At 41.6% G+C, this 57,671-nt stretch carries 59 protein-coding genes (2 of these 59 cut by a window edge); 33 read left to right on the top strand and 26 right to left on the bottom strand.

Going from position 1 to position 57,671, the window contains the following annotated elements; genetic code table 11:
- Positions 1–174, bottom strand: partial view of a penicillin-binding protein activator gene (locus tag AC0L6H_RS09865; RefSeq protein WP_473394089.1) — the 5' portion only. Its footprint begins 1,788 nt before the window's first position; the window shows 174 of its 1,962 coding nt (coding positions 1–174); it begins with the start codon at positions 172–174; its stop codon lies off the left edge, out of view.
- 127 nt (positions 175–301) lie between these two features.
- Between AC0L6H_RS09865 and rsmI the strand changes: the two genes are divergently transcribed.
- Complete coding sequence (gene rsmI, locus AC0L6H_RS09870; protein ID WP_473394507.1) at positions 302–1,144, top strand: 16S rRNA (cytidine(1402)-2'-O)-methyltransferase; 843 nt, start codon at positions 302–304, stop codon at positions 1,142–1,144.
- A gap of 20 nt (positions 1,145–1,164) precedes the next feature.
- Here the strand turns inward: rsmI and argR are convergent, their stop codons facing one another.
- The gene (gene argR, locus AC0L6H_RS09875; protein ID WP_473394090.1) at positions 1,165–1,629 is read right to left on the bottom strand and encodes a transcriptional regulator ArgR; all 465 of its coding nucleotides are present in this window, start codon (positions 1,627–1,629) and stop codon (positions 1,165–1,167) included.
- Between the two features lie 180 nt (positions 1,630–1,809).
- Between argR and mdh the strand changes: the two genes are divergently transcribed.
- On the top strand, positions 1,810–2,748 hold the full coding sequence (gene mdh, locus AC0L6H_RS09880) for a malate dehydrogenase (protein ID WP_473394092.1): 939 nt from the start codon (positions 1,810–1,812) through the stop codon (positions 2,746–2,748).
- Between the two features lie 99 nt (positions 2,749–2,847).
- Here the strand turns inward: mdh and AC0L6H_RS09885 are convergent, their stop codons facing one another.
- Both AC0L6H_RS09885 and ppc read right to left on the bottom strand, forming a co-directional pair.
- On the bottom strand, positions 2,848–3,363 hold the full coding sequence (locus AC0L6H_RS09885) for an RNA methyltransferase (protein ID WP_473394093.1): 516 nt from the start codon (positions 3,361–3,363) through the stop codon (positions 2,848–2,850).
- A 40-nt stretch (positions 3,364–3,403) separates the two neighbouring features.
- Positions 3,404–6,022, bottom strand: a complete 2,619-nt coding sequence (gene ppc / locus AC0L6H_RS09890; RefSeq protein WP_473394094.1) for a phosphoenolpyruvate carboxylase — start codon at positions 6,020–6,022, stop codon at positions 3,404–3,406.
- A 267-nt stretch (positions 6,023–6,289) separates the two neighbouring features.
- Between ppc and AC0L6H_RS09895 the strand changes: the two genes are divergently transcribed.
- From AC0L6H_RS09895 to AC0L6H_RS09995, 21 genes are all read left to right on the top strand, one after another.
- Positions 6,290–6,766, top strand: a complete 477-nt coding sequence (locus AC0L6H_RS09895) for a helix-turn-helix domain-containing protein (RefSeq protein ID WP_473394096.1) — start codon at positions 6,290–6,292, stop codon at positions 6,764–6,766.
- A 149-nt stretch (positions 6,767–6,915) separates the two neighbouring features.
- Positions 6,916–7,536: an FKBP-type peptidyl-prolyl cis-trans isomerase gene (locus AC0L6H_RS09900; protein WP_473394097.1), complete on the top strand. Its 621-nt coding sequence runs from the start codon at positions 6,916–6,918 to the stop codon at positions 7,534–7,536.
- Positions 7,537–7,713: 177 nt separating this feature from the next.
- Positions 7,714–8,226: a TRAP transporter small permease subunit gene (locus AC0L6H_RS09905; protein ID WP_473394098.1), complete on the top strand. Its 513-nt coding sequence runs from the start codon at positions 7,714–7,716 to the stop codon at positions 8,224–8,226.
- Positions 8,226–9,593, top strand: coding sequence for a TRAP transporter large permease (locus tag AC0L6H_RS09910; protein WP_473394100.1), 1,368 nt, complete (start codon positions 8,226–8,228; stop codon positions 9,591–9,593). The genes AC0L6H_RS09905 and AC0L6H_RS09910 overlap by 1 nt, the downstream gene beginning before the upstream one ends.
- Positions 9,594–9,621: 28 nt before the next feature.
- Positions 9,622–10,728, top strand: a complete 1,107-nt coding sequence (locus tag AC0L6H_RS09915) for a TRAP transporter substrate-binding protein (protein ID WP_473394101.1) — start codon at positions 9,622–9,624, stop codon at positions 10,726–10,728.
- Positions 10,729–10,911: 183 nt separating this feature from the next.
- On the top strand, positions 10,912–12,096 hold the full coding sequence (gene fabV, locus AC0L6H_RS09920) for an enoyl-ACP reductase FabV (protein WP_473394102.1): 1,185 nt from the start codon (positions 10,912–10,914) through the stop codon (positions 12,094–12,096).
- Positions 12,097–12,587: 491 nt separating this feature from the next.
- A complete protein-coding gene (locus AC0L6H_RS09925; RefSeq protein WP_473394104.1) occupies positions 12,588–13,931 on the top strand; it encodes a Na(+)-translocating NADH-quinone reductase subunit A in 1,344 nt (447 codons plus the stop codon).
- Between the two features lie 3 nt (positions 13,932–13,934).
- Entirely contained in the window at positions 13,935–15,143 is a 1,209-nt protein-coding gene (locus AC0L6H_RS09930) for an NADH:ubiquinone reductase (Na(+)-transporting) subunit B (protein ID WP_473394105.1), read from the top strand.
- On the top strand, positions 15,133–15,897 hold the full coding sequence (locus tag AC0L6H_RS09935; protein ID WP_473394106.1) for a Na(+)-translocating NADH-quinone reductase subunit C: 765 nt from the start codon (positions 15,133–15,135) through the stop codon (positions 15,895–15,897). Before AC0L6H_RS09930 ends, AC0L6H_RS09935 begins: the two co-directional genes overlap by 11 nt.
- A gap of 9 nt (positions 15,898–15,906) precedes the next feature.
- Positions 15,907–16,539, top strand: a complete 633-nt coding sequence (locus tag AC0L6H_RS09940; RefSeq protein WP_473394108.1) for an NADH:ubiquinone reductase (Na(+)-transporting) subunit D — start codon at positions 15,907–15,909, stop codon at positions 16,537–16,539.
- A gap of 6 nt (positions 16,540–16,545) precedes the next feature.
- Positions 16,546–17,154 (top strand): NADH:ubiquinone reductase (Na(+)-transporting) subunit E, encoded by a 609-nt coding sequence (gene nqrE / locus AC0L6H_RS09945; RefSeq protein ID WP_473394109.1) that lies wholly within the window; start codon positions 16,546–16,548, stop codon positions 17,152–17,154.
- Positions 17,155–17,175: 21 nt separating this feature from the next.
- Entirely contained in the window at positions 17,176–18,408 is a 1,233-nt protein-coding gene (nqrF, locus tag AC0L6H_RS09950) for an NADH:ubiquinone reductase (Na(+)-transporting) subunit F (RefSeq protein ID WP_473394110.1), read from the top strand.
- Between the two features lie 104 nt (positions 18,409–18,512).
- A complete protein-coding gene (locus tag AC0L6H_RS09955) occupies positions 18,513–19,559 on the top strand; it encodes an FAD:protein FMN transferase (protein ID WP_473394112.1) in 1,047 nt (348 codons plus the stop codon).
- A gap of 105 nt (positions 19,560–19,664) precedes the next feature.
- Entirely contained in the window at positions 19,665–19,898 is a 234-nt protein-coding gene (nqrM, locus tag AC0L6H_RS09960; protein WP_473394113.1) for a (Na+)-NQR maturation NqrM, read from the top strand.
- Between the two features lie 411 nt (positions 19,899–20,309).
- Positions 20,310–21,185: a DNA polymerase IV gene (dinB, locus tag AC0L6H_RS09965; RefSeq protein ID WP_473394114.1), complete on the top strand. Its 876-nt coding sequence runs from the start codon at positions 20,310–20,312 to the stop codon at positions 21,183–21,185.
- The gene (locus tag AC0L6H_RS09970) at positions 21,175–21,405 is read left to right on the top strand and encodes a hypothetical protein (RefSeq protein ID WP_473394116.1); all 231 of its coding nucleotides are present in this window, start codon (positions 21,175–21,177) and stop codon (positions 21,403–21,405) included. Before dinB ends, AC0L6H_RS09970 begins: the two co-directional genes overlap by 11 nt.
- A gap of 62 nt (positions 21,406–21,467) precedes the next feature.
- Entirely contained in the window at positions 21,468–23,048 is a 1,581-nt protein-coding gene (locus tag AC0L6H_RS09975) for a M17 family metallopeptidase (RefSeq protein ID WP_473394117.1), read from the top strand.
- A gap of 28 nt (positions 23,049–23,076) precedes the next feature.
- Positions 23,077–23,298, top strand: coding sequence for a DUF1653 domain-containing protein (locus AC0L6H_RS09980; RefSeq protein WP_473394118.1), 222 nt, complete (start codon positions 23,077–23,079; stop codon positions 23,296–23,298).
- A 47-nt stretch (positions 23,299–23,345) separates the two neighbouring features.
- On the top strand, positions 23,346–24,209 hold the full coding sequence (locus tag AC0L6H_RS09985; protein WP_473394119.1) for an MBL fold metallo-hydrolase: 864 nt from the start codon (positions 23,346–23,348) through the stop codon (positions 24,207–24,209).
- A complete protein-coding gene (locus AC0L6H_RS09990; RefSeq protein WP_473394120.1) occupies positions 24,185–24,685 on the top strand; it encodes a GNAT family N-acetyltransferase in 501 nt (166 codons plus the stop codon). Before AC0L6H_RS09985 ends, AC0L6H_RS09990 begins: the two co-directional genes overlap by 25 nt.
- A gap of 192 nt (positions 24,686–24,877) precedes the next feature.
- Positions 24,878–27,232, top strand: coding sequence for a protein kinase domain-containing protein (locus tag AC0L6H_RS09995; RefSeq protein ID WP_473394121.1), 2,355 nt, complete (start codon positions 24,878–24,880; stop codon positions 27,230–27,232).
- 8 nt (positions 27,233–27,240) lie between these two features.
- On the opposite strand, the gene AC0L6H_RS10000 is transcribed toward AC0L6H_RS09995, so the two are convergent.
- Positions 27,241–27,351, bottom strand: coding sequence for an ECF-type sigma factor (locus AC0L6H_RS10000; RefSeq protein WP_473394122.1), 111 nt, complete (start codon positions 27,349–27,351; stop codon positions 27,241–27,243).
- A 26-nt stretch (positions 27,352–27,377) separates the two neighbouring features.
- Complete coding sequence (locus tag AC0L6H_RS10005; protein WP_473394123.1) at positions 27,378–27,527, bottom strand: hypothetical protein; 150 nt, start codon at positions 27,525–27,527, stop codon at positions 27,378–27,380.
- A gap of 439 nt (positions 27,528–27,966) precedes the next feature.
- On the opposite strand from AC0L6H_RS10005, the gene AC0L6H_RS10010 reads away from it, so the two are divergent.
- Positions 27,967–28,977: a hypothetical protein gene (locus AC0L6H_RS10010; protein WP_473394124.1), complete on the top strand. Its 1,011-nt coding sequence runs from the start codon at positions 27,967–27,969 to the stop codon at positions 28,975–28,977.
- A 129-nt stretch (positions 28,978–29,106) separates the two neighbouring features.
- Here the strand turns inward: AC0L6H_RS10010 and AC0L6H_RS10015 are convergent, their stop codons facing one another.
- Together AC0L6H_RS10015 and AC0L6H_RS10020 are read right to left on the bottom strand one after the other, a co-directional pair.
- The gene (locus AC0L6H_RS10015; RefSeq protein ID WP_473394125.1) at positions 29,107–30,828 is read right to left on the bottom strand and encodes an amidohydrolase; all 1,722 of its coding nucleotides are present in this window, start codon (positions 30,826–30,828) and stop codon (positions 29,107–29,109) included.
- A 67-nt stretch (positions 30,829–30,895) separates the two neighbouring features.
- The gene (locus AC0L6H_RS10020; protein WP_473394127.1) at positions 30,896–31,897 is read right to left on the bottom strand and encodes a serine/threonine dehydratase; all 1,002 of its coding nucleotides are present in this window, start codon (positions 31,895–31,897) and stop codon (positions 30,896–30,898) included.
- A gap of 169 nt (positions 31,898–32,066) precedes the next feature.
- Between AC0L6H_RS10020 and AC0L6H_RS10025 the strand changes: the two genes are divergently transcribed.
- From AC0L6H_RS10025 to AC0L6H_RS10040, 4 genes are all read left to right on the top strand, one after another.
- Positions 32,067–32,441 (top strand): PH domain-containing protein, encoded by a 375-nt coding sequence (locus AC0L6H_RS10025; protein ID WP_473394128.1) that lies wholly within the window; start codon positions 32,067–32,069, stop codon positions 32,439–32,441.
- A gap of 105 nt (positions 32,442–32,546) precedes the next feature.
- Positions 32,547–33,173 (top strand): NAD(P)H-binding protein, encoded by a 627-nt coding sequence (locus AC0L6H_RS10030; protein WP_473394129.1) that lies wholly within the window; start codon positions 32,547–32,549, stop codon positions 33,171–33,173.
- 142 nt (positions 33,174–33,315) lie between these two features.
- Positions 33,316–33,681 carry a hypothetical protein gene (locus AC0L6H_RS10035; protein WP_473394131.1) on the top strand — a complete coding sequence of 122 codons (366 nt, stop codon included), beginning with the start codon at positions 33,316–33,318 and terminating at the stop codon, positions 33,679–33,681.
- A 103-nt stretch (positions 33,682–33,784) separates the two neighbouring features.
- Entirely contained in the window at positions 33,785–34,303 is a 519-nt protein-coding gene (locus tag AC0L6H_RS10040) for a YgjV family protein (RefSeq protein WP_473394132.1), read from the top strand.
- Positions 34,304–34,403: 100 nt separating this feature from the next.
- Here AC0L6H_RS10040 and AC0L6H_RS10045 read toward each other — a convergent pair whose 3' ends face one another.
- From AC0L6H_RS10045 to AC0L6H_RS10055, 3 genes are all read right to left on the bottom strand, one after another.
- On the bottom strand, positions 34,404–34,811 hold the full coding sequence (locus AC0L6H_RS10045) for an ExbD/TolR family protein (RefSeq protein ID WP_473394133.1): 408 nt from the start codon (positions 34,809–34,811) through the stop codon (positions 34,404–34,406).
- Positions 34,812–34,930: 119 nt separating this feature from the next.
- The gene (gene fldB / locus AC0L6H_RS10050; protein WP_473394135.1) at positions 34,931–35,476 is read right to left on the bottom strand and encodes a flavodoxin FldB; all 546 of its coding nucleotides are present in this window, start codon (positions 35,474–35,476) and stop codon (positions 34,931–34,933) included.
- Between the two features lie 38 nt (positions 35,477–35,514).
- Complete coding sequence (locus AC0L6H_RS10055) at positions 35,515–37,452, bottom strand: metallophosphoesterase family protein (protein WP_473394136.1); 1,938 nt, start codon at positions 37,450–37,452, stop codon at positions 35,515–35,517.
- A 123-nt stretch (positions 37,453–37,575) separates the two neighbouring features.
- Between AC0L6H_RS10055 and AC0L6H_RS10060 the strand changes: the two genes are divergently transcribed.
- From AC0L6H_RS10060 to AC0L6H_RS10075, 4 genes are all read left to right on the top strand, one after another.
- Positions 37,576–38,844 (top strand): hypothetical protein, encoded by a 1,269-nt coding sequence (locus AC0L6H_RS10060; protein ID WP_473394138.1) that lies wholly within the window; start codon positions 37,576–37,578, stop codon positions 38,842–38,844.
- Between the two features lie 80 nt (positions 38,845–38,924).
- Positions 38,925–39,314 (top strand): thiol-disulfide oxidoreductase DCC family protein, encoded by a 390-nt coding sequence (locus tag AC0L6H_RS10065; protein ID WP_473394139.1) that lies wholly within the window; start codon positions 38,925–38,927, stop codon positions 39,312–39,314.
- Positions 39,314–40,042: an SDR family NAD(P)-dependent oxidoreductase gene (locus tag AC0L6H_RS10070; RefSeq protein ID WP_473394140.1), complete on the top strand. Its 729-nt coding sequence runs from the start codon at positions 39,314–39,316 to the stop codon at positions 40,040–40,042. Before AC0L6H_RS10065 ends, AC0L6H_RS10070 begins: the two co-directional genes overlap by 1 nt.
- Before the next feature lie 201 nt (positions 40,043–40,243).
- Positions 40,244–41,683: a sodium-dependent transporter gene (locus AC0L6H_RS10075; protein ID WP_473394142.1), complete on the top strand. Its 1,440-nt coding sequence runs from the start codon at positions 40,244–40,246 to the stop codon at positions 41,681–41,683.
- Here AC0L6H_RS10075 and AC0L6H_RS10080 read toward each other — a convergent pair.
- Positions 41,680–42,582, bottom strand: coding sequence for an NAD-dependent epimerase/dehydratase family protein (locus tag AC0L6H_RS10080; RefSeq protein ID WP_473394143.1), 903 nt, complete (start codon positions 42,580–42,582; stop codon positions 41,680–41,682). The genes AC0L6H_RS10075 and AC0L6H_RS10080 overlap by 4 nt on opposite strands.
- Positions 42,583–42,614: 32 nt before the next feature.
- Positions 42,615–43,412 (bottom strand): DUF2884 family protein, encoded by a 798-nt coding sequence (locus tag AC0L6H_RS10085; RefSeq protein WP_473394144.1) that lies wholly within the window; start codon positions 43,410–43,412, stop codon positions 42,615–42,617.
- Between the two features lie 342 nt (positions 43,413–43,754).
- Here AC0L6H_RS10085 and AC0L6H_RS10090 point away from each other — a divergent pair, with 342 nt between their 5' ends.
- Positions 43,755–43,970 carry a hypothetical protein gene (locus tag AC0L6H_RS10090; protein WP_473394145.1) on the top strand — a complete coding sequence of 72 codons (216 nt, stop codon included), beginning with the start codon at positions 43,755–43,757 and terminating at the stop codon, positions 43,968–43,970.
- Between the two features lie 62 nt (positions 43,971–44,032).
- Here the strand turns inward: AC0L6H_RS10090 and AC0L6H_RS10095 are convergent, their stop codons facing one another.
- From AC0L6H_RS10095 to AC0L6H_RS10155, 13 genes are all read right to left on the bottom strand, one after another.
- Positions 44,033–44,923, bottom strand: a complete 891-nt coding sequence (locus tag AC0L6H_RS10095; protein ID WP_473394146.1) for an acyltransferase — start codon at positions 44,921–44,923, stop codon at positions 44,033–44,035.
- Positions 44,923–45,840 carry an acyltransferase gene (locus AC0L6H_RS10100; protein ID WP_473394147.1) on the bottom strand — a complete coding sequence of 306 codons (918 nt, stop codon included), beginning with the start codon at positions 45,838–45,840 and terminating at the stop codon, positions 44,923–44,925. The genes AC0L6H_RS10095 and AC0L6H_RS10100 overlap by 1 nt, the downstream gene beginning before the upstream one ends.
- A 94-nt stretch (positions 45,841–45,934) precedes the next feature.
- Positions 45,935–48,088: a sensor domain-containing diguanylate cyclase gene (locus AC0L6H_RS10105; RefSeq protein WP_473394148.1), complete on the bottom strand. Its 2,154-nt coding sequence runs from the start codon at positions 48,086–48,088 to the stop codon at positions 45,935–45,937.
- 464 nt (positions 48,089–48,552) lie between these two features.
- On the bottom strand, positions 48,553–48,876 hold the full coding sequence (locus tag AC0L6H_RS10110) for a pyridine nucleotide transhydrogenase (RefSeq protein ID WP_473394149.1): 324 nt from the start codon (positions 48,874–48,876) through the stop codon (positions 48,553–48,555).
- A gap of 132 nt (positions 48,877–49,008) precedes the next feature.
- Entirely contained in the window at positions 49,009–49,776 is a 768-nt protein-coding gene (locus AC0L6H_RS10115; protein WP_473394151.1) for a phosphoadenylyl-sulfate reductase, read from the bottom strand.
- Entirely contained in the window at positions 49,769–51,496 is a 1,728-nt protein-coding gene (cysI, locus tag AC0L6H_RS10120; RefSeq protein WP_473394152.1) for an assimilatory sulfite reductase (NADPH) hemoprotein subunit, read from the bottom strand. Before cysI ends, AC0L6H_RS10115 begins: the two co-directional genes overlap by 8 nt.
- Positions 51,496–53,295: an assimilatory sulfite reductase (NADPH) flavoprotein subunit gene (locus AC0L6H_RS10125; RefSeq protein WP_473394153.1), complete on the bottom strand. Its 1,800-nt coding sequence runs from the start codon at positions 53,293–53,295 to the stop codon at positions 51,496–51,498. The genes cysI and AC0L6H_RS10125 overlap by 1 nt, the downstream gene beginning before the upstream one ends.
- 103 nt (positions 53,296–53,398) lie before the next feature.
- Positions 53,399–54,172, bottom strand: coding sequence for a TIGR04219 family outer membrane beta-barrel protein (locus AC0L6H_RS10130; protein ID WP_473394155.1), 774 nt, complete (start codon positions 54,170–54,172; stop codon positions 53,399–53,401).
- Positions 54,173–54,174: 2 nt separating this feature from the next.
- Positions 54,175–55,167, bottom strand: a complete 993-nt coding sequence (locus tag AC0L6H_RS10135; RefSeq protein ID WP_473394156.1) for a DUF2333 family protein — start codon at positions 55,165–55,167, stop codon at positions 54,175–54,177.
- A 133-nt stretch (positions 55,168–55,300) separates the two neighbouring features.
- Positions 55,301–55,501, bottom strand: coding sequence for a PspC domain-containing protein (locus tag AC0L6H_RS10140; RefSeq protein WP_473394157.1), 201 nt, complete (start codon positions 55,499–55,501; stop codon positions 55,301–55,303).
- A 212-nt stretch (positions 55,502–55,713) separates the two neighbouring features.
- Entirely contained in the window at positions 55,714–56,037 is a 324-nt protein-coding gene (locus tag AC0L6H_RS10145; RefSeq protein ID WP_473394159.1) for a hypothetical protein, read from the bottom strand.
- A 212-nt stretch (positions 56,038–56,249) separates the two neighbouring features.
- A complete protein-coding gene (gene dusA / locus AC0L6H_RS10150) occupies positions 56,250–57,284 on the bottom strand; it encodes a tRNA dihydrouridine(20/20a) synthase DusA (RefSeq protein WP_473394160.1) in 1,035 nt (344 codons plus the stop codon).
- Between the two features lie 113 nt (positions 57,285–57,397).
- A protein-coding gene (locus AC0L6H_RS10155; protein ID WP_473394161.1) for an EAL domain-containing protein crosses the window boundary here: on the bottom strand, positions 57,398–57,671 show its end. 1,304 nt of this gene lie beyond the right edge of the window; only the last 274 of its 1,578 coding nucleotides appear in the window; its start codon lies off the right edge, out of view; it ends in the stop codon at positions 57,398–57,400.

The raw sequence follows: 57,671 nt of genomic DNA on the forward strand, positions 1-57,671 counted from the left end.
AGTACTGTACTGCATTTCAATTTCTTCGAGCTGTGATTTCACACCAGATTGCTGAACTTCGGTAGTGGGGATGACTTTTTCAGGCGCTTTCGCAGTTTTTTGTGAGGGCGAGCCGCCACAGGCAATTAAACAATAACTGATACTTACAACGACTAAAAATTTAAGTGTTTTCACGTTTTTCCCGCAATACTATGGTTGACCTCGTGTAGTCTACTTGGCTGAGTAAAAATATCTAGCACAATTCATGCAAACTGTCCTTAAGTTTGTGTAAACTACGACAATACTTCTTTATCGAGATGAGATTACCTTGACCGGCACGTTATACATTGTCCCTACGCCTATTGGCAACCTTTCAGATATGTCGCAAAGAGCGATTGATATATTGAATGAAGTTGACTTGATTGCCGCCGAAGATACACGTCATTCAGGGCAACTCCTGCAACACTTTCTCATCAATACTCGCAGCTTAAGTTTACATGATCACAATGAGCAACATCGCACTGTATTGCTATTGCAAAAACTTCAAGCTGGCGAAAATATTGCGCTTATTTCAGATGCGGGGACACCCTTAATTAGTGACCCTGGTTATACTTTAGTGAGCACATGTAGAGCGCATAATATCAAGGTTATCGCCTTACCGGGCCCATGCGCCTTAACGACAGCGCTAAGCGCTTCAGGATTAGCCACTGACCGATTTATGTTTTTAGGGTTTTTACCCGTAAAGCAAAAAGCAAAAGAACAAGCTCTTAAATTTGCGAGCCTGCAACATATGACCTGTATTTTCTATGAGGCGCCGCGCCGAGTAGCAGATACCATTGAGGTCTGCGCACAAGTTCTACCTGCAAATCACCAAATAGTGCTAGCGAAAGAGTTAACGAAGCGTTTCGAAACCTATATCAGCGGAAGCGCTGAGCAGGTGTTAGGGTGGTTAAATGAAGAGCCTGCGCATCAAAAGGGCGAGTTTGTGTTGATGATTTACTGTAAAGAAGCAGTGGCAGAAGAATTGCCACTGCCGGCGAAAGAACTTTTGCAGCAACTAGGGCCATTGCTTCCGCCAAAATCAGCGGCTGCAGTGGTTAGTGAGCACTATAAGCTCAATAAGAAGAGCTTATACCAATACGCACTTTCATTAAAGGAGTCTTGATAGTCAGCAGCGCAATAGCCTTAAACGCTATCAAATAAATCTTGTACTCGTTGACGAAGATCATCGATTTTTGTGATATCAGCAGGAGCGATAAAGATGGTATCGTCGCCTGCAATTGTGCCAAGTACGCCGTCGGTATGACTTAATGAGTCAAGCAAACGGGCGATTAATTGGGCAGCACCGGGGCTAGTGCGAATGATCACCATCACATTGTTATGAACAATGTCTAGCACCAATTGCTTTAAAGGGCTTTTAGCGGTTGGCATGCCCAGCTCGGGTGGCAAGCAATAGACCATATCTCCACGGGCGTCACGGGTACGCACCGCACCAAATTTACTCAGCATGCGCGATACTTTAGACTGACTGATATTATCAAAGCCTAGATTTTTCAGCGCCAATACAATTTCACCCTGAGAGCCATAGCTTTCAGTTTTCAATATTTCACGAAATGCTTTGATAAGTACATCTTGTTTAGTGTTGGTCATAGGCCCCTGAAAAATCGCAGATTAATAATCCGCTTATTCTGCAATAAGCCCACCAGATAAGCAATTTTTGCTGGAAAAAACGTTTATTTAGCGTCTGATACCAGAGTATGATTGAGATTTTTCCTTAATTCGGCTAATCTTCGCGCTCAATTTATCAATCTAGTCACTGGAGATATCTTTATGAAAGTAGCCGTATTGGGCGCCGCAGGTGGTATTGGTCAGGCTTTGTCGTTGCTCTTAAAAACACAATTGCCAGCTGGTTCTGAATTAGCATTATATGACGTAGCACCGGTTGTACCGGGTGTTGCAGTGGATTTAAGCCACATTCCTACCGATGTAAAAGTAGCCGGATATGGTAAAGATGATTTAGCCGCAGCATTAACAGGCTGTGACATTGTTCTCATCCCAGCGGGCGTGCCTAGAAAGCCAGGTATGGACCGTTCAGATTTGTTTAATATCAATGCTGGCATCGTAAAAAATCTAATTGAAGCTTGCGCAGATAACTGTCCAAAAGCATGCATTGGGGTAATCACTAACCCAGTAAACACGACCGTTGCTATTGCCGCTGAAACGCTAAAAGCAAAAGGCGTATACGATAAAAATAAATTATTTGGTGTTACTACACTTGACGTTATTCGTTCTGAAACCTTTATTGCTGAACTTAAAGGTAAAAGCACATCAGAGATTCATGTGCCTGTTATTGGCGGTCACTCTGGAACGACTATCTTACCTCTATTGTCTCAGGTTAAAGGCGTAAGCTTTACTGACGAAGAAGTCGCAAGTCTAACTCCGCGTATCCAAAATGCGGGTACCGAAGTGGTTGAAGCCAAAGCGGGTGGCGGTTCAGCAACCTTATCAATGGGTCAAGCTGCAGCTCGTTTCTGCCTATCTTTAGTAGACGCGATGAACGGCAAAGACGTTGTTGAATACACCTATGTACAAGTGGATGGTTCAGAAGATGCTGCGTTTTTCGCACACCCTGTACGTTTAGGTAAAAATGGCGTTGAAGAAATATTACCTTATGGTGAACTTAGTGCATTTGAACAAAAAGCAAAAGAAGATATGCTAGGTGGCTTGCGTAACGATATCCAAATGGGTGTTGACTTCGTAAACGGGTAATCTTTACTCAAAACGCTTATCATGAGCGTTGAGAAAAACCAGTATGGCCGAATTTCTGATTCGCCTACTGGTTTTTTTATGTCCGTTTAAAAAATTTGTTTAGGATTTTCTTACTTTCATGTTGTTGTTAACATCACGACTCTGCTTAATCAATTCATCACTATCATCAAAGCATGACTTTGCCAATCGATCATACAGAACTACATTTGCCGTAACCGCCAAATTCATACTTGATTTCGTTGGGATATAAACGACATGTTCGCACGCATCTATGATGTTTTGTGGTACAGAGCCATCTTCTGGGCCAAATATATAAAATGCATTATTAGGATGAGCGAAAGAGGGCAAGGCTTGCGCTCCTTCTACAAGCTCTATTACAACAGGCGTTGCACCCTCTGGCATGGCCTTAAATAAATCATCCACCGCCAATGTAGGGATGCTGTGCCTAAATTTTTTGGTGTCTTCATGAAAGGCTTTTGCATAAGTATAGCGTTTGCCCGTATATAAGATTGATGTGACCCCAAAGCAGCCCGCAGCACGCAAGATAACGGCAACGTTGCTGGCTGACTTGGGATTGACCAATCCTAGGGTGATTTGCGTTTTGTCGCTATTCATCCCGCTTTGCATCGTATTATTACATTAAAGCATATCGTCACTAGCCGGTATTCCGCATGCCAACCGCGATGCCGGTAATCGCAACCATCATCGCCCGCTCAAGCACGACAACATCGTTGTCTTGAAACTCTGAGCTTTGGGCTTTGCGAATACGATCCAGTAATTCTATTTGCAAATAATGCAGTGGCTGCAGATAACCGGCTCTAATTTGCATCGAATTGCGACCATTCGGATCGTCTTCCATCATGTGCTCATGCCCGGTCATTGTCAGCAGACTTTGCATAGATTGAACTAGTTCTGCGCGCAACGCAGCACCAAAATGCAAGAGATTGTCTGGTACTAAGCGCTTGTCATAAGCTTCACTGACTTTCGGGTCGGCTTTTTGGAAAACCATATCGAGCATCGATAAGCGTGATGCAAAAAATGGCCATTGTTCAATCATTTCTTGCACAACAGGAGCGGTTTCACCTTGATTGACTTCATCTACGGCGCGCATTACACCCAGCCAAGACGGTAATACTAGTCGCGTTTGTGCCCAAGCAAATATCCATGGGATTGCCCGCAGGCTCTCTATGCCGCCGTTAGGATTACGTTTCGCTGGACGGCTACCTAGAGGCAGTTTGCCTAGTTCTTGTTCAGGAGTGGCAACTCTGAAGTAAGGTACAAACTCAGGATCGGTGCGCACTGTTTGGCGATAGTTGTCACGACCTTTGTCGGCCATCGTTTTGATGACATCACGCCATTGCGGCTTAGGCGCTGGCGGTGGCAGCAATACCGCTTCTAAAACGGCTGATGCGTATAATGACAAGCTGCGCTTGGCCAGTTGCGGCATACCAAACTTGTAGCGAATCGTTTCGCCTTGTTCTGTTACCCTAAAGCCACCATCGAGTGAACCTGGTGGTTGTGAATGAATCGCTGCCTTTGCCGGCAAACCGCCCCGACCAATAGTACCACCACGGCCATGAAACAATGTGAGTTTAAGCTTGTGCTCTTCGGCAATAGCCACAAGTTCTTCTTGGGCACTGTACTGCGCCCAGCCAGCGGCCAATGAACCAGCATCTTTAGCAGAATCAGAGTATCCAATCATGACAAATTGTTGGCCATTAATGTAGCCCTTGTACCAATCTATACTGAGTAGCTTTTGCATAACCATTGGTGAGTTATTTAGGTCGTCGAGTGTTTCAAACAAGGGGGCAACAGGCATTGCCCAATCAACCCCTGACTCTTGCAGTAATAGCTGCACTGCAAGTACATCTGATGGTTCACTGGCCATAGATATAATGTAAATACCAAAGCCGTCTTTACCATTGTTGGCAATAACTTTGCAGGTGTCTAAGACCTCTTTGACCTCATCGCTAGGCGTCCATTTGCGGGGTATTAAAGGTCTGCGTGAAGCAAGCTCGCGCAACAAAAAGGCTTGCTTGTCTTCTTCGTTCCACTGGTTGTAGTCGCCCATGCCTAAGTAGCGCGTTAATTCACTGAAAACGTCGGCATGGCGCTGTGCATCTTGTCTTATATCGAGTTTTAATAAGTGCATACCAAAACAAACCGAGCGACGAATGCAATCAAGTAAAATGCCATTGGCGATGACTTCCATGCCACAGTCCATTAACGATTCATAGCAAGCAAGAAGCGGCGCTTGTAATTCAGCATTTGATAGCACCCATTCACTTACATCTGCTTTCCCTTCTTGGGTGAGGGCGAGTTTCTGAATAATTGGCTTTAATACTTCGCGATAAGGCTCTTTAACATCCCCAACTTGACGTCGAAGCGTATCGTTGCATTGATTCATTGATAGCTCTGAATATAACTGGTCAAAGTCATTTTTAAAGAGTTTAGCAGCGCGCCTTCTGGCCCTAAGTAGTACTTCTTGGGTTAGGCTGGAGGTGACAAATGGATTCCCATCACGGTCGCCGCCCATCCACGAGCTAAACTGAACTGGCTTTGCATCAAGAGGTAATGAGCAATCAAAGTTTACCTGCAAATAATCGTCAAGATCACGTAAAAAATCGGGTACCGCTTCCCAAAGAGAGTTCTCTATCACCGAAAAGCCCCAGCGTGCTTCATCAACAGGGGTTGGGCGAACGCTTCGAATCTCTTCTGTATGCCAAGCTTGGCTAATCAAGTCAGCAATACGCTTTTTGACGCGCCGGTTTTCAACTGCAGAAATCGTAGGACTATGTAATTTTTGAAGCTGAGTCGCGAGTTGACTGTGTTTATATATATTGGTTCTGCGTTTTACTTCAGTGGGGTGGGCAGTAAGTACTAAATCGATATTTAAATTTTGGATAGCCGCGAGTACTTTATCTTTGTCGGCATTTATGTCTATTTGCTGGCTTAGGTTCGCAAGTTGTAATTCTAAAGAACTGTCTTGATTCTCAGCTATGTTGAATTCTTGCTCTGCGATATTCGCAAGGGTTAAAAACTGTGCGAAGGCTCTAGCGATAGTGAGCAAAGATTGATTGTCTAGCCCTGCTAAGGTTTGGGCTAAATCGCTAGTACTTTTTTCATCCCCTTTGGACGAATGACGGCCGTCATGTCGAATTTTTTCAATTCTCTCAAGCCACTCTTCACCTAACTCTGCTTGAATCGCCTCGCCTAGGGTCGCGCCTAAATATTTAACGGTTTCTTTAAGTTGCTCAATTAACGCTGGATTCATATTGTTAAAAAACTCCATGTGGCTAAATAACGTGGGTAAATTACGGGATGGGTAAATGACTCAATTAGATAATAAACCGAATTAACAAAATGGTACAGGTTAAACCTGCATGCACGTGTATCGTGCTTCTAAAAAAACACATTATTGTCTGGAATGTCAGGGGAATTTCATATCGTTGGCGGGGAAAAGTCATCAATATGTCGCCTTATCGTCTCGCATTTACATTTACTATGAGTCTTCCCTATACTACAGATTACAGGATTAAGTATGAGTAATGATGTGAAATTAAATAATAAAAAAGTACAGGCTTTAAGGACGACTAAATGCTGGAGTCAAGATGAACTATCGGCAGCTTGCGACTTAAGCGTAAGAACCATACAGCGTGTGGAAAAGACCGGCGTTGCCTCGCTTGAGACAACAAAAGCCCTTGCTGCTGTATTTGATATAAACCCTAGTGATTTACAAAAAACACAAAAGCTTGAAGGGATCGCTTTTAATTTTATATGTAAATATGCGTGGTTGCTTGCTTTTGCCTCGTCGAGCTGCTTTTTTGGCCTTTGGATTGTTGATATTCTTATCCCAACGCTAAAGGGAGCCGATTTTAATCAGCAATACGAACTGAACGGCAACTTCCGTTATCTTGATTTCGGCGGCATCAGCTTTGCCCTTGGGTTTATATTTCTTAGTATAAATGTTTACATCGATTATTTGAGTAACAAACGTATGTCGAAGGTTAAGCTATAGTGTTGCGTATATAAGCGGTAAATTTGACGCTTTTGTAAAGACTTTATCTTTCGCTTGCTTTAAGTCGTTATCCTGACTGTGATACACTTGGCCGTTAATCCTATTTCATATTAATCGAACATTTTAACGATACAGTAAACGGAGCAATTGTGGCAGATAAGTACACCAGTATAGAAGAACAAGCAAGTTACGGCATTGGCTATCAAATGGGCGAGCAACTTGCCTCTAATCCATTTGACGGGCTTGATATCGAAATAGTAAAAGCGGGCATTCAAGATGGATTCGCAAAAGCGATGCCGGCTGTTAGCAACGACGAACTACGTGTTGCTTTCAATGAAATTCATCAGCGTATGCAAGCCGCAAAACAAGAGCAGTTCGCAGGCGCGGTTCAAGCAGGTGCAGACTTTTTAGCCGCTAATGGAGAACGTGAAGAGGTTACTGTTACCGATTCAGGCTTGCAGTACGAAGTCATCAACAGCGGTGATGGCGCGACACCCACTGCTGAATCTACAGTACGTGTTCACTATCATGGTACATTAATTGACGGCACTGTTTTTGATAGCAGCTACGATCGCGGTCAGCCGGCTGAATTTCCGGTCAATGGCGTGATAAAAGGATGGACTGAAGTACTTCAACTAATGTCTGTTGGCGACAAACGACGCATCTACGTACCGCACGACTTAGCTTACGGTGAACAAGGCGCAGGCGCGGCAATTGGTCCTTTCAGTACGTTAATCTTTGATGTTGAGCTTCTCGACATTATCGCTTAAGCAAAAATACTAAATTGGGGCTACCGTGGTGGCCTGATATTTACTTTGAAAGCCAGGTACGTAGTGTATTCTGGCTTTTTTATTGTAATACCTAAACAATGACACTAACGCACCTGTTGCAAGCGCACTAACAAGTCCATACAATCTAAGGATAAAAATAAAAATGTAGCTTGAACCATGTTAGCCAAACTTAGTCACTTCATCGATAAAACCAACGCAATCATTGGCAAAACAATCGCCTATGCGACTTTATTGATGGCGCTTACCATGTTTGCTGTGGTTGTATTTAGATATGGTTTTGATTTAGGCTGGACGGCCATGCAAGAATCTATTACTTATATGCATGCGGCTGTGTTTCTTCTGGGCAGTGCTTACACCTACCAAAAAAATAGTCATGTAAGAGTCGATGTATTCTATCGACGATATTCAGTAAAAACCAAACACATAGTCGACCTTTTGGGCTGTTTATTTTTAATGTTGCCTGTCGCAAGCTATATAGCGATTACTTGTTGGCCCTATGTGATGGAATCTTGGCAGCTATTTGAGGGGTCGCGAGAGCCCGGTGGCTTGCCTTTTTTGTATGTTCTAAAATCCTTTATGCTGATATTTGCAATTATGATGATCTTACAAGCGCTGTCTGAAGTGATTAAACACTCAATACAGCTGCATTTATTGAGTAAGGCAGCATAATGGAGTTTCTCGCTTTAGTTTTATTTGCCGTGGTTTGTTTGGTGCTTTTACTTGGCTATCCAGTGGCATTAACCCTCGCTGGTGTATCACTTCTGTTTGCGTTTGTGGGTATTTCTTTTGGTGCCTTTGATGCGACTTATCTCATTTCAACGCCTAATCGTCTCTTTGGAATTGTTAACAACACGACCTTGATTGCGGTGCCTCTATTTGTGTTTATGGGGGTGGTGTTAGAAAAATCAAAAATTGCTGAAGATTTGCTCGTTACCATGTCGTCTTTACTCGGGCGTTTTAAAACAGGCCTGGGTGTTTCGGTGGTACTCGTAGGCATGTTGCTAGCAGCGAGCACTGGAATAGTAGGCGCAACGGTTGTCACCATGGGATTGTTATCGCTGCCAACCATGCTAAAACGTGGCTATTCACCGCAACTTGCCACCGGTGCGATATGTGCGACAGGTACCTTAGGGCAAATCATACCGCCCTCGATTGCACTGGTGTTACTTGGCGATGTACTTTCAAGTGCCTATCAAAAAGCTCAGCTTGATATGGGCATATTTTCTCCTGACAGTGTATCGGTAGGCGACCTCTTCGTGGGTGCTTTAGTCCCTGGTTTACTGCTTGTTGTGTTTTATTTGCTTTATCTTTGGGGAGTGAGCAAGTTCTCTCCACAACAAGTACCAAAGCATGGTCAGCGAAATGAGCATGCTAATTTGGCAGCGTTATTAATGGCGTTATTGCCACCACTCGTATTAATTGTCTGTGTATTGGGAGCAATCCTATTCGGTTTTGCTACACCAACTGAGGCCGCGGGCGTTGGCGCTACAGGTGCGCTATTGTTGGCGGGTCTTAAAAAACAATTAAACAGTACTAGCATAAAATATATTGTTCGAGAAACCACAAAAGTTACGTCTATGGTTTTTCTCATCCTTATTGGTGCTTCTATATTTTCACTTGTGTTTAGAGGCTTTGGTGGTGAAACCCTATTAAAAGACATCTTTACCTCGCTACCAGGTGGTGCATTTACCGCTATGCTGGTGGTAATGCTACTGATATTTTTGTTGGGTTTCATCCTAGACTTTATTGAAATCACTTTTGTTGTTGTGCCTATTATCGCGCCTATTCTCATCGTTATGGGGATTGACCCGGTATGGCTTGGTATTATGATAGCGGTCAATTTACAAACCTCATTTTTAACGCCACCTTTTGGATTTGCACTTTTCTATTTGCGTGGCGTCGCACCTTCAAGTGTTCATACAACACAAATATATAAAGGGGTTATTCCTTTTATTGTGATACAAATTATAGTATTGATTATTATGGCTATTTGGCCTCAAACTGTGACGTGGCTAGTTGATGCAATTTATGCTTAGTTCACAAATGTAGAATAAGGAAAAACACATGGGTAAATTATTACAAACGCTAAAGTTGGTGCTATTTGCACTTGTGAGTGTTGCACTGATTAGTTGCTCTGGGAACGAAGCGAGTAATACTAGTAGCGCTGATATGCTAAAACCGGTTGAAAAGGTAAAATGGAAACTTGTTACGTCTTGGCCGAAAAATTTTCCAGGCTTAGGCAGAGGACCTGAAACATTTGCTCAGTATGTGAATAGCATGTCGGGTGGCCGACTAGAAGTTAGCGTTTATGGCGCTGGCGAGCTTGTTCCAGCATTTGAAGTTTTTGATGCGGTGTCATCGGGCAGCGCACAAATGGGGCATGCGGGCGCATACTATTGGAAAGGAAAAATTCCTGCGGCACCGATATTCTCAGCCATTCCTTTTGGCATGAATGCGCTTGAAATGAATGCGTGGCTGCATCATGGCGAGGGTATGGCTTTATGGGAAGAATTGTATGCTCCATTCGGTGTTATTCCATTCGCAGGAGGTAGTTCTGGTGTACAAATGGCCGGTTGGTTTAAGAAAGAAATCAACTCCATCGACGATATGCAAGGGCTTAAAATGCGCATCCCAGGCTTAGGCGGAGAAGTTTTAAAAGAGATTGGTGGTTTGCCGGTAACCTTGTCGGGTGGCGAAATCTTTACGTCTTTACAAAGCGGCGCCATTGATGCAACCGAATGGGTCGGTCCTTACAATGATTTGACCTTTGGTTTACACAAAGCGGCTAAGTACTACTATCATAGTGGCTGGCACGAGCCTGGCACAATGTTAGAGTTTATCGTGAATGAAGAAGCATTTAAGGCCTTGCCAGAAGACCTACAAAAAATTGTAGAAGTTGCTACCCGAGCGGTCAATCAAGATATGTTAGATGAATACACCGCACGCAACCATATTGCGATGCAACAACTGATAGAAGAGCATGGGGTCACCGTGCTGCCATTGCCGAAGGACGTATTATCGGCCTTGAAAAACGCATCGCAAAAGGTGATTGCAGCTAAATCGGCTGAAAACGAAGACTTTGCAAGAATTTACGCTTCTTACGAAGATTTTTTTAAAGGCGTAAAACGCTACCATGCCCTTTCGGAAAAAGCCTATTATGAGAATCGGTAACGAGCATTCTTTTAGACATACTTTGGGTAATGCGTAAATGAAACGTATTGCATAAAAGAATCTGGACTGATTTGTTTTATACAAAAGCTCAGTTACCATAGCGCGCAATTAATACCTATACGCTGGAATGAGCATTTTGTGTTGGGTAATTTACTTATTATTAATATTGTTTAGGAGATTTACATGGTTATTAAACCAAAGGTACGTGGATTTATTTGTACGAATGCGCATCCAGTTGGGTGTGCAAAAAGTGTTGAAAATCAAATAGCTTATGTAAAGTCTCAGATAAAAAATGACCTTGCTGGGCCAAAAAACGTATTAATAATAGGTTCGTCGACTGGATATGGTTTGGCCTCGCGCATCACGTCTGCATTTGGATTTAATGCAAACACATTGGGCGTATGTTTTGAAAAGGCGCCAACAGAACGTAAAACTGGGACTGCTGGCTGGTATAATACTGCCGCTTTTCATGACCAGGCGCATCAGGCTGGCTTGTATGCCAGTACCATAAACGGTGATGCATTTTCTGACGAAATTAAAACCGAAGTGATTGACAAGATAAAAGCTGACTTAGGTAAGGTCGACTTAGTTATCTACAGTTTGGCATCTCCTCGCAGAACAGATCCGGATACAGGCGAAGTATTTAAGTCTACCTTAAAGCCAGTTGGGCAAGCCTACACCACTAAAACATACGATACCGATAAAGACCTCGTTCACGAAGTTTCCTTAGAACCGGCCACCGAAGATGAAATCGCGCAAACCGTAAAAGTAATGGGTGGAGAAGATTGGGAGCGTTGGTTAGTGCAGCTCAATGAAGCTGGTGTGCTAAGTGACAATTGCAAAACCACCGCATATACCTACATTGGAAAAGAATTAACTTGGCCGATTTATGGTCAGGCAACCATTGGTTTAGCCAAAGAAGACCTAGACAGAGCCGCAGCGGCTATTATTAGTAAATTATCAGGCGTAAATGCCCAAGCGAACGTGTCGTCATTGAAAGCACTGGTTACTCAGGCCAGTAGCGCTATACCCGTTATGCCTCTGTATATTTCACTTATTTACAAAGTAATGAAGGAAGAGGGCACCCATGAAGGCTGCATTGAGCAAATAGTCGGTTTGTATACGTCTTGTTTATATGGGGACAGTCCAAACGTAGATGAAATGAACCGCTATAGAATGGACGGCAAAGAAACTAACGAAGCAACCCAAGCGAAAATCAAAGCTTTGTGGGATCAAGTAACACAAGATAACTTTCATGAGCTTAGTGATTATAAGGGTTACAATACTGAGTTTTTAAACCTATTTGGCTTTGCCATTGAAGGTGTTGACTATGAAGCCGATGTAGACCCACTAATTGAGTGGAAGTAGCATCGCAAAGTTATAAGGCTCTATTGCGATGCAATAGGCCTTGTTACTCTTTTTACAGGTTCGCCTATTGATTCTTTGGCATAAATGAACACGCCAAAAAGTGAATCTTCTGCACAAATATACGCCCTAACACAGATTGCTGCGTTCAGGCGTTGTTTTTTGTATACATTTTTAAGAGTAGAATTACGCTTTTAGTATAATTCCCATAGCCTTTTAGGGGTAGTTAATGCTAAAATCGCGCCATAAATTGATAGGTAGATTAATATCGACCGGTGAAAAATGCCAAAATAAGCATTTTTTAATCAATACACCATAAGTAACATATTAATTAATAATAAGAAGTCATGTATTGCCAGTAGTTAGTTTCAAAAGAAGCGCGCTCAGCGATACTTTTTTGTTGAACTTTAAACCTAATGGAATAGGCACTAATTTAAACTAGCTTGCAACAGGCTAATTTAAATTAGTAACTATTTGAGAGTAGCAATTTGCATATGATTAAAATCAAAAAAGGCTTAAATCTTCCAATTAAGGGAGCTCCAAAGCAGGCGATAGGGGATACTCTGCCCGTCTCTAAGGTAGCTGTGTTAGGGGAAGAATACGTAGGAATGCGGCCGACCATGCACGTACAAGTGGGTGATTTGGTAAAAAAAGGGCAACTTTTGTTCGAAGACAAAAAGAACCCTGGCGTTAAATTTGTATCACCGTCTGCAGGAGAAGTGATTGAAGTTAATCGCGGCGCAAAACGTGTTTTACAATCCGTTGTTATTGGTATCAAAGGCGAAGAGTCCGTCACGTATGAGAAAGTTGCAGCAGATGCGATTCTTTCTACTGAACGACAAAAACTGGTAGATACCATCATAGAATCTGGATTGTGGACAGCGTTTAGAACACGCCCTTTTAGCAAAAGTCCTGCTGTAGATAGTACACCCCATTCTATTTTTGTAACTGCGATTGACACAAATCCACTTGCTGTCGACCCAGCCTTAGTGGTTGCTGAGCGAGAAGACGATTTTGCCAACGGTATTAAAGTGTTGTGTCAGCTAGTCAGCGGCGGCAAAATATTTGTATGTAAAGCGCCGGGTGCAAACATTAATGCCACAGGCGATAATGTTGAAGTGCATGAATTTGCTGGACCGCACCCAGCGGGTTTAGTTGGTACGCATATTCATCACTTAGACACCGTAGGCGTAGGTAAAAAGGTTTGGCATATTAATTACCAAGATCTTATTTCCTTGGGAGCAACAATTACGTCTGGCGAGCTAGACACGTCGCGTGTAATTTCTATTGCCGGCCCCGCTGCAAAAAGTCCGCAAATCGTAAGAACGCAGCTTGGTGCGAGCACGCACGAATTAGTGAAAGGACAATTTGATGATATACCGACTCGTATTATCTCAGGCTCAGTCCTAAATGGGACAAAAGCAAATGGTCCACAAGCATATTTAGGTCGTTTCCATTTACAAATTTCTTTGATTGAAGAAGACTCCGAGAAGAAATTTTTGGGGTGGATAATGCCAGGCGGTGACAAGCATTCGGTTACGCGTGCATATTTGGGTCACTTTAATCCGAAGAAACTTTTCAACATGACGTCAACCACAAATGGTTCGGACCGTTCAATGGTGCCTATCGGTAACTACGAACGCGTTATGCCGCTTGACGTTATTCCAACGCTACTACTTCGTGACCTGCTGTCTGGCGACACTGATGGTGCGCAAACTTTAGGCGCGTTAGAGTTAGACGAAGAAGATCTCGCACTGTGTACATATGTATGTCCAGGTAAATACGATTACGGTCCTATATTGCGTGAAGCATTAACGACTATTGAAGCTGAGGGGTAAGTCATGGGTTTGAAATCATTTATTGAAGATATAGAACCACAGTTTGAATCAGGTGGTAAATACGAGAAGTTTTACGCACTTTATGAAGCAGCGGCGACTATCTTCTATACACCAGGTAAAGTAAACAAAGCAAATACACACGTTAAAGATAGCATTGACCTTAAGCGCATCATGATTATGGTGTGGATGGCAACTTTCCCTGCTATGTTTTTCGGTATGTACAACATTGGTGCACAAGCACATGAAGCCATACTAGCCGGTGCAGGAAGTCTTCCTGATATTTGGCAAGCCTCTTTATTCACCATGCTTGGCGGTAACATGGACGCAAGCACTGGCTGGATGGGTATGATGTTCTATGGCGCATGTTTCTTTGTGCCTATCTATGCAACTACCTTTATTGTTGGTGGTTTCTGGGAAGTACTGTTTGCTTCTGTTAGAAAACATGAAATTAACGAAGGCTTCTTTGTAACTTCGGTTCTGTTTTCTCTAACATTGCCAGCGACTATTCCACTATGGCAGGTTGCTTTAGGGATTACGTTTGGTGTTGTTATTGCTAAAGAAATATTTGGTGGTACGGGACGGAACTTCTTAAACCCAGCTCTTTCTGGCCGAGCATTCCTTTATTTTGCTTATCCAGCACAAATATCAGGCGATCAAGTTTGGGTTGCAGCTGATGGCTATTCTGGCGCCACTTGGTTAACTCAAGCGGCCAATGGCACGCTTGAATATACTAGCGAAAACTTTATGCAAGCTTTCCTCGGTAATATTCCTGGCTCTGCCGGTGAGGTTTCAACCCTGATGATTTTACTGGGTGGTTTATTTATTATCTATATGGGTATTGCCAGTTGGCGAATCGTTGGAGGTGTTGCATTAGGCGCAGCCGTGTTTGGCTTCCTACTCAACGTTATCGGTGGCGGTGAATCGGCAAATGCGATGATGAATATGCCATGGTACTTCCATTTCGTAATAGGTGGCTTAGCCTTTGGTATGTTCTTTATGGCTACCGACCCTGTCTCTGCTTCGTTTACGAATCAAGGTAAATGGTTTTACGGAATATTTATAGGATTTATGACGGTGTTTGTACGCGCGCTCAACCCTGCCTTCCCAGAAGGTATTATGTTAGCAATATTATTTGCTAACCTTTGGGCACCCTTATTCGACTATTTTGTAGCACAAAGTAATATCAAACGGAGGATTGCACGTGTCGGCTAAAAAAGAAACCTTGGGTAAAACGGTCGGCGTAGTAGTTGCTGTTTGTTTAGTTTGTTCTATCATTGTATCGGGCGCAGCTGTTGGCTTACGAGAGCTTCAAAACACGAATGCCGCACTCGACAAAAAGTCGAACATACTGACTGCCGCTGGCTTGCTAGAACAAGCTAGTGATAAATCAGACATTGCTGCTTTATATGCAGACCGAGTAGAAGAAAAGTTTATCGATTTGGCGACAGGTAAATATGTCGAAAAGCCAAGTCCAGATTTTGATATGTACAAAGCCGCTAAACAAGCTGAGTTTGGTGTTGCGGTAGAGAACAGCAACGTTGGTTTTAAGCAACGGTCAAGCATTGCCTCTGTTTACCATATTAAAAATGAGCAAGGCGATGTGTCTCGTATTATCTTACCCGTGCATGGCAGTGGTTTATGGGATTTGATGTACGGTTTTTTAGCGGTTGATAACGACGGCCATACCATTCGCGAATTGATTTACTATCAACACAAAGAAACTCCTGGGTTAGGCGCTGAAGTACAAAACCCTGCGTGGCAAGATAAGTGGGATGGTAAGCAATTATACAAAGACGGTAAAGTCGCCATTTCGGTTGACAAAAACGTTGGAAACGATAACCAATACGCTGTTGATGCATTGTCTGGCGCGACCTTAACAAGTAACGGTGTTGAAAACACACTCGTGTACTGGGCCGGCGAAAATGGTTATGGAACTTATTTAAAAAATCAATCTTGGAAATCCTAAGGCACGATAATGGCTGATACTAAAGAAATGAAAAAAGCCCTCTTCGGGCCGATAATTGATAGTAACCCTATCGCTTTGCATGTACTGGGCATCTGTTCTGCGCTTGCAATCACAACTAAACTCGAAACCGCATTGGTAATGTCATTAGCACTCACCGTGGTAGTTGCGTTTTCTAACTTGTTTATTTCCTTAATTCGAAATCAAATACCTTCTAGCGTACGTATTATTGTACAAATGACCATTATTGCCTCTTTGGTAATCGTGGTTGACCAAGTACTCAAGGCGTATTCCTATGAAATATCGAAGCAGCTTTCGGTGTTTGTAGGGTTGATTATCACAAACTGCATCGTAATGGGACGCGCTGAAGCATACGCAATGAAGTCGCCTCCTTTGATGAGCTTTTTAGACGGAATTGGAAACGGCCTTGGCTACAGCTTTATTTTGATAGTTATTGGTACCGTAAAAGAATTATTTGGTTTTGGCACCATCTTGGGCTACACCATTCTTCCGTTAGTTCAAAATGGTGGTTGGTACACCGGTAACGGTTTGCTAATACTACCTTTTAGCTCATTTATATTGATTGGCTTAATGATTTGGGCGATACGCGTTGCGCGTCCAGAACAAGTCGAACCAAAGGAATAGGTCATCATGGAACATTACGTATCACTACTTATTCGCGCTATATTTGTTGAAAATATGGCTCTGACCCTTTTCTTAGGGATGTGTACTTTTTTGGCGGTGTCGAAAAAGGTTAAAACTTCTATGGGCCTTGGTGTCGCGGTAATCGTTGTACTAGGTATTTCAGTACCCGCTAACCAAGTGATTTATACTACTATCTTGGCTCCGGGTGCTTTAGAGTGGGCCGGTTTTCCCGATGCTGATTTAAGTTTTTTGAGCTTTTTGACCTTTATCGGCGTTATAGCTGCGTTAGTACAAATTTTGGAAATGACTTTAGATAAGTTTTTCCCTGCTTTGTACAATGCCCTTGGCATATTCTTACCACTGATTACTGTAAACTGCGCCATTTTTGGTGGAGTAGCCTTTGCAGTACAGCGTGAATACGACTTTGCAGAAAGTATCGTGTATGGCGTTGGAAGTGGTGCAGGCTGGGCTTTAGCTATTGTCTTATTAGCGTCGGTTCGTGAAAAACTTAAATATGCTGATATGCCTGACGGGATTCGCGGTTTAGGTGCCGTTTTCATGATTGCGGGTCTAATGGCCCTTGGTTTCCAATCCTTCACTGGTGTTGCGCTGTAAAGCGAGCGAGGAGTTTATAGAGTGGAAAATGTAGATATTTATTTAGGCGTTGGCATGTTCATCGCAATTGTATTGATATTGGTATTTGTGATTATGTTTGCCAAATCAAAGTTAGTGCCTAGTGGCGAAGTTAAGATCTTAATTAACGATGACCCAGACAACACGATTACCACCCAGCCTGGTGGCAAGTTGTTAAATGCCCTTGCTGACTCAGGTATCTTTGTGTCGTCTGCTTGTGGTGGCGGTGGTTCATGTGGACAGTGTCGTGTTGACATTAAAGACGGTGGTGGCGAGATATTACCAACCGAGCTTGATCACATTACCAAGCGCCAAGCAAAAGATGGCTGCAGATTGGCATGTCAAGTTGCGATTAAGCAAGACATGAAAATCGAATTACCTGAAGAAGTATTTGGAATTAAAAAATGGGACTGCGAAGTACTATCCAATAATAACGAAGCAACCTTTATCAAAGAGCTTAAGCTCGGTATACCAGATGGTGAGAGTGTGCCCTTCCGCGCTGGTGGTTATATACAAATTGAGGCGCCACCCCATCACGTTAAATATAAAGACTTCGATATTCCTGAAGAGTATAGAAAAGACTGGGAACATTTTGGCTTCTTTGATGTTGAATCGAAATGTGAAGACGAAACCATTCGCGCATACTCAATGGCAAACTACCCTGAAGAAGAAGGTATTATTTTGTTGAACGTGCGTATTGCTACGCCGCCACCTAATAACCTTAGTTTACCAGCAGGTAAAATGTCGTCGTTCATTTGGTCACTTAAGCCTGGCGATAAAGTGACTATTTCTGGCCCATTTGGTGAGTTCTTTGCCAAAGATACTGATGCAGAAATGGTATTTGTTGGCGGTGGTGCTGGTATGGCACCAATGCGTTCGCATATATTTGACCAATTACGTCGTATTAAAACTGACCGTAAAATCACTTTTTGGTACGGTGCGCGTTCTTTACGTGAAATGTTTTATGTTGAAGATTTTGACATGCTACAAAAAGAGAATGAGAACTTTAAGTGGCATGTTGCACTGTCTGATCCTCAGCCTGAAGATAACTGGGAAGGCGATACTGGATTTATCCATAACGTATTGCTCGAAAATTACCTCAAAGATCATCCAGCGCCTGAAGATTGTGAGTTCTACATGTGTGGTCCACCCATGATGAACGCAGCGGTAATCAACATGCTTAAAGATTTAGGCGTAGAAGACGAAAACATCATGCTTGATGATTTTGGTGGCTAGTTTACGTTAAGTTTTATTGTAAAAGGGGCGAAAGCCCCTTTTTTGTATCGAATTTTTGTTCCACTCTCTGTGCCGTAACCCGGCACACTCAAGGTGTAGATGCCATGCAACACATATTATCGAAGTTTCTTATTCTTGTTTTGTGCTTAGTCGTGTTTTCTTGTTCACAGTCAGGGTCACCACTGGTCACTATAAACGGCGAAACAATGGGAACCACCTATACGGTAAAGTACCTCAATAAAGACGCTACGCAAGCGTCACCAACGCCTACTGAAATGAAAAACAAGATTGATACCTTGCTGATAGGGATAAACCAATTAATGTCGACTTATATCCCTGATTCAGAGCTTTCACGATTAAATCAAACGTCACAAAACGTGGCGTTTCCAATATCAGAAGCTACACAATATGTGATTCAAGAAGCGATGGATTTACACGTGCTTAGCAAAGGCATGCTCGATATTACTGTGGGACCATTGGTTAATCAGTGGGGATTTGGCCCAAATGCGAAGGCGATTAAAATTCCCACAAAAGAACAAATCATAGAAACGATGACTTACGTTGGTATCGACAAGTTTACCCTTGAAAACGGCCAAATAATTAAACAACATCCAAAGGTCTATATTGATCTTTCTACTATCGCCAAAGGCTACGGCGTAGATGAAGTCGCTGAATTGCTGTTGTCCGAGGGATTTTCAAATCACTTGGTTGAGATTGGCGGGGAAATGCGCCTCAGGGGTAAAAAGATGAATGATGAAAGCTGGTTAGTTGCTATTGAGAAACCTTTGTCGGGACAACGTTCTATCCAACGAATAGTAAATGTTGGCGACAATGCTATTGCTACATCGGGTGACTATCGCAATTATTTTGAAGAAGACTCAGTTAGATATTCCCACCTGATAAATCCAAAGACAGGTTATCCAATACAGCACAAATTAGTTGCAGTTACCGTCGTTGCTCCTAAATCAATAAGGGCAGATGGTTTGGCAACGGCACTAATGGTAATGGGTACGCAAGCCGGCAAAGCATTGGCTGAGAAAGAGGGTATAGCCGCTCTATTCATTACTAAAGAAGGCGATAACTTTGTAGAACACCAGTCGACGAGGTTTATCGAAGAAGTTGAAATTATTGAACAAAAGCCTGTCCATTAGGATAGGCCAAATAAAACGGTATACGATGTGAATTGTTGCCGCTGGTGGACTAAGTCAATCATGATGGCTATAATTGCACCAGTTTGAGAATATGAAGAGGGCAGTGTGAGTACATTTATTTTAGCGTTTGGTTTCTTTTTATTGATGTCATTAGCCATGGCCATTGGCTACATTTTTCAAAAGAAAAGTATTTCAGGTTCTTGTGGTGGTTTAGGTGCGTTAGGTGTAGAGAAAGCCTGTGATTGTCCTGAGCCTTGTGATCGTAAAAAAGCACGACTAGAAAAAGAAGCGAAGCGACAAGCTAAACTAGACGAGTGGAAAAGCAATCAAATTTTATAATAGGGGGCAGTTAACATGCCTCTTTTTCACGCTTGAGCGTAAAATCGCGTCCGCGCCGGCCCTAAAGAAAACCGTCAGCGCTTCTTTTGTCTTTGACATATCAGTGAACTACCCATCGACGCCGCTTCGCGTCTATCAATGGGTTTTCTCGGAAAGTTTCGATAAATTGATAAGCCTGTCGGAATAACTCATCCCGCACACCATCATAGTTATAACCACTGGTCAAAACGGTGTAAGTGTTTTGAACGAAGTCGTAACTTAATCATAAAATAAAGATTGTCTGAATTTTGATCAAAATATAGGGTTTAATCGATTAAAACAAGAAAGATTAGCTTTTCTAGGTCATAACGCTGTGAATTTATACAGTAGTGTGTATCATATACATGTTAAAAAATAGCTAAGAGCTAAGATATGCGAAAGTTCATACATGTCGACATGGATGCTTTTTATGTATCAGTTGAAATACGAGATAATCCGGCGCTTGCTAATCAAGCGGTCGCCGTAGGCGGAAAGTCTAGCCAGCGAGGCGTTTTGTCGACATGCAACTATATAGCGAGGCAATTCGGTGTGCGTTCGGCCATGCCAACATCAATGGCAAAAAGGCTGTGCCCAGGCTTAATCATTGTGCCTGGCCGAATGAAAGTTTATCAAGAGGTAAGCACAAAAATACGCGAAATATTTAGCCGTTACACAGACTTAATTGAACCACTTTCTTTAGATGAAGCCTACCTCGACGTTACTGATTGTAGCCTGTTTTCAGGCTCAGCAACCCTAATCGCTCAGGATATTCGCGAGACAATTCATAGAGAATTGGGTTTAACAGCGTCTGCTGGTATTGCGTCGTTAAAATACATTGCGAAAATAGCGTCTGATATGAACAAGCCTAATGGGCAATATCTTGTAAAGCCGGACGAAGTTATACCTTTTATAGAAAAGCTACCACTCAACAAAATCCCTGGTGTAGGTAAAGTTACTTTTGCAAAGCTAGAGAAAATGGGTTTCTTAACCGGCAAAGATATTCGAAATTCGAGCGAGGCGACGCTAGTGCAAAGCTTTGGAAAGTTTGGCATGAGTTTATGGCGAAAATGCCAAGGCATCGACAAACGGGGTGTGGAGACTTCTCGTATCCGAAAGTCGGTTGCTGTTGAACGGACTTTCTCAGAAAACATGAATAAACTTGAAGATCTGGAAGCAATACTTACTCGACTACTTGGTACCTTCATTGAAAGAGAGAGGTGCAAAGCATATAGAAACTCGTCAAATCGACAAGTTAGGGGTGAAAATTAAATTTGCAGATTTTCGCCAAACAACCAAAGAAAGTAAGTGTAGCGTTATTGATACCGACATTTTGCTTACGCTATTGACTGAGGCGTGGGAACGGCGTAACGGCAAAGATGCAAGACTCTTAGGCATTTTTATTGGCTTTTGCGACAACGAGATAAGAGAGACATCTGAGCAACTATGCCTTGATTTTGCGCCCATGCATGAACAAAAAAATGCGCTATAATGAACTTTACTTAAGCTAACGGCTTATTATAGCTAGATATTACTTTAAGGATAAAGAAGACAATGGCATTTCCTATAGCAAAATATATTCAAGACGCTGACAATACGAGAGACGCTGATTTAGCAGTTGTTATATCTGATACATCAGGTGCTAATGTTTTTAGCTACCTTCCTAGAACCTTGCAAGAAAAAAGAGAAATTGACCCCCGCGTTGGTCGCAAGGCTAGCTTAGTCGCGTTACATGAATCACCATGTAAACGTTGTTTATTTATAAACGCACCCTCAATGAGCCACGACTTTGACGATATTCGTGTTTACTTTGAACTTGGCAAAAACTTAGCAGAACAACTCGCTGATATTGGTTCTGTGAAACCGGCTGTTTTTCTAGATTTAAGCGAGCCGTTGCCAGAAATCCTAAAGAGCACTGAACATCTCATGCAGATTATTTATTTAGGGATGTGTCAGCATCTTTGGCAGCCACTGGAGGCAAGGGAGTTTTTAGGTGGGCAAATAGAAGCTATTAATTGTGTATATCTACATGGGCTTAATGAAGAGACGCTTACGAGGATAAATGCAATTGAAAGTGGCAAGCGCTTAGCACGAGATCTTTGTGGTACCGATCCTGAACGCATGGCGCCGCCAGGTTTTGCGCAGTATTGTATCGATGCATTTAAAGACACCAGTGTAACTTGCACGGTGATTGAAGATAGCGAGCAAATCGCACAACAATACCCTTTATTGTATGCAGTAGCCCGGGCATCGGTTGAGGTTGAACGCCACCAACCTAGAATTATTAAGCTCGTATACGAAGGACATGGGCCAATTACTCAGTGCTTATATCTTGCCGGTAAAGGAATCACCTACGACACTGGTGGTGCTGACTTAAAAGTGAATGGTCATATGGCGGGTATGAGTCGTGATAAAGGAGGTGCAGCAAGCGTTGCTGGTTTGATGCGCAGTATCGCTCTGCTTCAACCCAAAGGTCTTAAAGTCGTCGCTGAAATTGGCGCAGTGAGAAATAGCATTGGTGCTGAGGCCTACGTACCTGACGAAATTATTAAAAGCCATGCTGGTGTTCGAGTACGTGTTGGCAATACTGACGCCGAAGGCCGAATGCTGTTGGCAGATTTGCTTTCTCACCTTAAACAAGAAGCGCTTAGTGACAGCGAAGCATTTACTAAATCGGGAAGAGTTGATGAAGTCAATATGCAATTATTTTCTGTTGCTACGTTAACCGGCCACGCTGCCATATCGTTCGGGCCATATACCGCATTAGTCGAAAACATGTGTGCTAAAAAGCAGGGAACAGCGCAACGACTATGCGAGGCTGGTGAACAATGGGCTGATCCATGTGAACAATCGCTTTTGCGCAAAGAGGATTTTACTTTTATCCAGTCACCAACAAAAGCGGCCGATGTGCTATCGTCCAATAATAAACCGTCGGTATCTACCGTCAGAGGGCATCAGTTTCCTGCAGCATTTTTGATTATGGCCTCAGGTTTAGACAAACATGACGGCCGAGGCGAACCAGCATTAGCGTTTACGCATGTAGATATTGCAGGCTCGGGGGTAGAAAACATGGATTGGCAGCACGGTAAGCCCACTTCAGCAGGCTTAACTGCCTTGTTGATGAGTTTTATTTAAAGCATTTAGCAATGATGAGACAGGCACAATGGCAACGATTAAAAAAGGTAAGTACAAGCATTATAAAGGCCAGTATTATGAGCTTATTGATGTTGTTAGGCATTCAGAAGATGAAAGTGTGTTGGTGCTCTACAGGCCGTTGTATGGCGATATGAAACTATGGGTAAGACCTTATGACATGTTTTTTGAAAAAATACTTATAAACAACGAAGTGGTCGATAGATTTTTGTTCGTTAGTGAAACTGTTTAAAGAAAAACGCGTATTCACCATACAACAAGTAAATATAGGACAGAAATATGAAAAACCGAATAAGCACATTATTGTTCACAACCTTTGCAATTATAGGCTCTGTGAGCATAGCAAATGCAGATGATCGTTTTGCCGATGTTGAGGTAAAAGCCATTCCCGTGGCCGGCTCGGTCTATATGTTAGTTGGATCTGGCGGTAATATTGGGGTATCAGCGGGCAGCGATGGTCTACTTTTAGTAGACGACCAATATGCCCCTTTAGCCAAAAAAATCATGGCAAGCTTATCAGACATTAGCGATAAATCGCCAAGTTATATCATTAACACGCACTACCACGGCGACCATACCGGCTCAAATGCCTTCTTTAAAGAAAACCAAGGTGCCACTATTTTTGCGCATGAGAATGTTCGTCTACGTCTTGCCTCTGCTGAGGATGTAAATAAAGCGACGCTGCCGGTTGTTACCTATCAAGATGGTATCAAGTTTCATTTAAATGGCGATACCATCCACGTTTTCCACCTAGCTGAAGGCCATACCGATGGTGATAGTGTTGTATGGTTTGAAGAAAATGATGTATTGCATACGGGTGACTTGTTTTTTAAAGATATGTTTCCCTATATCGACCTACCTGCAGGCGGTTCAGTGAGCGGTTATATCGAGTCGGTTGAAGCCTTACTAGCGAAAATAAATGACACAACCAAAGTTATTCCTGGCCATGGTGAATTAGGAAATAAAGCTGACTTGCAACGTTTTGTTGATATGATTAAAGAAACCTATGCATTTGTACAAGCGAAAAAAGCGCAAGGAATGTCAGAAGACCAAGTACTCGAAGCGGGCTTAGATGCTAAATGGGATTCGTGGGAGTGGCGTTTTATTACGCAAGAGAGATGGATAAAAACACTATACCAATAATCGAAAAAGATGAGCTTTGCTTGCGAAGTGCGAGCAAAGCTGACATCGCGAACCTTCAAGCCTGGTTTAGCGATGTGCAGTCTGTCCTCTCTTGGGGAGGACCTAGTTTAACTTACCCCATGAGCGCCGCGGACTTTTATCTGAAACTGTGTACAGGAAATTATGAATCATTCGTGATGTATGCAGGGGCAGAACTCGTCGCCTTTGGCCAATATCAGTTGCACCCACCTCTTGTTCATTTAGCGCGCTTGAGCGTCCATCCTGAGCATCGCGGTAAAGGCTTAGCTCCTTTCCTTATAAATAAGTTGATAGAACAAGCCTGCTCGCGCGCTCAGTTAAATCAAGCAAGCTTGTATGTATACCAAAGCAATCACGTTGCTCGCAATCTCTATATCAAATTGGGATTTACAAAAATAAACTTGCCAAAATCGAAACGAGGCTTAGTTGGCTGTGACTTTATGGTTATGCCTCTTTAACCATTCAGCGCTACTTCAAATTCTGACGCTTAATTGACAATTCATCACACTGTTTTATGTGAGAAGTGCCTGCGTGCCTATAATGTGTTCGCTCTAATTAACTTGTATTGAAGACTTTTATTCATATACTACATTAATGATAATAGGTAAGAAATCGATTGAAATCGTTTAACGGTATAGAGGAGCTTATTGATGCTAGATTGGGCAAAGATAAGTAATGAAGTCGAGTTCGCACTTTCATTGGACAATAAATCCTTTACCTCGTTTATTGCATCTTTGCCTGCCAATCAAGAAGGTCATGAAATAACGCGATTACTTGATCATATGCGCCCAGCGACTGGTTTTCTGGCGACATCCGCTAATAACAACGAAGCACAAGAACCAACGCTACCAGCAGGAACGATGATAGGGCCATGGCGAGTTATTCAACGTATTGGTAAAGGCGGAATGGGAGATGTTTACCGTGCTGATCGTGCTGATGGGTTATATACGCAAACTGTCGCCTTAAAACTCATACAAAGCCTATCTCCCGAACGTGCTGAGTTATTTGAAATTGAACGTCAACGTTTAGCTCGTATGGAACATCATCATATTGCTCGCATTATTGATGGCGGTAGCTCGATTGATGGCCAACCATACATGGCTATGGAATATGTTGATGGTGAACCTATTATTGATCATGTTCAACATAACGGCCTTGGACTTAAACACAGGCTGTCACTTTTCATTGAAGTGTGCGATGCAGTAAATTACGCGCACAGTAAATTAATACTTCACCGAGATATCAAATCAAGCAATATATTGATCGCTAGTGACGGATCTACTCGCTTGATTGATTTTGGCATTGCCAGTGATTTTAACGACGAGCAAAGCAATAGCACGGCATTGACTCTGGCTTGTGCTGCCCCAGAGCAATTAAAAGGGGAAGCTATATCAGTTCAAACCGATGTTTTTTCTCTTGGTGTTTTACTCCATGAATTACTCGTATATACCCGGCCTTCAAGACTCACCAATGGCGGCATGGAAGCGAAGCGGTCAGCGATTGCTGATAAAGACTTAATTGCAATTGTTGAGCGGGCGCTAGCCCTCGACCCGGCCAAGCGATATCCGTCTGCAGTTACTCTTGCGGAAGATATTAAAGCTTTTCTCGAAAAACGGCCGGTAATGGCAAGAAAGGCTGGGTGGGCTTACAGAGCAAAACGTTTCGTGCAGAGATACCCAATTGCTAATAGTTTGGGCTTACTCTTTGTAGCAGCTCTTATTGTTGGTATGGCAACAAGCCTTAAGTTTGCCAATGACGCTAATCACAATGCAATACAGACGCAACGAGCTCTTGTAAAATCTAATTGGCAATTTGAGCGTACTGAAGCGACATTGGCGGCACAACAAGCGTATTCAGATGTATTACAACGATTATTTGGCGGCGATGAGGATGTTGAAAGGCTAAGTAATCTGCTTAAGGAACGCTGGCAAGAAGCGTTCTCAAAAAGGCAAGAAGATCCTAATACTGCTGCGGCACTCAGCTATGCGGTAGGCCGCAATTACTATTTTAGGGGAGATAATGCTTCTGCACTTGAAATATTCGACCTTTGGATGGCTGAGGAGATTGGCTCAAAATCATTGCGTGCATTAGGTGAGGAAGTGTATGCCATGATGTTGTCAGATGCCGGCCGCTACGACGAATCTATCAAAATACTTAAGAAGCTTGTTGCTTTCTTTGGTGACGGCAGTCAAAGCAGTGTCGCAGATGCTTCAAATTATGCCAATCGCTTAGCGCGAGCAACACGAGCGCCGCAAGACATAGCGCGCTCAGTTGCGTTACTTGAAAAACGTTTAGAAAGCCTAGATCTGCCTTTTGAGCGTCTATTTAGCTATAGTCAATTGGCTGGCATGCGAACCTTACAAGCAGATTTCGACGCGGCTTTGTATGCCTACGGACAAACATTAAGAATTTTTGAAGAAAATCCTGGATACGCGGTATACGGCAGGGATATAGCGCGTTTCAATTTAGCTAGTATCGTATTAGCTTGGAAGGGCGATGTATCTAGAGCTGATGAACTTGTCAATGCTATATTAGATGAAGATGTGCCTCTAAAAGGTGAAAGCATCCAACAAGCTAAAGCGACTATGCTCAAAGCCATAATACAATCACAGCAAAACCTTCATAAAAATGCCTTAAGGCTAATCGAGGAGTCGTTATCACTTTTCAAACGCTTTGGCGGAGCCCAAAGTGCCCAGTACCTTTTAGCAAAGGGGATTCAAGCTTATTTATTGATGCAAGCTAATGAGCCTGAACTCGCGAAAATGACAATCGCCGAAGCGCAGAATGATGCTCAACGCCTGTCTTTAAATGGTCGCACTCACGCCCAATTAAAGCTCATTGATATTTACCTTAATTCCTTGCAAGGCTCTTTGCGACAAGAAGAATCTGAATGGCTAAACAATGAAAATATTTATATAGAGGTGAGTAGTAATTTGACCATGCTTTATCTTTATAAAAGCTTAGTAAATAGGCAACTGGCGCCCGCATTTTGGACACAAAAGTAACTTTCAAATCAACTCAATTCAGTCATGTTTTTGGCCAACCAAGTTTTCGCTAACTGCCAATCTCTCCGTACCGTGCGTTCCGATAAGCCTAACATTGAAGCCGTTTCTAACTCGGTCATTGACGCAAAATATCTCGCATCTACAATTACTGATAGCCTTGGTTGTTTTTTTCTAAACGCATGAGTAAGTCGTTTAAAACAACAATTTGTTCTGGTGTTTCATTGTATTCAGGCAATATAGAATTTCCCTCTTTATAAGGGATATTGTTTTTTTCACCACCGCGTTTTTGGGCCATTTTTTTCGAGCGTGATCAACAATAACCTGTCGTATCGCAAGATTTGCTGTCCTGATGAACTGAGCTTGGGATTGCCATAGTGTTTTAGCACTCAGCTTTAAATACGCCTCGTGTAAAATATCATCAGTCATCATTGTGTCATTAACGTTTGCGCGCCGACGACTCTTGCGAGCGAGTGATAAGAGCAACTCATAAGAATTTTTTACAAAATCGCTGGCAACGGTCTTTTCTTCATGTGTGTAACCACAATCAAGATTTGGAGAGTTCTTAGTTTTTTCCATATTACTTATTTATTAATTTTGTTAAAAAAATGTCCGGATTACTAAACTAATTACGTTTTTTAATATAACAGCCAAATGTGTAGAGAACTATTCATTTTTTATTGGCCAGTTTTTGCTTGAAAAATAACAAAAGTAATACTTTCTAAAAGGATTAGAATATGAAGAAACTAATGAAAAACGCCCTTTGTCTAACAAGCCTATTCTTTGGATTAATACCGGTGTCCAATGCATCATTAATTGTGACATCAAATCAAAGTGTTGATGTTAGCGGAAAATTCCTTCCGGCCAATCCACCGAATGTACCAGATCCTCGCCAGGACTTCTCGAATTCATATAATGGCAGTAATACAGGAGGCAGTAGCGAATTTGATTTTGCACTTTCTGATAAAGGAATTGACGAGGGCTCTGTACATTGGGACATCACTATTGAGCAAGGTAGGCTAAAGACCTTATCAGACCTTGAGGTTAAACACGACTTTTCAAATGGCCCACAATTTACCAACTTAAGTGTTGATGTTAATAGCAGCATATCATACGGCGATACCATAACTGTGCGAGATCTAAGCGGAGATCAAAATCCCATACCCAGTAATCTTTATGTTCGCTTTCAAGTGGATTTAACGGGAAACTTGTTTAATACAGTTAATTATGACAACCCCGAGAATGGCGGTGCTTCAAAGGCCGATTACACTACGCAAGCGTCTTTTTTCTCGCGAATCGCTAATTCTGGAGGCGACGCTAATCAAGACTGGCAACTAGAGGAAACGTCAAGCACACACTCCAACGGAATATTTGGAAGTAACGTGGACGAAACGGCTACTTTAAATTCATCTGTTGTCTTTGAAGATTTATTATGGACTCATCAAGCGATATTTTTTGATTGGACTTACAGTGAAATGTTTAAGGTTGATATCGAAAATATAGATATAGGCTCAATTTATATACAAATGAAAAATGACTTAAGTAATACAATCATTACTCGTGCCAGTGTTTTTGATGCAAATGGTAATTGGTTACCCAACTATGTTGTAGAGTCCTCGGGTGGTTTTGATTACGGGCAACTGCATAATACTCCTCCAACCACACCTGTGCATGCACCTGCAATAATGAGCTTGTTTTTACTTTCAGTGATGACAATGGCGGTAAAACGAAGCACTAACGCCACGTAGTACTCTTATCTTCTGCCCCACAAGACCGCCAAGGATTAACGAACTTGGCGGTCACCCAAATATTCATTCACTTGCTAAAACAAGCAACTACCTTAAAAATTATGCCGCGGTTTTAGCATCTAGCGTGTTCTAATCGCCTTGTTTTTGAAAGACCTTTTTGCCATTAACATAAGTCGCAAGGACTTCAATGTTACGAATGTTTTTCATCGGGGCTTCAAAATAATCTTTATCAATCACAATAAAGTCTGCTTTTTTACCCGCTTCAATGCTGCCAATCATATCTTCTTGATAGGCTGCGAATGCGGCGTCAATAGTAAAACCTTTGAGCGCTTGAAGGCGTGTTAATCGTTCACTCGCTATCCAACCATCTTCGGGCTGTTGTTTTGCGTTCTGACGGCTCACAGCTGCATGTAAACCATGAAACGCATTTGCAAGCTCCACTGGAAAATCAGACCCTAGCGCGATGCGTGCTCCTTGTTCTAGAAACGTTTGCCAAGCATAGGCGCCTTTTAAGCGCTCTTTGCCAATTCTGTCTTCAGCCATATTCATATCGCTGGTGGCATGAGTGGGTTGCATCGATGCAATAATGTCGTGCTTTTTAAATAAAGGTATGTCTTCAACAGCGACGACCTGTGCGTGTTCAATTCTATGACGATGAGAATTTTCAGGGAAAACCTTAAAACTTTCACCAAATTGTTTTAAAGCGAGGCGATTTGCGCGATCTCCTATCGCATGGAAATTCAACTGAAAGTCGGCGCCAATAACAGTATTGAATAAACTTGGCAGTCTTTCTTCTGGGGTAACGAGCAGGCCAGAGTTATCTGGGTCGTCTGAATAGGGCGCAAGTAGGGCTGCTCCTCGGCTTCCTAGCGCGCCATCACCATAGGCTTTTACACTTCTAATGCTTAAATAACCGTCTTCGTCGCTATAATGACCTTCTTTTAACATGTCTATAATGGCGGGATCAGTAGCTGCTAGCATGGCGTAAATACGAAAGTTAAGCGCGTTTTTTTCAGCCTTGCTGATATAAAAATCGCGTACTTTTTTGGGGATGCCCGCATCATGCGCACTGGTTATGCCTAGTGCTAATAAATGATTGCTAGCGACAGCTAAATATTCTTCTAAATCTTCAGTAGAAGGTTTTGGAACGATTTTATGAACCAGATACATTGCATTATCAATTAACAAGCCAGTAGGTTCACCATTTTCATCTTTGACTATTTCGCCGCCAGAAGGTGAGGGCGTGTCGCTGTCGATGCCCGCCATTGCCAAGGCTTTAGAATTTACCCAAGCGGCATGACCATCAACTCTTGAAAGAATAACCGGTACATTAGGCAGCACTTTATCTAGACTTGCTTTTGTTGGGAATGATTTACTTGGCCATAGCACCTGATTCCAGCCATCGCCAATGATCCAACGTATATTATCATCATTACTTTGCGCTGCGACATTAGCATGCACAGTTTGTTTACCGACGAATTGCAGCACTCTATTTATTGCTTCTTGTTCGCTGCTACTACCACGTAAATCAACTTCTAATAAATAAGCGCCAAGACCTAAGATATGTCCATGCGAATCAATTAATCCTGGTAGTACGGTTTTTCCTTTTAAATCAATTTCTTGCACATCATTTTGAACATTAACTTGTCGCGAAGATTTAGCCCCTACAGAAATAATAAGATCGTCGTTAACAACAAACTCTGAGAACCTAACTAGTTCCCCGTCAGCGTTGACCGAATAACCATTGGCATTGATGTAATTAACTTGCTGAGCGTAGGTGTTTGGTACACTTATCAGCATTGTTGTTGCAAGTACAATTATTGAAAGAACCGAAGAGTAAAACTTATTCATGTTTTTTTCCTAAAGTCGAAAGATGTCATTAGATGCTAAGGCACCATAGTAACGCAAAATTGCGCGCTTACAATCTTGGTGCTTGTTGCAATAGGTCGTTTTTCCAAATAGCCGCCATGGATTGGCTACTAATATTGCCGCCTGAAATAATCACCATGATTTGTTGGCGTTTGTTAGACGAGCTTGGCAAAGTTTGTAAATATTCTAAAACACCTTGCATCACCATTGCGCAAGTAGGTTCAATATGTAGCTTAAGTAAATGCTGCAACCACTGAGTCCAATAGGCTATGCGCTTTTCATTGACTTCATAAAAAGCATCGAGTTGTTGCAAATATGGAAAAGTATGTACGCCAACACTCGGCGTCGCCGCGCCATCAGCTAGTGTTTCGGGCGCATTTTTTAATGAAATGATATTGCCGCTTTTTAAAGATTGTGCGGCGTCATTAGCCATAAGCGGTTCTACACCAATCACCTTTGTATTTGGCGACAAATGCCGAGTCGCAATAAGGGTACCGGCGCTCAAACCGCCGCCACCGCAAGGTGTAAATATGGCATCGATATCGCTGCTTTGCTCAAGGGCTTCAGCAGCGGCTGTGCCTTGTCCGGCAATAATGTCTGGGTGGTTAAACGGTGGTATCCAAACCACCCCTTCTGCCTTACTGGCGGCTTCAACGGCCTTATCAGCTTCAGGACGCGTGTCGAATTGGGCAAGCTTTGCGCCGTAGTACTTCGTTGCAGCGGCTTTAACGTTTGATATGTTTTTTGTGCAATAGATCGTCACCGGAATATCAAAATGCCTTGCCGCATACGCAACCGCTTGTGCATGATTTCCTGAAGAGTTCGCGACAATGTGCTTGGGGAGTTGGTCTTGTTGCTGAAGTTTAGCAATAAAGTTACTTGCCCCTCGTAATTTAAATGCGCCAGTTGTTTGTAAGCATTCAGCTTTAAAATAAATATCGTGGCCTAGCCACTTGTTGAGCAAGGAAGATTGAAAAACAGGTGTTTTTTGTACAATGGTATTTATTCGATTGCGAGCGTCGCTGATGTCATTGAACGAAATCGTCGTCATAAATAAACCTGCATTAGTAATAATTTTAGTTTTCGATAGGCTACCACAAATAAGCAAAAAGGCCTTCTATCAGTCTGATAAATTAATGTTTTCGATTGAAAAGCAAGCTCATATGTTCTAGCTTATGCCAATCTACTTATTTATTTTTCATCAACAACGAGGAAAATCCATGGGAATGTTAGATGCCTTACTAGGCAATGCGAGCGAAGCTGATGCAGGAGAAGTAAACGAAGAGCTCAAAGAAGTATTGGCAGATAACGAACAAGTGATGCACGCCTATAAAATGGTGCGCGACCTTTACGTTTTTACAAATAAACGAATGATTGCCATCGATAAGCAAGGGATGACCGGCAAGAAAATTGATTATTTAAGCATTCCTTATAAATCGATCACGCAATTCAATGTACAAACAGCAGGTAATTTCGATACCGATTGTGAGCTCAAAATTTGGGTATCAGGGCAATCGCAAGCTCTTGATATCGAGATAAAAAGTGCCTTAGCAGTGGATGTCCAGAAAACACTAGCAAATATGATGTTTGCCTAAGACAAGTTTGTGTTTTATTTAATTTAGATATATCGAAGACTCTTTAGGCGTTTAACACGTACAAACACATAATTTCGAAAGTTAACAGTTAGTGTCTGGCATATTATGAATAAATTAAGCGCGATAGTTATCGGTGCAACAGGTTTGGTGGGAAAAGCGCTAGTTAATCAGCTTTGCCAAGATGAACGCTATGAAAAAATTACCTGCTTGGTTAGAGCCCCTTTAAGCGCAAGTGATTACCATGATCCTATGCAAAAAATAGAACCCTTGGTTATAGATTTTGAGGTTTTGCAGGATTATCAAGGGTACTTTACTGTCAATCACGTTTATTGTTGCTTGGGGACGACGCTCAAAAAAGCAGGAAGTAGGTCAGCATTTCGCAAAGTTGATTTTGAGTATGTACATGTATGCGCTCAACTAGCGCGAGCCCAGCGTGCAAATAGTTTCGTCTGGATATCATCACTAGGGGCCAACCCCAAAAGCCGAAGCTTTTATCTTCGGGTAAAAGGTGAGCTAGAAAATGCGATTTTAACCATGCCTCAGTTAGGCAATGCAGCTGCAGTAAGACCATCATTGCTAATGGGGGAACGCAAGGAACATCGTCCTGCAGAAGCTTTTAGCATCAAGCTACTTGAAGGGATGTCTTTTGTTATGAAAGGACCTTTAGCCAAATATCGTCCGGTACCGGCTGCGCAAGTTGCTCATGAAATGATTAATTTGCAAGTATTTTAGACGTTTAGCTTTATTGTGTTATGTTTGCACCAAATGAGATTAAAGAAAAGCAGCAAGAATAGGATACAAGGTATATAGATTAAAAAAACAATAGCGTTTTTTAAGTAGACTCCACAAAAGTAGCTTAAGAAGGATTACCATCATGAACACTGTAATACCCAAAGCAGTATCAAGCTTGTTCGACAAGATTAGAGTAGAACGTTTCTGGTGGGATGGCGTACAAGTCAATATTCCTTTCCATTGCATTTATGCAGTTATTCCAAACCCTGTTCCCAATCACTACACTGAAATAAATGGCCTTAACGTTCCTATTTTGAAGTTAGGTGACTACCATGTGCCTATTTGGGACCCTATGCACAATGAAGTAAAACAATTGCCCAAATTGGCCGTTGTATTAACCCATCAAGAAGATGAAAAATTCGGGCTTTATGCTTATCCAGCAGATTGCCAAGACGAAAGTTACACCCTATCTTACAAAGATTGGTTTGCTCGCCAAAAAACCGAGTAAATAAAAAACTGGTATAATCGAATAAAATCCGCATAATACCGCCCCCATCAGTTGGCGCGGTTTTTTCGCTGGCTCTATGCTTAATCGTTTTCAGGAGCTAGGTTTGTTCGAAAGCACTAATATTCTTGCAGAGACCTTTGGGGCCTTTGCGGTGGTTCTAAACTTTATTGGTTATCGTCAGCACGATATTAACCGATATCGGTTCATTTCTGGCCTAGCATTGGCTTCAGTAAGTACTCACTTTTTTCTTTTAGGTAATGCAGAGGCCGCGGGTATAGGTTGTGCACTTGCCTGCATTCGTAATTTTGTGGCGATGAAGTTTCGAGGTAAACGCATATTAGCGGTGTTTGTCTTGGCGAATATTGGCTTTTTTATCTACGAATGGTTTTATCTTGGGAGCGCGTGGATCATTGTTATTGCTTATGCATCTTCTTTGGTTTTTACGGTTGGCTCAATCATGTTAACCAGCGCTATAAAAATACGTCAATGGTTTATACTTGCTGAACTACTCGGCTTAACTTTTGCTATTTTGGTAGGCAGTATATTTGGAACCATCTTTAATATTACTAACCTTTTAAGTATTTTTACGACCTTGTATAAAGATTTCAAACATCCGAGATAAAGAGCAAAAAAGGGGTCAAAAAAGGGGTCAGGGTCACTTTGCAAAAAGGCTTTTGCAAAGTGACCCTGACCCCCTTTTTTCTTTTTACTTACTTAAGCGTTTAGCCTTTCTTCACAAGAACCGACACGCTTTCGATGCCAGCTTGTTTTATTTGGTCCATTACATCAACCACTACGCCATGCTCAGTATCTTCATGAGCTTGAATCGCCGCAGATGTTGTGTTGTTTTCAGCTAAGAAGGTTTGTGTATTTGCCACAACGCGTCTTATGTCTACAACACGGCCGACCATATGGATAGTTCCATCAGCATCAATCCGAACAGATAATGCTTTACTCGGTTGGTTTGTCTCTGGCTGATTTTCAGGTGGACGATTAGCTGATAAACCTTTCTCATTAGAGAAGGTGGTTGTTACAATAAAAAATATCAACATGATAAATACGATGTCTAGCATCGGGGTCATATCGATTTGCGCTTCGTCATCTCCGCTGGTGTGCTTTTTTCTCTTCATTATAAACAGCTCTTCTTGAATTATTATTGCTATAGTATATCCATTCGAACGCAAATGAACAGTAGCAATATGTAAAATTAATTAACAATCCTTAATAAAACAAAGCAACTAATTGAATATTAGGCTAAGTTCTTGTCATTAATGTGCTCTACCAATTGTTCGCACCATTGTTTTATGCGTTGGTCGCTCTTATCATACTGGTTCTCGTCGTCTAAAGAAAGCCCCACAAAATACTGGCCATCTTCAGTCAGCCCTTTTGATGCGGTAAATTCATATCCCTCATTTGGCCAATACCCAATCACATCACAACCTAATAATATGACTTCATCGTGAAGCATGCCTAAGGCATCCTGAAACCAATCCGCATAACCAAGTTGATCGCCTAAGCCGAACAAGGCTACCACCTTATCTTGCAAGTTTAACTGTGCGATGTCATCCCAAGTCGATTCCCAGTCCTCTTGTAGCTCACCAAAATCCCATGTTGAGATACCATACAAAATTAGGTCGTAGTGTTGTGATTTCGCAAGTGCCGTATCTTTAATGTCAAATAAATCGACATCTTGATTTAACAGTTCTTGAAAGGCCTGTTGTATTTTTTCACTCGCCATTTCGGTATAACAAGTGGTAGAACCATAAAAAATTCCGATTGAAAGTACTTTGCTCATATTGGTCCTAATGCTTTATTGTCATTTGCAATTTGCGCTCATTCATCTTTTGTAAAGCTTACCATGCTACCGTCAGCAAGGATCAACTTACAGGCTCGTTCTTGGCCATTTTTATTGAGTTCGAGTAAACCAATACTCGTGCCATTGACAATATCTTTATTTTGCCCAGCGTTTTGGCTTTCTTGATTTGGAGAATGAAATCTCGCTTGACGTTCTTTGATAGACATATTTCGGCGTTTTGTTAGCCAATTTAAAGGGGAACGATGGCCATAAAGCCAGCGGTTCAATCGCTCGAACCATTTTATTAGTTTGTTCGGAAACTGATTGTGAATACCTGAACAGGTAAACTGCACAATTTTAGGGCTATTTCGCCTAAAGCGTAAGCTAATGTCATAGACGAAGGAATAGTGCACATCGCCCGATAAAATAATAAAATCCGGTGGTGTTTTGATATGCCTAAATATATTGAGCATAACACTGGCGGTTCCCCGGTGTGCCATCCAATTTTCTGCATCAACCATTAATGCGCCACCAAAAGTTATAAATAGCCTTTGGATGGCCTCAATAAACTTGACGCCGTATATCGGTGCAGCCGAAACCATAATAACCGACTTTTGGCCAATAATAGCTTGTTGCAAATCACAAAGTGCCTCCCAATCCATCAGGCCTGAGGGTTTGTTCATGTTTGACTCACTGCGCCAGCGCTGAGTCCGGGTATCGAGTACCTGAATCGGTGGGAAAGTATCTAGTTTGTATTGCCACTGATCATGGTCAAGAAGGGTGTCTATAAATCGGTCGTGCTCACTAAAGCCTTCTCCTGAAAAAAATGAACTGGCTGCCTCAGTTAAGGGTTCCCAAGTAGATTTAGGGTTGCCCATTCCTTGAAATACTAAATAGGCAACAAGGGCGTTGCCCACAATCCGCTTTGAGAAGGGGTTACCGTAAACATCTTCTTCCCAAGCGCGGGTAAGATTCCAATCATCGGTGACGTCGTGATCGTCAAAAATCATATAAATGGGGATATGTGCTAAGGCTCGTTCGACCTGTCCTAGACCGCTTTGAAACTCCTCAATGTGACTTTTTTCTTTTGCATATTGCGCTGCCAATGCTTCATATTCTAGAGATTTGCTCAGATCTATAGCAGGCCATAATCTGCTTGACCAACTAAGCAAATAAAGTGCAGCCATTTCGCTTAGGGCAATTAAGTGGTTGTGCGCATTTACTGAGGTAAAAATAGGTTTTCGTTTACCTTTAAAAAAGCTCTCCTGTACATCTTCATTCGCTTTGGTTTTGGGCAGTAAATTCTCGCGCTTGTAAAAACTATCAGAATGGGTAAAAAGCTCCGATGAATGGCTTATGGTGCTGCCTTCAAACGCCTCGTGATACAAACCAAGTAGTTCGATGACTTGGTGAATGGCTTGTAGCATAGGACCTGCGACATCATCTACGTATACTTGGTCTCCGGTAAATAACATTAGGTCTGGTCGTTCTTGCGGCTGTTTATTACGAATGCTGTTTTTTATTTGTTGATCTAACTGGGGCAAGGCATCCTTACCCGCGAAATGGGCTTTGCGGCAAGAACCATGTAAAACGCGGGTCAGATTAAGGCTAAATTTAAAGCTAAATGAAGTTTGCTCTGGGTACAAAAGTGTTGCTAATAATGCACTCAATTTGACCGCTTTTGCGCTGCTAGTGCTAATTTCAACATCAAAGAAATAGCGATGTTGATCTTTGAATAAATCTGTTTGTGTAACAACAATTGTGCTCACAAAACAATGCTCACCTAAGCGATGCTCAAACAGCTTAGTGGACTGCTTGGCTAAGGTGATGGGCTGCTGATCTTGGTCATGCAATTGGACAACGCATCGTGAAATAGACTCTTTAGTTGCCATCCAAAGCGTAAATGTGTCGCTTGCAACATGCCTAATAATGGGGCCTGATATGACCAGAGGAATAGATGCTAAGCTAGCTGTCATTAAGAAGATGCTTCCTGTATTGGTATGGTGCATTACTAATACACACGCCATACATCTTGTAATTCATGTAACATTGCGTGGATAATATACTAGTTTACCCTCAATCATACTGGATTAACAAATATGGTGTATATGCGTTTGTGCTTTTCTCTTGCTAGGCATTTGAGCCTTGGTGTCATCCTCTTATTGTCTATTCTTGCATGCAGCAGCCAGCAAACTGTAAAGAAGGATTTCAGTGAACCTGAACAAATAGAGGTAGTAGGTAAATGGATAACGCACCCTGACAATAGCTTTGTGATTAATCCACAAACCTCGGGTCTTACGTTCATGGGTGAGCGTTTGTATACGATCTCTGACGCTAGCGCCGATACATCATTGCGCAAAAAGTTACATGAGTTAAATACGGCGACTGGGATCTTGCTTAAAGACAGCGTTATAAATAACAAGCTAGCAATCGAACAACGCTTTGACGATGGGTGTTTTAACGCATATCTAGAAAGCCGACCTGACTATGAAGCGCTCGTTGCTTTGCCGTCAAAAGACAATCAGCCACCGCAATGGTTATTGGTCACTGAAGATGGTTCACGTGGACAAGCAATTGCTGGCCGTTGTTTAAGTGCGTTTGAAAACAAAAGTAATTTCACACGCTATCCTGCCTTACTTGTGAGAGTTACCTTGCTTGGCGAACAGTTGACTATTACCGGCATAAGAGCCCTGCGTTTTGAAGCTGGTTTGGGGACTGATAAACAAGCCTTAGTTGAAAAACTACGTGTGAGTAATAATGGTAGGTGGAGTGACAACAGCATTGCTAATAGCCAAGAAAATGATGGCATTGAAGGTTTGACTATTACCCGAGACGGGCGCTTATTGTTTGCTCTAGAAGAAGACGGAAATGAGCTGCCGAGAGTCTTTGAGCTCAGTTATTCAGACGATTTATTTAAGCAAGTCGATACAAGATCAACGCCTGCGAGCTTCCTAACCTTGCGTGACAGTAACTTGCAATTGCCTGTTGTCGCGCCTAATAGTAGTCCAATCAACGGTATAGACATATATTATCCTAGCGAAACCGGCCAAGGCTTTTTGATTGCCGCGGCTAGAAACACTGATCGCTTATGGATAGTTGATTTAGAGACCAAGCAAACAATTAAAATACTTGATGTTTCGTTTTTCACTCCGCCAGCAGATTGCAACAACGGACAAGCCAATAAAATGAAACGTGTGGCTATTGAAGGTGTTGCGGTAAAAGGAAAGTCTTTATTTTTAGTTAACGATCCCTGGACTGAAAAATACAGAGAGAATCAAGGGTGTGAAATCGACAAAGAAGGCTATGAAGCAAATGCCGCCTTATTATTCGAGCTTCCAATTGACGATGCTTGGTTTACAGTCAACTAGATAAATAATAACTTGCTTGTCATCTTTTCTGCTGTTCAATGCGTATATTTATTCAAACTTACGGCGAGAAGAGATGACACATGGCATTTACTATTTTTTACGACGGGCAGTGTCCACTTTGTGAAATTGAGATGAAGCATCTCAAGAAACACAACACCGAAGGTAAATTATCCTTTGTTGATATAATGGCTAACGATTTTAGCGCGCAATATCCCAATTTAGATTGGCAAGCATTAAACGACCGTATTCACGGTATGACCGAAGATGGCACTATGCTTATTGGCTTTGATGCCACGCATCGCGCGTGGAGTGAAGTAGGTAAGGGCTGGTTGTATGCTCCTGTGCGTTGGCCGGTAATTAGACCTGTCGCTGACAAGTTCTATATATTGTTCGCTAAACATAGATACAAAGTCTCTTATTGGTTGACCGGTAAAAAACGTTGTGAAACAAACTGTAAGGTAAAATACTAATGAGTGAAACGATATTAGTGATTGGCGCCGGTGGCGGCATTGGGCAAGAAATCGTCAAACAAGTCTGTTCTGCTAATCCAGAAAACAGTGTTTACACTGTATCAAGAACAACTCCTGAGCATTTATTTGACAACCAACATCATGCTTGTTTTGACTCGAGTAACGAAAACGACATTGTCGATTTTGTAAAAGATATAAACGCAAACAAGATCAAATTTTCAAAGGTCATTTGTACGACGGGCGTTTTGCACAACTCTGGCGACAAAACCCTCAAACCTGAAAAACGTTTGGAAGATATTGATCCAGGCCAGTTGGCGGAGTATTTTAGAGTCAATACCGCAGTACCTGCGATGTGGCTAAAGCATTTGGTCAAATCGATGGCAAAAGAAAGAGCCTCAATCGTATTTTTTAGCGCCCGGGTTGGCAGCATAAGTGAAAACGGTTTGGGAGGGTGGTACGGTTATCGCGCATCAAAAGCAGCCCTAAATATGATAGTGAAAACCGCGAGTATCGAATATAAGCGCCGTGCTCCTAATACCAGCTTAGCGTGCTATCATCCGGGCACGGTAGATACAGATTTATCCAAACCTTTTCAAGCAAACGTGAAGCCAGGCAAGTTATTTACGAGTGAGTTTACCGTCTCACAGTTGCTTAAGCACATTAAGGGCTTTGATGCTGAACAATCGCCCTACTATATAGACTGGGATGGGAAAACCATTCAATATTAGTAACATAGACACTTGCCAGTATTTCTGACTGGCAAGTGTTCTTTTTTGAATCTAGACTTCCACAAGATTTCTCCACACAAAAAGCAGACATTGTTGTTAACTGCTGTTAACATTTAGCTCAGTCCAGTGGCTTGTGAGTGGTCAAAATAGAACGGCCTTCCAAGCACCTATAAAAATAACAAAAGTTGAAAAGGAATACGCATGGCTGGTTCTCGTGAGCAGTTTGGTTCAAAGCTTGGTTTTATTCTTGCAGCTGCAGGTTCTGCGGTGGGTATTGGTAATTTAGTTGGCTTTCCGGTAGGTGCGGCAAAAAATGGCGGTGGTGCATTTTTAATGATGTACGCTATTTTTGTTGTGGCTATTTGTTTGCCCGTTATGATTGCAGAGATGACCGTAGGTCGTGCCAGCCAGAAAGATCCCCTTGGTGCACTTACCAACCTTTCGGGCAATAGTCGTCGTTGGCGAATAGCAGGCTGGTTGTCCATCATTACACCTTTCATGATTGCGGTATTTTATCTTGTTATTACTGTGTGGATATTTGGCTATTTGGCTGAGTCTGCAATGGGGAATTTGGACGTACTAGCGCGGCCCGAAACCTTTGGGAATTTTATTTCTGGCTATGACCTTTTTGTTTACATGGCCTTAGTTTTGGGCATCGTTTATCTTATTTTGCAAGGTGGTGTAAAAGAGGGCATAGAGAAAGCCGCAAAAATTTTAATGCCAGCATTATTCGCAATGTTACTTGGCTTGGTTGTTTTTGTTTTGACGCGCGACAATGCGATGGCGGGTGTCGAATTTTACCTTATCCCCGATTTCGACAAAATTAATGCAAATGTGGTTAACGCTGCGCTATCCCAGGCATTTTTCTCCTTGTCCTTGGGGATGGGTATTATGATTACTTATGGTAGTTATATCAGTCGCCAAGCGGACTTACCCTCGTCAGCAAAATTGGTTGCCTTGACTGATACGGCGGTCGCGTTTACTGCCGGTCTAATGATTCTTCCGGCAATATTTTCGTTTAACCCTTCTGTTAATACCGCTGAGCTGAGTGAATCGTCGATATCGATGATTTTCTCCTACTTGCCACAAATCTTTTTAGCTTTACAAACATCTCTGGGCTACTTTGGCGCTAGCTTAGTTGCTTGTATTTTCTTTCTACTTGTCTTTTTTGCAGCTATTACCTCGTTGGTGTCTATTTTCGAAGTACCCGTAGCGGCCTTGATGAGTGAAAAAGGCAAAACGCGCAGAATGTCATTGATAATATGCGGCATATTGCTCGTTGTGTTTTCGCTTATGTGTGCCTTCTCTTTTGGCTTAGTTGATTTCTTTACCCAGTTTATTACCTATGCGGATACAAATAAGTCATTCTTTGATGTAGTTTATGATGTATTTTACGACACGATATTGCCGCTAAATGGCTTGCTAATATGCTTATTTGTTATTTATCGCTGGCGTAAAACAGCCTTCAATCAAGAAGTAGAGCATGGGGCCCCGAATTATAAGAACAGCTTATTTGAGCGTTACGTAAACTTTTCTTTGAGTACCTTTATACCCTTAGTACTTGCCGTAATCTTTATAAATACTGTCGCCCTTAAGTACTTTGGCCTTAATATTGTGCAAGAGGTAATCGCTTTTTTCTAAAGCATATCAAAAGGGCTTGGGTAAATAGGCTTTATTCCAAGCGCAGTATAACTATCTTGAGCGTCAATTAGCTTCCCTAATTGGCGCTTTTTTGTGTCAACAGCAAAGCTTGGGATGGGGAGCGATAAATGTTTGGCGCACCACTGGTAATATTCTTTGCGGCTAGGATGCTTAATCGAGCATAGGTTAAATCCATGCCCCGTAACTTGCTTTTGGATAAGGGCTTCAATTGACTGTATTACGTCAAGCTGATGCACTAAGTTGACAGGATCATTAGCATTGGGAATATTTGATTTATAACAAAGTGTAAAAATAGGATGGCGAAGTTGCTTGTTTCGCTCGACTGGTTCAGGATTAGGACCCACTAGCCCAGAAGGTCTAAGTATTTTGCTTCGGTTGAGGTATTGAGCTTGTAAATAAGCTTCAATTTCAGCATGCGCTTTACCTGATTCTGTTGTCGCTTCTTTTACTGAATCGTTATCGACACTGCCACTGAGCGCCCCATATACTGATGTTGTGCTAATAAAAATGAGTTTGTGTAAATCTGCCTGCATCGCATGGTCTATTAAGCTGATCATTTTCTTCACAAAAACGCTTTTATTAAAGGCGCGTCTGCCTGGAGGGATATTGAGAACTAAAACGGCATTTCTAAAACGTGCAGAAATTGGCAGATTTGTATTCGTTCTCTGTTCTTCAATGTTGGCATATAAATCAAACAGGTCGGTGTCACATAAGCGTAGTTGTAATGCTTGTCGTTTTTCTTCGCTTGTCACAGAGCCCGACACCACTACACCTTTCGTTTGCAGTGATGTCGCCAAAGGCTGACCAAGCCAACCAAGTCCCATAATATGCACTGGTCTTTGTTTGCTTTGTTCGAAACGCTCGCTATGTGTATTCATTTATGAGCTCTTTTATTAGCTTAGTAAATGTCTTACGCCCGCTTATTAAAATGAATCGTGTCTAAGTAACGAAGCGCCTTGATTTCGCGAAGCTGGGCTTCGGTTTCATCTAAGTTTTTGATTTTATCACATAGGGCTAATGATTTTTCTTCCAGACGCTTAGCTAAGGTCTCTGCTTTTTGCTCGATATCTTGACCTAAGTTTTCCATGCGTTTTTCAAGTTCTGAAAAATCACCATCGCCACTCATCATTGATTGACCAATCGCCATAATCAATTTACCCATCATTGAAGAGATAATTTCGTCTTTGATTTCTTCAATTTCTTCTTCCAGATTATCACCTAAGCCGATATCCTCTTTTAAATAAGCACTGTTAAAGGTGAGTGAATTGGGATTTTGATAGACATGCTCTTGTAACGATTTTGCTATGCCATCGATACGTACGTTTAGTTTTTGTGGTAATTGAGTCTCTTCTCCTAATAAGCCTGTAAATACTTCGGTCAGGGCCATACTCGTAATATTCAGTGCTTCAACGGTAATGTCTACTACCATTGGGATAGATGTTTCTACATCGTTGTAATAACTTTTCGCTAGGGCTTGCTGATCAGCATTAAGCGCAATTTTTTTTCCATCAACAAATACAAGCCCATTAGATTCAAACAGAATGTCTTCTTGTTTAGTCGATTTCACGAGAAGTTGATTATTTGAAAACTCGATATTGGCAGAAATATTTGTGTCGCAACTCGCATGGAAGTCGTTGTGGGCAAAAGTGCTGGCGGTAAAAAAGCTTGCGCAGGTAAATGTAATCGCCGTTAGTTTTTTGAAAATCATATTGACATCCTATGTTGAAAAAGTAATTTGTTAGTTGTTATTCTTACTGCAAATAAGTGCTTATCTGTTTAGCCGTTGCCAAGCTAATCTGTAAAGCTATTCTTCAAAGCTATTCTTAAAAGCTGTGTTGCAAAGCCAATGCCATATTTTATTTCTATATAAAACAGGTGCTTATGGTTTTTCGACTTGGAATAAATGGCTAGTTTGTTTAGTATTCACTTGATTTCGCGATAAAATAGTGAAATTGACTAAGACCATAATATTAGCAGAAAAGCCAAAGCACGCTTTGTTTAAAAAGCATATTAAGGCATACTACGCGCATTTAAATTTGAGGACACATTCATGTTACATTCAGTTTTAGAAACATTAGCAGTATTCGGTGGTACTTTACTGTTCGGCGCGATGATGCTTTCAGCAATACTAGGACTTAGTTGTATTGTTATGGCGATCACATCAACTAAGACCGGTGCTGAGGCTTACAAAGAAAGAATAGAATATGGTTTCTTCGGTGTAAGCGGTCTTGGAATTATGGCCTTATTCCTTTACGCCTTGATGTAGGTCTCTCACAGATAAAAAGCGCTGGCATAATGACACGATTAGGCTTAATTAAGAGAGTGTTATTACCACTTTGTCATCCATTTTTGCATGCGTTCGTTTTTGTCTTGCCATAATTGATTTAACCATGCTTGAAACCCTGCTTGAAAAGTAGGGTTTTCAGAATAGTTTCCAATCAAATCATTCGTCACTTCTAAGGTTTTTACTTCGATTGCAATACGCGTCATTCGTCCGCTCAACATATCCATCATCGGGTGCTTAGAATTAGGGTAGGCTAGGGTAATGTCTATGATATTGCTAAACAGCTCACCCATTGCGGTTAAGGTAAACGCTATGCCGCCTGCTTTTGGCCTGAGTAGATGAGAAAATGGACTCTTAAATGCTACATGTTTTTGTTTTGTAAAGCGCGTACCTTCTACAAAATTTATGACGGTTGTAGGCCTATCGATAAACTTCTCGCAGGATTTACGTGTGCTCTCGATATCTTTCCCTCTCAAGTGCGGTTTTTTGGCGAGAAATGCCTGTGAATATCGGCGCATAAAAGGCATGTCTAGCGCCCATGCGGCTAAGCCTACAAAAGGGAGCCAAATCAATTGCTGCTTTAAAAAAAACTTTGGTGGAGGGATTCTTGGAGCGCAAAAATCAATCAGTAAAATAATGTCCAAATAACTGAGATGGTTGGCTGTAATTAAGTACCATTTTTGCTTCGAAAGGGGCTCATCTATTTCAATTCGGATTTCTATGCGATTGAATATTTTAATCAAGGCAACGCTTAAAATACCAAATGTGCTATAAAAACGATGCATCATTATTAACAAAATATTGCTGGTCCACTTAAAGGGCAGTAAAAAACGAATGATGCCAAAAAGACTAATACATCCGCCCCAAATTGCTAGGTTAATTAGTTGCAGGCATAAATGGATGGGGAAGATAAAACAGGCACGTAGCGTACTCATTATTTATTGTATTCCTGTTCTAGATGCATTAATTTTTGTTGTTTGATTTGCCATAAAGAATTTAGGTAATTTTGAAAGGCGAGTTTTTGTTTGTCATCGCTGAAATAATCAGGGCTATAAATACCTTTTTCAAAAAGGCTGCTGATACTTATTACATCAATATCTACAACGATATCTTTTACTTTACCACAAACAAAATCCCAAAATGAGGGAATACCCTTTGGGTAGTAAATGGTTACGTTGACCAAGTCAGTAAGGCGCTCACCCATTGCATTAAGGACAAAAGCCACTCCACCTGATTTGGGTGCGAGGACCTTGTTTAACATAAGCGCTTTGCCAGCTGGGGAGTTGGCTTTTGCTTCACTAAAACGTGTACCTTCTACGAAATTCATGACACTCACGGGTTTACTCTCAAATTTCTCACAGGCTTTTTTGGTCGTTTCTAGGTCTTTTCCTTTTAAATGCGGATGCTTCTTCAAGTAGTTTCTACTGTATCTTTTCATAAACGGAAAATCTAATCCCCACCATGCGAGCCCCAAAAATGGCACATACAGTAAGTTGTGTTTTAGGAAAAATTTTAGAAACGGTATTTTACGATTAAATATTCGTTGTAAAACTAAAATATCCACCCACGATTGGTGATTTGCAATCACTAAATACCATTTTTGGGTAGATAAACTACTTGGCATTTTAATGTGAAATTTGGTTCTCGAGAAGATTAATTGATTTAGTCGGTTGATGGATATCCAACAACTAGCAGAGGCATCGGCTAAAAAGGACATAAACCTCTGTAAAGGTCTTAAGGGTAGGAGTTTTATCACCGAGCAAAGCATGATTGGAATAAACCAAAACAGCGTGTTCACAAAATAAATAATGACGGCGATAGAGCCATTTATAGAGTAAAAAATAAATTTCATAGAAAGCTTATTACACTTTAAATTAAGGTGATTAAAATAGCCCTCGAGTATAGATTAAATGATGCTAAATATCGACATCAAGAGCGGCTGACTGTTATAGCACCACGGTGCTTACTTTGTTCCTACCTTCGCGCTTACTGATGTAAAGCTGGTTATCTGAAAGCTGGAGGACGTCTTCAAAATCGACGCTAAATTCTTTTTCTAGGCTACAAATACCCGCGCTAATGGTCATTTTAACTGCCTGATTGCCTTTCATTAAAGTCAGCGCTTCAATCTCATTTTTGATCAGATGGATGCGGTCATTATGTTCGCTAATTTCACCACCTGCGATCATAATGATAAACTCTTCGCCGCCATAGCGACCCAAAATGTCGGTGTCTCTTTTGCAATGTTTTTGGATAGTTTTGGCCACTGCAACGATGCATTTGTCACCAAATGGATGACCGTGGCTGTCGTTAATCCGTTTGAAGTGGTCAATATCAACAAAAATAAGCGACAAGTTAATACGGTTTCTCATGCAGTTTCTAAACGAATTGATGGCAAGGCGGTTAAAACCAGCCCTGTTAAGTAACTGCGTTAACGAGTCTTTTTGTGCAATAGAGTATAGTTCTTTGTTGAGTCGTTTTAGTTGTTTTGTTTTGTTATGTACTTGCTCTGACAACTGTTGATGAAAGTTTGACATGACTTCATGGGAATCAATTAACTTCTGCGTTAATTTAACCATTTCAGAGCTGACTCGCGATTCCCGTATAATGCGTTTGTGCAAATCAGGGTTTGGAAAATTTTCAGCAATATCTACTAAGGGCTTTGTTATTCTGCGTGAAAGTGATTTTGCTATAAAGGCAAACGCCGCCAAGACAAATATGGTGGCGATAATCAATACAAAGAAGTAGTTGATTAACAATGATGTTATCTTCATCGGTGAGACCATCACCGTGATTGTCCAGCCGTTATCTGTCTGACTTTGCTGGTATAAGTAGGCCTCGTTTTTGAATTTAAGTGCCGGGATTCGTTTGATTAAAGGGTCTTCATAAGTCTGATAGTCGAAGTTTGATAACAAAGGCGCTGCAAACGAAGAAGAGCGCGCAATTATGCGCTTTTTGCTGTCGCTAATCACATAAAGGTAGCCGCTATTGATGTTCTTATCATTAAATTCACTTAAGTCTTCTAAGGTCACTGCTCCTTGAACTAAGCCATTGAAGGTGCCAGCGTTTGATATAGGTGCGACAAAACAAATGATGCGGTCTTTGCCCAATCCTCTGCCGACTATAACATCACTTATAAAGGGAGCGGGTAGCTCGCTTGCTTGTTTAAAGTAGGCGCGAGTTTGAATTGACGGATGATCTATTTCATTTAAGCGTAAGCTGTGTTTAGTCGGGGCTGCACGCAATACCCGCCCATATTTGTCCGCCAAAATAACACTATAAAAAAGATCATAGTTTCTTACGGTAGCATTAATCAGTGCTTGTAAGCCAACGTTTGGGTTATTTTTAATAATCGTCGATGCGGTCTCAATGCTGTTTAAGTGCCGTTGCAACTCAATATTATTAATGTTCTTTAAATTGGTGGCTATGGTACTGAGTTCGCGCTCAACTATTTGTTCATTATGAATGGCCGATTGCCATATAAAAAACAAGGCGATGACCATCGCTGGTAGCGTAACGGTTAGCATGCACAAGGAAAAAATTAACGAAGATAATTGAGGCGGATTGACATAATATTTGTCGTAAATAAAGTGTGACGGTAGAAACCAGCAACATATTGCTACAACTGAAATACACAACAAACCATTGAGAGCTGTGGTAACACCACCTACAAAAAGTAATTCAGCAGAATCAAAACTGGTTAATGCTCTTAAGCATAATAAAAGTGGCACCCCAATTAACAACCAATACAGCATTGACGATTGAAAAAGGAAATAGCCCTTGCGCATACATACATGTATAAAAAGTATTTCAAGAGGAAGTATTACAAGCAGATAAGGATCATTGCCATAAACCGCCGCTGCGGTTGAGGCAATTAAGGCGCTTATGATGCCCGCATTTAAACCCCGTGCAACCAAGCAAAATAAAACAAAAATCTGGCCGAAATATAAACAAAAATCACCGAAAAAGGTAATCTTTAAAAAAGCGTTGGTAACTGCGCCAAGCACACCAAAGTTCAATCCATACAAGACAGTACTTAAGGCAAAGAAGGTTGTATCGTTACTTGCCGTTTTTTGGTTTTCGCTAAAATCTGTCTTAATCATGTTTGATTTGTTAAATACTACTCATTTATTAACACTCAGCATACCTAGAACAATCGCAAACCGAAGACTCAGTATAGGCCTTCGCTTTGACATTGCTAAGGGTAGCAAAAATTAACCGCTGAAATATTCTAGCGGTTCAATTGATTCTGTTTGAAAAGCACGACATATACTTTCGTATAACGCAAAAGCATACTTAATGGCAAGGTGACGTCGCAATTTGAGTCTTTCCTAGCGACAAAGGAGTGACGACAATTTATTATTTTATTTTTGCCAGTAAATAACTTTATATTTACATCGTGCCAACTTATCAATGCTAGCAAAATAAAGCAAGAAATGCATCTAGTGGGAACTTGTGTATGCGTGAATTTATGTAAATACATAAAATATCTACAAAGTTAGTTAGTAAAAATAAAAAAACCTCTAAAGAGAGGCTTTCTGGTAGAACAATTTCAAAACAATAATGTTTAATTTTGTGCTTTTAGGCTCTTGGTATCAACTTGCGCAATACTTGCGTCTTTGTGAGCAACAATGCTGATAGTCATCGTTCGGCTATCGAATGTCATTGTAGCAAGGGCTCTGTCACTCGCATCTGTAGCGTCTGCTAAGACGGCTTTTTGTGCTTTTTGGAAAACTAAGTTACTTTCTATGTTCTGACTCATACATTCGCTATTGATTTCGAATGTCTTTTTATTCATGCAATTGAATGCCTTAGTTTCACCATCTGTACTATTAGAAGCGAATGATGCGCCTGATACCGCGACTAGGAAAAGAGATAACATCAGTTTCATGTGGATCCTTGGTGAATTTGTGAGCACTTGAGTATAGACTAAACCCGCTCCATTCACAACTTAACTCATAGTTTTATTACGTTAATATGACAATGGGCAATAATTCACATGCAATATTTTCATTTTTCTGTGTTAAATTCCGTCACCATCTCCAAACTCATGCAGGCCACACTCTCTTTTCAAACCAAAGAATCGCGTTTCTTCTTCAGTCATGCCCGCTTGTAGTTTGACTGTAGTATGCCAGTCACCAATAGAAACGTAGCCTTGTTCCCAAAGTGGGTGATAGGGTAACTTATGATTTTTCATATACACGTAAAGGTCACGATTGCTTTGGTCAATAATAGGATGCACTTTAAACTGCTCTGATTGTTTTTTAAGCACACTTAAGTTGCTTCTGCTATCAGACTGACTTCTACGTAAACCTGCAAACCATGTTTTTGCATTCTGATCTTTGAGTGCGTTCTTCATTGGCAATACTTTGTTTAGCGTATTATATTGCTCAATTCCTTCTACGCCTTGTTCCCAGAGCCTACCGTGGCGAGCTTCTTGCCACGCCGGACTGATTGGCGCGGTATACACTTGTAGATTAAGTTTGAGTTTATCGCAAAGCTCATCGATGAACCGATACGTCTCAGGAAATAAATAGCCGGTATCAGTCAATATAACTGGAATACCCGGTGATGCCTCATTTAACAGGTGCAACATGACGGCTGATTGCGCACCAAAACTTGACGATACAATATGTGTCGAAGGTAGATTTTCTAAAGACCATTCTACTCTTTGAATAGGGCTCATCGCCTCTAGTAACACGTTTTGCTCAACGATCACGTCGTTGCTAGTATCAAAGTCAAGTTTGCTATGTACCCTGTCTGATTCGTTCATCGTGGCTAGATTATTCATGCGTTAATTCCGTATAAAAATCTTTTGCAGAATCTATTACCGGTGCAACTACTTTCGTTCTTACAACAAAGTCTCCAAAACTTTCTCCTGCGTCACGCTCATCCGCCCAACGTCCAATTAGATCATCAAGAATCGTCATGATTTCAGTGTCTAGAATGTTTTCTTTATACATCTTTGGAATGCGTGTTCCTTCGCGATTGCCACCTAAATGCAAGTTGTATTTGTTTGGGCCTTTACCCACTAAACCAATTTCTGCCAACATAGCGCGTCCACAGCCATTAGGGCACCCGGTAATGCGATAAATGATACTTTCGTTTTCAAGTCCGTGTTTGGCTAATATTTCCTCAAGCTCCGTCACTGCATCGGGTAAATAGCGCTCCGCTTCTGCCATCGCTAAGGGGCAAGTAGGCAATGATACACACGCCATCGAGTCTTTGCGTTGATTGCTTGTTGTTGCCTCTAATAAACCGTGTTTTACCGCAATATCTTCGATAATTTGTTTTTGTTCTGTTGGCACACCGGCGATAATCAAATTTTGATTAGCGGTCAAGCGAAAGTCACCTTTATGTACTTTTGCAATTTCTGCGCAGCCTGTTTTCAGTGGCTTGTTTGGAAAGTCTAAAATACGGCCATTCTCAATAAACAATGTTAAGTGATGCTTCCCGTCTATGCCTTCGACCCAGCCAAATCTATCGCCTCTTGAAGTGAATTCGTATGGCTTGGACGGTGCAAAGCTAACATTAGCGCGTTTTTCTACTTCGGCTTTAAAATTTTCTACGCCAACGCGTTCAAGGGTATATTTGGTTTTCGCGTTTTTACGATTAACGCGGTTACCCCAGTCTCTTTGGGTTGACACTACCGCAGCGGCTACCTCTAGGGTGTCTTCTAAACCTATAAAGCCAAAATCGTCAGCTTTACGTGGGAAAGTACTGTGATCCCCATGAGTCATCGCTAGGCCACCACCAACTAATACGTTAAAACCAATAAGTTTCCCGTCTTGGGCAATGGCAACAAAGTTAAGGTCGTTGGCGTGCACATCTACATCATTTTGCGGTGGAATAACAACCGTCGTTTTAAATTTACGCGGTAAATAGTTATCTCCTAAAATCGGTTCTTGTTCTTGAGTCGACTCCACTTTTTCGCCGTTCAACCAAATTTCAGCATAAGCATTTGTTTTAGGTAATAAATGCTCGCTTATCTTTGTTGCCCAATCCCATGCCTCTTTATGCACTTGTGATTCTATTGGATTAGACGTACACAACACGTTGCGGTTTACATCACCAGCTGTGGCTATTGAATCAATGCCAGTCGAATTTAACAGTTGATGCATAGGCTTGACGTTTGGTTTTAATACGCCATGAAATTGAAATGTTTGCCTAGTGGTCAGGCGAATGCTGCCGTAGATTGATTTTTCTTCAGCAAATTTATCAATGACAAGCCATTGCTCAGGCGTGATGACACCGCCGGGTAAACGCGCTCTTAACATTACATTGTGTAAGGGTTCGAGTTTTTGCTTCGCGCGCTCAGCGCGTATGTCGCGATCATCTTGTTGATACATGCCATGAAAACGGATTAGCTGAAAATTATCACCGTTAAAGCCGCCGGTTACATCATCGCTTAAATCAGCCTCAATCGTACCGCGCAAATGCTTGCTTTGGGCCTTGAGTCTCTCGTTATCAGCTAGTTTACCTTCAACTATGTAGGGGGGTTTATTACTCATTAGTATACATCCTTCTGGTAACGCTTTGATTTACGCATATCAACTAAGTATTGCTTAGCGTCTTTGTTATTCTTTTGGCCGTGGGTTTCAATAATACTTAACAAGGCATTTTCAACATCTTTCGCCATATGCATAGCGTCGCCACAAACATAAAAGTGGGCGCCTTGTTCGAGCCATTCGTATACTTCTTTTCCGTTTTCGAGCAGTCTATCTTGCACGTATATTTTTTGTGCTTGATCGCGTGAAAACGCTAAGCTTATTTTTGATAACAAACCTGATTTCAAATAGGCTTGCCATTCCACTTGATATAAGAAATCTTGGGTGAAGCTTGGGTTGCCAAAAAATAGCCAGTTCTTGCCTTCGGCCTCATTGGCTTCACGTTCCTGCATAAATGCTCTAAATGGTGCTATGCCAGTGCCTGGGCCAACCATAATAATTGGCGTGTTAGAATCGGCCGGTAGTCTAAAGTTGTCGTTATTTTCAACAAATACTTTGACTTCTTGACCTTCTTGCAAACGTGTTGATAAAAAGCCTGACGCACCTCCCTGATGCCTAAAACCAAAAGCGTCGTAGTCGATGTGCGCTACGGTTAAATGAACCTCGTCCTCAACTTCGCTCTGACTCGAAGCGATAGAGTATAAACGCGGATTAATGGGTCGAAGCGCATCAACCAACTGCTGCGCACTTACTTTGTTAGGAAATTGTTCTACAATATCAACAATTTGCCTTTCTTCTAAAAAACTTCTTAAGGCAGGTTTGTCGTCTAGGATTGCTTTTAAACCAGCATCTTGTGTTGCGTCTTGGAATGATTTAACAAACCCTGGGTAGCTCAATGTGAGCTCCAACTTATCTGACAATGCATGTTCTAAACTAAAGGATTCATCTTTAAGTTTAACGGTGTCATCTTTGTTTGTACCTGTTGCTGCAATGATGCGTTCAATTACCGCAATGTCATTGCTAAAATATACACCTAAAGCGTCACCGGGAAGATATTGCAAGCCAGAATCTTCTAAGGAGATTTCTACGTGTTGAATATCTTTCACTGAATCCCTACCAGTGATTTTTAGGCAACTAAGTAAAGTTGCTCCGCCAAATGGGTTTTGCTTATTGTAAGGCGATTCAACAGCATTATTTAGTGGAACGTTTGCAAGGGTATTTACCGTTTCTACTGGCTTTAACGATGCAATTAGCAAACTAGACACTGTTTGTGACCAACTTTCAATATCACTGCTATAGTCAACATCGCAATCAAGTCTGGGAACAAGCGGCTTAGCGCCTAAGCTTGCTAAGCGGCTATCAAAATCTTTCGCTGTTTGGCAGAAAAATTCATAGCTGGTATCACCTAGTCCAACGACTGCATATTGCAAATTAGGCAGCTTAGGCGCTTTTTTGCTGCCCAAAAATTCATGTAATTCAATAGCGTCATCAGGAGCGTCGCCCTCGCCATGGGTACTAACAAATACCACCATGTGAGTTTCATCTTTAATTTTACGTGGCTTGTAGTCAGCCATGCTAATTAATTTAGCTTTGGCACCCTTTGCTAACATTTGATCTGCAAATGCCTTGGCTTCATGCTTTGCGTTACCGGTTTGCGAACCATAAAGCACAGTCAACTCAGCTTGTTTAAGCTCGCTAGTTGTGTTTTGTGCCGCCACCGGTGCGCCTGCAGACATACCTGCAAGGTAACCGCTTGCCCAAACTAATTGGTCTTTGCTTAAGCCCGATACCGCTTTTGAGAGCGCTGACAACTGCAAATCATTTAGTGCAGGGGAAGATAGTTTATCGTTATGTTGAGTCATTAAAAAAACCGCTATTCTTTCAGATAGAGAGAGCATAGCGGTTTTGACTAATAACTTGAAAGAATAAAAGCTGATTTTTTATTCTGTTTTGGACTGAAACAATTTAGAAGTCGAATTCTATGCCAACAAAGGCACCATCAAACTGCAAATCGGCGTACACGTCGTCTACATCATTTAAGTCCAACTCTGTCGAGCGGTAGCCTAATTGTATTGACATATCAATGGCTAAAGTTTCTACAAAGCTATAGCTCAAGGCGACCTGATAGTCACTAAATGAGTCATCATCAATGGCCAGTAAGCTACCTTCACCCATTAGCGATAGACCAGTAAATGGCAGTCCAACTTGTACTTTTGCATAGCCCATAGGGATAATAGCATCAAGGTCTTGCTGGGCTGAGCGCCCGTTACTATCAACTACGAAAATAGTACCGTCTAGCTGTTTACCCGTTATACCCACATCGATAGATACTAAATCGTTGTCAAGTATTTCATAATACAAAATATAATCGGTAGTAGTCAGTTCGATTTGATTTGTGACGGTTTCATTCACCAAGAAGACTTCGTCACCAAAACTAAATTGACTATTGATTACGCTCGAACCATTCGTATCGAGAGTAGTGCGGGCGAGTTTTATATTAGGCACTAAAGGAATTGGATGCTCTAGTGCAGCATAAAAGTTGCTGTTTGTTTCGTCTTCAAAATTGAAGGTGGCAATAGAATCGTTTTGCGCAAAGCCTCCTTCAGCACTCATATTCCAGCCCTGTATACCGACATAACCGCCAAGTACGGTATCGGCCATTGCATTTGTGCTCGTCAATGCGGTAAATCCCGCAAGTGCCATACAGCTGAACATGGCCGTTCGTTTCATTTGTTTCATAATTAACCCTGATTTAATAATTCTGACAACTCAATAATTGCTGCGTTGGCACGTGAAATGTAATTTGCCATCACCAAAGAGTGGTTGGCGAGCAAGCCAAAGCCGTCGCCATTTAATATAACGGGACTAAACACAGAACCTTGAGTCCCTTCTAATTCTCTGATGATTTGTTGTAGACTCACGGTCGCATTCTTTTTGCGCAATACTTCAGCAAAGTCGGTTTCAATGGCTTTTAAGAAATGTAGCAAAGCCCAACTTGCACCGCGCGCTTCATAAAAATTATTGTCTAATTGAAACCAACTAGTTTGATTGATCATCACGTCTGATTCTGGTGCAGAGTTGGTTGCAGAAGAATCGCCGGCTAAATTTGTGTTGATAACTTCCGTGCCTACGCTAGCACTGAGTTTTTGCGATAAACTTCCTAGTCTTTTTTCAACTTGTTTTAAGTAGTCGCGCAAGTTGTCGGCGCGCGCATAGAACTGGTTGCTTGTAGCACTTACACTGCCTAACTCATTTCTATATTTATATAAATTTTTAACGGCCTTTTGATATTCGCTTTCAGACGAGGGTAGAAGCCATCGGTTGTTATCAAAGTTTAAGCTTGTTTGCGCGGTAGCGAGTGCTGCGTTGTCAATTGATTGTGACTGCGATCGGCCAAAATCTTTACGGATAGCCAATGCTAAGTCGCGGCTCATTTCAATCACACCAAACTCCCAGCTTGGCATATTATCCATAACGATGCCTGGAGGCATCATATCATTGGTAATATAGCCACCTGGCTTATGTAGCAGGTCTTCTAATACGCCGATAAGGGCGTTGGTAGTGGTGTAGCCGGTCACTACTTGTTGATTATTAGCTTGCGCTTGTTCAACTGCGCGCGCATTCACATCAAAGACAGAAGGTTTAAAACTCCACCAAAAACCGACAATACAAAGGATAAGTATGATGAGCGCGAAAAACCCGCTGATTTTTTTGGTCGTGAAAATTGTGCTCATTATTGTCCTCAACTAATTTACTAGGTAAAGGTGAATGGGAAATAGTACGCATTGAGGCTAGTTTACCTTTGCTAGCGGTACAAGAGCAACCTAATTCCTTGTTTTGATGGCAGTAATACTGATATTAAACCCTTTATTTATATCTCAGCAACAAAATAGCCAATACATAAGCTAAGCCTATCGCAAAAGGAAACATAAGAAATGCGGTGACGGTAAGGCCTCTTACAATCCAAGGGTTAAGGTCAAAATACTTGGCGATGCCCGCGCACACGCCCGACACTTTCGCATTTTGAGGATCTCTAAAAAATCGTTTGTCGTTGATGACGGTTTTCATAGCTTCTCCTTTATGTGAGCGTTTAGCTTGGTAGCAGGTACTCACTTAAGCTTTGTTATTAATAATATTTAAATGATTCAGTAACATAAACAATATGCTCGCGCCGATATAAAACAAAACCGGTGACAGCACTAAACTGAGTAAATTAACTTGGGATAACATTTTTCTATTCCTTCAGGTAAAGTTGCTAATGAAAGTACAGCGACTAATACTTAGTCGTCTGTATTTTCTTTTTCGTCTTCTTTGTCTGACCCATTATCGAGTTTGCTGTTATCTTGCTCTTTTGTTTTTGCCAAATCGGTAATTGTAACGCTGCCTACTTTTTCACTCTTACCGTCAAAAGACATAAGGTTGCTAGCGCTAAGGGTAATTTTTTGTACTTGATAATCTATTTCTAGCGACACGCTGTTCATTGCGCTATCAACCAAATTGCTAACGATGTGCTCAACGTCTGATGATTCATGTGCATTAACTTGCGTTGAAAGTGTGCCAGCGCTAATTAAAAGTAAAGCAGCTAATTTTTGATTAAGTTTCATGATGTTTTCCTAATAAAGTAAATGTGTGTATTAAGGTTTGCTGACAACTTTTGTAAACCTTGTGCCGTTTTGCGGTCACACTTTCCATATAGCGAATCTTGTGCCAAAAAATTGAGCTTTTAACAAGTAGCTAAAAATCAATGACTTACGCTTATTTTGGTGAGGGGCTTGTGGATGAAGCTATAAAATTTAGGGGAGCTTGGTTGAATTGGCTAAGTGATTTGGTTTTTTTGACCAAAAATTAGCGCGTCTTTTCTTGCTTTGTCTTGTGCGGCTAACACTTGCTCATAAGCGTCGAGCAAAAGATTAGGATTGTTATGTTTACCAGTGCCGTTTTGGCTAAGGTATCTTCGCCAAATCTTACCGCCAGTTTGTCCTTGAAATAAACCAAGTATATGCCTCGCGATGTGCCAAACCCGTGTGCCGTTTTCAACTTGCTCATGAATATAGACTGTCATCAAACGCACAATGTCTTCTCTGCTAACTTGCGAAATATTCGTGTTTTTATAAATGGACTCATCTACGCCACTTAAAATATAAGGGTTGGCGTAAACTTCTCTACCCATCATTACGCCATCAACATATTGCAAATGTTCATTGGCTTGGGCAAGGCTTGTAATGCCACCATTAATACTAATATGTAGCTTAGGGTTTTCTTGCTTTAACTTATATACGCGGTCGTAGTTAAGTGGCGGCACGTCTCTATTTTGCTTGGGACTTAAGCCTTGCAACCAAGCTTTTCGAGCATGAACGATAAAGTGTTCGCAACCAGCATCATGAATTGGTAAAACAAAATTGGTCAAACCAACATCGTCATCCATATCATCAATACCAATTCGACATTTTACCGTGACCGGTATATCTACTTCACCTTGCATGGCGCTGACACACTGGGCAACCACCTCGGGAGTGGACATTAAACATGCACCAAAGCTACCGTTTTTTACTCTATCCGACGGGCAACCAACATTGATGTTAATTTCATCATAGCCTTTACTTTGAGCAATACCTGCGCACCTGGCCATATCTTGTGGATTACTACCACCTAGCTGCAACACTAAAGGATGCTCTTGTTTATTAAACCCTAGGTAATCGCCTTTTCCATAGATGATCGCACCGGTAGTTACCATTTCGGTATACAGCACAGTGTTTGTTGAAAGTAAGCGTAAAAAGAAACGACAGTGACGATCAGTCCAATCGAGCATTGGAGCGACAGAAAAACGATGGTCTAGAAGTGGTCTTGTCAAGGTGGGGTAGGCCCGTGTTGTATTAGAAATTTAGCGCGCGAAATTATAGCACAGCAAAAAGAACAAATAAAAATTGTACACGCTTATAAACCGTTTACTTTATTACTGAAACATCATGTTTGGGTTTCAAGCTCTGGGGTCGATTTCAACTGCAAGTTAATAGTTTGAGGAAGGCTTGATAAAAGCACTGATTGCAATTGAGGTTTATGTTCATGACAAGCCTTAAACTCATCACACACTCCATTTCTCATCAATTCGGCGAGCTCTTCAAATTTCATTGCTTTACCGTAAAGCCAACCTTGTGCAAGTTCAATATCGAGTTGCTGCAATGCATGTTGCTGTTCTGCGGTTTCGACACCTTCTGCGACAATCGTTACGCCCAATGAT

This window comes from Glaciecola sp. G7-5 (genome assembly GCF_055808975.1).

What these genes read in the sequence shown, in the direction of transcription:
- argR (WP_473394090.1), bottom strand. Translation starts at nt 1,629, where the DNA reads ATGACCAACACTAAACAAGATGTACTTATCAAAGCATTTCGTGAAATA.
- mdh (WP_473394092.1), top strand. Translation starts at nt 1,810, where the DNA reads ATGAAAGTAGCCGTATTGGGCGCCGCAGGTGGTATTGGTCAGGCTTTG.
- AC0L6H_RS09885 (WP_473394093.1), bottom strand. Translation starts at nt 3,363, where the DNA reads ATGAATAGCGACAAAACGCAAATCACCCTAGGATTGGTCAATCCCAAG.
- ppc (WP_473394094.1), bottom strand. Translation starts at nt 6,022, where the DNA reads ATGAATCCAGCGTTAATTGAGCAACTTAAAGAAACCGTTAAATATTTA.
- AC0L6H_RS09895 (WP_473394096.1), top strand. Translation starts at nt 6,290, where the DNA reads ATGAGTAATGATGTGAAATTAAATAATAAAAAAGTACAGGCTTTAAGG.
- AC0L6H_RS09905 (WP_473394098.1), top strand. Translation starts at nt 7,714, where the DNA reads ATGTTAGCCAAACTTAGTCACTTCATCGATAAAACCAACGCAATCATT.
- AC0L6H_RS09910 (WP_473394100.1), top strand. Translation starts at nt 8,226, where the DNA reads ATGGAGTTTCTCGCTTTAGTTTTATTTGCCGTGGTTTGTTTGGTGCTT.
- AC0L6H_RS09915 (WP_473394101.1), top strand. Translation starts at nt 9,622, where the DNA reads ATGGGTAAATTATTACAAACGCTAAAGTTGGTGCTATTTGCACTTGTG.
- fabV (WP_473394102.1), top strand. Translation starts at nt 10,912, where the DNA reads ATGGTTATTAAACCAAAGGTACGTGGATTTATTTGTACGAATGCGCAT.
- AC0L6H_RS09925 (WP_473394104.1), top strand. Translation starts at nt 12,588, where the DNA reads ATGATTAAAATCAAAAAAGGCTTAAATCTTCCAATTAAGGGAGCTCCA.
- AC0L6H_RS09930 (WP_473394105.1), top strand. Translation starts at nt 13,935, where the DNA reads ATGGGTTTGAAATCATTTATTGAAGATATAGAACCACAGTTTGAATCA.
- AC0L6H_RS09940 (WP_473394108.1), top strand. Translation starts at nt 15,907, where the DNA reads ATGGCTGATACTAAAGAAATGAAAAAAGCCCTCTTCGGGCCGATAATT.
- nqrE (WP_473394109.1), top strand. Translation starts at nt 16,546, where the DNA reads ATGGAACATTACGTATCACTACTTATTCGCGCTATATTTGTTGAAAAT.
- AC0L6H_RS09955 (WP_473394112.1), top strand. Translation starts at nt 18,513, where the DNA reads ATGCAACACATATTATCGAAGTTTCTTATTCTTGTTTTGTGCTTAGTC.
- dinB (WP_473394114.1), top strand. Translation starts at nt 20,310, where the DNA reads ATGCGAAAGTTCATACATGTCGACATGGATGCTTTTTATGTATCAGTT.
- AC0L6H_RS09975 (WP_473394117.1), top strand. Translation starts at nt 21,468, where the DNA reads ATGGCATTTCCTATAGCAAAATATATTCAAGACGCTGACAATACGAGA.
- AC0L6H_RS09980 (WP_473394118.1), top strand. Translation starts at nt 23,077, where the DNA reads ATGGCAACGATTAAAAAAGGTAAGTACAAGCATTATAAAGGCCAGTAT.
- AC0L6H_RS09985 (WP_473394119.1), top strand. Translation starts at nt 23,346, where the DNA reads ATGAAAAACCGAATAAGCACATTATTGTTCACAACCTTTGCAATTATA.
- AC0L6H_RS09990 (WP_473394120.1), top strand. Translation starts at nt 24,185, where the DNA reads ATGGATAAAAACACTATACCAATAATCGAAAAAGATGAGCTTTGCTTG.
- AC0L6H_RS09995 (WP_473394121.1), top strand. Translation starts at nt 24,878, where the DNA reads ATGCTAGATTGGGCAAAGATAAGTAATGAAGTCGAGTTCGCACTTTCA.
- AC0L6H_RS10000 (WP_473394122.1), bottom strand. Translation starts at nt 27,351, where the DNA reads ATGACCGAGTTAGAAACGGCTTCAATGTTAGGCTTATCGGAACGCACG.
- AC0L6H_RS10005 (WP_473394123.1), bottom strand. Translation starts at nt 27,527, where the DNA reads ATGGCCCAAAAACGCGGTGGTGAAAAAAACAATATCCCTTATAAAGAG.
- AC0L6H_RS10010 (WP_473394124.1), top strand. Translation starts at nt 27,967, where the DNA reads ATGAAGAAACTAATGAAAAACGCCCTTTGTCTAACAAGCCTATTCTTT.
- AC0L6H_RS10015 (WP_473394125.1), bottom strand. Translation starts at nt 30,828, where the DNA reads ATGAATAAGTTTTACTCTTCGGTTCTTTCAATAATTGTACTTGCAACA.
- AC0L6H_RS10020 (WP_473394127.1), bottom strand. Translation starts at nt 31,897, where the DNA reads ATGACGACGATTTCGTTCAATGACATCAGCGACGCTCGCAATCGAATA.
- AC0L6H_RS10025 (WP_473394128.1), top strand. Translation starts at nt 32,067, where the DNA reads ATGGGAATGTTAGATGCCTTACTAGGCAATGCGAGCGAAGCTGATGCA.
- AC0L6H_RS10030 (WP_473394129.1), top strand. Translation starts at nt 32,547, where the DNA reads ATGAATAAATTAAGCGCGATAGTTATCGGTGCAACAGGTTTGGTGGGA.
- AC0L6H_RS10035 (WP_473394131.1), top strand. Translation starts at nt 33,316, where the DNA reads ATGAACACTGTAATACCCAAAGCAGTATCAAGCTTGTTCGACAAGATT.
- AC0L6H_RS10045 (WP_473394133.1), bottom strand. Translation starts at nt 34,811, where the DNA reads ATGAAGAGAAAAAAGCACACCAGCGGAGATGACGAAGCGCAAATCGAT.
- fldB (WP_473394135.1), bottom strand. Translation starts at nt 35,476, where the DNA reads ATGAGCAAAGTACTTTCAATCGGAATTTTTTATGGTTCTACCACTTGT.
- AC0L6H_RS10055 (WP_473394136.1), bottom strand. Translation starts at nt 37,452, where the DNA reads ATGACAGCTAGCTTAGCATCTATTCCTCTGGTCATATCAGGCCCCATT.
- AC0L6H_RS10060 (WP_473394138.1), top strand. Translation starts at nt 37,576, where the DNA reads ATGGTGTATATGCGTTTGTGCTTTTCTCTTGCTAGGCATTTGAGCCTT.
- AC0L6H_RS10065 (WP_473394139.1), top strand. Translation starts at nt 38,925, where the DNA reads ATGGCATTTACTATTTTTTACGACGGGCAGTGTCCACTTTGTGAAATT.
- AC0L6H_RS10070 (WP_473394140.1), top strand. Translation starts at nt 39,314, where the DNA reads ATGAGTGAAACGATATTAGTGATTGGCGCCGGTGGCGGCATTGGGCAA.
- AC0L6H_RS10075 (WP_473394142.1), top strand. Translation starts at nt 40,244, where the DNA reads ATGGCTGGTTCTCGTGAGCAGTTTGGTTCAAAGCTTGGTTTTATTCTT.
- AC0L6H_RS10080 (WP_473394143.1), bottom strand. Translation starts at nt 42,582, where the DNA reads ATGAATACACATAGCGAGCGTTTCGAACAAAGCAAACAAAGACCAGTG.
- AC0L6H_RS10085 (WP_473394144.1), bottom strand. Translation starts at nt 43,412, where the DNA reads ATGATTTTCAAAAAACTAACGGCGATTACATTTACCTGCGCAAGCTTT.
- AC0L6H_RS10090 (WP_473394145.1), top strand. Translation starts at nt 43,755, where the DNA reads ATGTTACATTCAGTTTTAGAAACATTAGCAGTATTCGGTGGTACTTTA.
- AC0L6H_RS10095 (WP_473394146.1), bottom strand. Translation starts at nt 44,923, where the DNA reads ATGAGTACGCTACGTGCCTGTTTTATCTTCCCCATCCATTTATGCCTG.
- AC0L6H_RS10100 (WP_473394147.1), bottom strand. Translation starts at nt 45,840, where the DNA reads ATGAAATTTATTTTTTACTCTATAAATGGCTCTATCGCCGTCATTATT.
- AC0L6H_RS10105 (WP_473394148.1), bottom strand. Translation starts at nt 48,088, where the DNA reads ATGATTAAGACAGATTTTAGCGAAAACCAAAAAACGGCAAGTAACGAT.
- AC0L6H_RS10110 (WP_473394149.1), bottom strand. Translation starts at nt 48,876, where the DNA reads ATGAAACTGATGTTATCTCTTTTCCTAGTCGCGGTATCAGGCGCATCA.
- AC0L6H_RS10115 (WP_473394151.1), bottom strand. Translation starts at nt 49,776, where the DNA reads ATGAATAATCTAGCCACGATGAACGAATCAGACAGGGTACATAGCAAA.
- cysI (WP_473394152.1), bottom strand. Translation starts at nt 51,496, where the DNA reads ATGAGTAATAAACCCCCCTACATAGTTGAAGGTAAACTAGCTGATAAC.
- AC0L6H_RS10125 (WP_473394153.1), bottom strand. Translation starts at nt 53,295, where the DNA reads ATGACTCAACATAACGATAAACTATCTTCCCCTGCACTAAATGATTTG.
- AC0L6H_RS10130 (WP_473394155.1), bottom strand. Translation starts at nt 54,172, where the DNA reads ATGAAACAAATGAAACGAACGGCCATGTTCAGCTGTATGGCACTTGCG.
- AC0L6H_RS10135 (WP_473394156.1), bottom strand. Translation starts at nt 55,167, where the DNA reads ATGAGCACAATTTTCACGACCAAAAAAATCAGCGGGTTTTTCGCGCTC.
- AC0L6H_RS10140 (WP_473394157.1), bottom strand. Translation starts at nt 55,501, where the DNA reads ATGAAAACCGTCATCAACGACAAACGATTTTTTAGAGATCCTCAAAAT.
- AC0L6H_RS10145 (WP_473394159.1), bottom strand. Translation starts at nt 56,037, where the DNA reads ATGAAACTTAATCAAAAATTAGCTGCTTTACTTTTAATTAGCGCTGGC.